Here is a 57671-nt window from a genome sequence, read left to right as displayed (position 1 = left end):
CATCCGCTCGACCACCCCGGAGACCTCGTCGTCGCTCAGGCGGCGGAAACCTTCGCCGTCGACGACCGCCACGATGGGCCAGATCTTCCTGGTCACATCGGGACCACCGGTCGCCGAATCGTCGTCCGCGGCGTCGTAGAGCGCCTGGATGGCCGCCATCACGATGTCCTGAGCCGGCGCGTTGTCCCTGTAGAGCTTCTTCAGCGAGCCCCGCGCGAAGATCGAACCCGAGCCGATCGCGTCGAACCTGTCCCGCTCGTAGGGGCCACCCGCCACGTCGTAGCTGAAGATCCGCCCCGCATCCTTGTCAGGGTCGTAGGCGGCGAACAACGGCACCACCACCAGGCCCTGCATCGCCATCGCCAGGTTGCCGCGGATCATGGTCGCCAGCCTGTTGGCCTTGCCGGCCACCGACAGCGTGCGACCCTCCATCTTCTCGTAGTGCTCCAGCTCCACCCGGTAGAGCCTGGCCATCTCGATGCCCGTGCTGGCCGTGCCCGCGATCCCCATGCAGGAGTAGTCGTCGGTCCTGAACACCTTCTCCACGTCACGCTGGGAGATCATGTTCCCCGAGGTCGCCCTGCGGTCACCGGCCATCACCACCCCACCGGCGCAGGTGGCGGCGATGATCGTGGTCGCGTGCGACACCTGGTCACCGATCGGTGTGGCCAGCGCCTGCGTGCGCGACGGCAGCAGGTCAGGAGCATGACTACCGACGAACTCAGAGAACGATGAATTTCCGTTGTTCACGAAGAGCTGGCTCATCAAGCCGGCGGACAGATCCCTGTGCGGTGCCACGCGACTCCCTCCAAAAACCTTAGTGTCCTTAGGGCCCGACCCTACTCATGTTGTGCTGTTGCATGCACTTCCCACGATCAGCTCAGCGCGAACCATTTACGTCCCTGCAGCCCCATACGAAGGTCGACATGTCGTAACGAGCACCCGGGAGGCGGCCCGCGCCGATCGCGACGGCGCCCCACCACCCGGTCATACTGGACCCCATGCGGGACTGGGTGCTCCACGTGGACCTCGACGCCTTCATGGCCGCCGTCGAGATCCTCCGTAACCCCGAACTCCGAGGACGCCCCGTCATCGTCGGCGGCAACGGCGACCCCACCACCCCCCGCACCGTCGTCGCCACCGCCTCCTACGAGGCCCGCGAACACGGCGTCCACTCCGGCACGCCCATGCGCACCGCCCGCAAACGCCTGCCCGACGCCGTCTACCTCCCCACCGACCTGCCGGCCTACGAGGCAGCCAGCGCCGCCGTCATGGACGTCCTGCGCACCTTCCCCGTCACCGTCGAGGTCTGGGGACTCGACGAAGCATTCCTCGGCGCCACCACCCACGACCCCGAAACCCTCGCCCAGGACATCCAGCGAGCGGTCACGGCGGCGACAGGGCTCACCTGCTCCATCGGCATCGGCGACAACAAGCACCAGGCCAAACTCGCCGCCCAGTTCAACAAGCCCGCAGGCGTCGCGCGCCTCACCACGGAAACCTGGCATGCCACGATGGGTGAGCGCCCCACCACCGCCCTGTGGGGCATCGGTCCCAAGACCGGCAGGAAACTCGCCGGCCTCGGCATCCACACCGTCACCCAGCTCGCCGCCGCCGATCCCGCCCATCTGGCCGGCCACTTCGGACCCACCAACGGCCCATGGCTGCGCTACCTCGCCCTCGGCAAGGGCGAAACCAGCGTCACCACCACCCCATGGGTGCCACGCGGCCACAGCCACGAGACCACCTTCACCGAGGACCTCACCGACCCCGCCACCATGCGGGACCACATCACCGCACTGGCCCGGCGGCTGGCCGGGGAAACCGAAGGACGCCCCGTCGTCCGCGTCACCGTGAAGGTCCGCCACGCGCCCTTCACCACCCACACCCGGCAGGCCAAACTCCCCCAGCCCACCCTGGACGCCGCCACCATCGAACAGGCCGCGCTCACGATCTTCGACCGTTTCCCGCAGGACCGCCCCGTCCGCCTGCTCGGCGTCTCCGTCGAATACGCCTAGCCCCGCACCGCCCGCGACAGGAACTCCGGCGGGACCACGGAGTCCGGCCGGGTACTGAGCCGCACCTCCACGGGCACGACGTCGTCCTCGAAGTGCCCCGACCCCGCACCATCCGACCGAAGGCGCAGAGCCCGCCCTGCCGGGCGAGCATCCGCTCGTAGTCGTCCTCGGTGGTGCCGTCGCGGTGCTTCAGCTCGTCGTTGCCTCGGGCGCTTCCACCCGTTCAGCCCTTTATATGGTTGTCCGCTTTGCCTACTGTCCGCCCTTTTGGACGTAGCTACGCACGAACTCCTCTGCGTTCTCTTCGAGCACTTCGTCGATTTCGTCCAGAATCGCGTCGACGTCGTCGGTCAGCTTCTCCTGGCGCTCCTGCACATCACCGGCCGCCGAGGCCTCGGTCTCCTCGACCTCGTTCTCGCGACGGCCGGTCTGCTTCTGACCGCCGGTGTCCCTGTTCGCCATGATCTTCCTCCGCTTGGGGGACTGCCTCTACTGGTTATCTTCCCCGAACCGGGCGACATTTCGCGCGCCCAGCCCGGCGATCTTCATCGGCTTGACTGGATAGCACCCCTATCCAATACTGAAGGCCCATCCTTCAGGAGGTTCGCGATGTCCCCCGCAACGCTCAGCACCGCAGGTGTACTCCTCATCACAGTCCCGTTCGTCGCCTACGGCGGGGTCACCCTGCTGACCTTCCTCATGCGCAACGTCCCCGGCTACAACGACAACCCGGTCCGCCGCGGTCTCTGGCGCGCGGGTCACGCCCACGCGGGCGTGCTGGTCCTGTTCAGCCTGGTGGCGCTGCTGTACATCGACCAGTCCGGCCTGTCGGACGGCATGCGGTCGCTGGTGCGCACACTGATCGTGGCGGCGCCGATCCTGATGCCGCTGGGTTTCTTCCTGTCGGTGATCCGGCCGAGCGACACGAAGCCGAGCCGACTGATCTGGCTGACGTTCGCGGGCGGCCTGTCGCTGGCCGCGGGCACGCTGATCCTGGGCATCTCGCTGCTGTAGCCGTCCGGTGGCGTTCCCTCCGGTCCGTACGGCCACCGCACGGCGGCGCCATGCCCCGCGCTCCCGGGCTACTCCCCGCCGGTCAGGGCCGCGACGAGGTCCGCGGCGGTGCGGCAGCGGTCGAAGAGTTCGCCGACGTGGGCCTTGGTGCCGCGCAGGGGCTCCAGGGTGGGTACGCGCTGGAGCGATTCGCGGCCAGGGATGTCGAAGATGACGGAGTCCCACGAGGCGGCGGCGACCGATTCGCTGTACTGGCGCAGGCAGCGCCCGCGGAAGTAGGCGCGGGTGTCGGTGGGCGGGTTCTCGACGGCGCGCTGGACCTGTTCCTCGGTGACGAGGCGCTGCATGCGGCCGCGGGCGACGAGCCGGTTGTAGAGGCCGCGGTCGGGCCTGATGTCGGAGTACTGGAGGTCGACGAGCTGGAGTCTGGGGTGTGACCAGGCGAGGCCGTCGCGGGTGCGGTAGCCCTCGAGGAGCTCGAGTTTGGCGACCCAGTCGAGCTCGCGGGAGAGCTGCATGGGGTCTTCGGCCAGGCGGGTGAGGACGGACTCCCAGCGGTCGAGGACGTCCTTGTTCATCTCCTCGGTGGCGGTGCCGCGTTCCTCGACGTACTTGCGGGCCTGCTCGAGGTATTCCATCTGCAGCTGGATCGCGGTGAGCTTGCGGCCGTCGCGCATGGGGATCTCGTAGCGGCAGGTGGGGTCGTGGGAGACCGCGCGGAGGGCTTGGACGGGGTTCTCGACGGCGAGGTCGCGGGTGAGGAAGTTGTCTTCGATCATCGCGAGGACCAGGGCCGTCGTCCCGAGCTTCAGATATGTCGATATTTCCGACATGTTCGCGTCGCCGATGATGACGTGGAGCCTACGGTACTTCTCCGGGTCGGCGTGGGGCTCGTCGCGGGTGTTGATGATGGGCCGCTTGAGCGTCGTCTCGAGCCCGACCTCGACCTCGAAGAAGTCGGCGCGCTGGCTGATCTGGAAGCCTTCGCCGCGCGAGTCCTGGCCGATGCCGACCTTGCCTGCGCCGACGACGACCTGCCGGGAGACGAAGAACGGCGTCAGGTGGCGGACGATGTCGGCGAACGGCGTGGCACGCCGCATCAGGTAGTTCTCGTGGCAGCCGTAGGAGGCGCCCTTGGCGTCGGTGTTGTTCTTGTAGAGCTGGATGGGGGCGTTGGTGGGGACGGCCGAGGCGCGGACGGCGGCGTCGTACATGACCCGCTCGCCCGCCTTGTCCCAGATGACGGCGGCGCGCGGGTTGGTGACCTCGGGCGTGGAGTATTCGGGGTGGGCGTGGTCGACGTAGAGGCGGGCGCCGTTGGTGAGGATGACGTTGGCGAGGCCGAGGTCCTCGTCGGTCAGCTGGCTGGGGTCGGCGACCTCGCGGGCGAGGTCGAAGCCTCGGGCGTCGCGCAGGGGGTTCTCCTCCTCGAAGTCCCAGCGGGCTCGGCGCGCCCTGGCGGCCGAGGCGGCCAGGTAGGCGTTCACGACCTGGGAGGAGGTCACCATCGCGTTGGCGCCTGGCTGGCCGGGTACGGAGATCCCGTACTCGGTCTCGATGCCCATCACCCGACGCACCGTCATGCGCACCTCTCGTGGTCCGGCCTACAGAGTCCGGTCTGTCTATCCGCCGTTTATATGCCCGAGCCTATGCCCTTCACAGTCCCTGAGGGTCACAGAGTTATGGCACCGACGCCTTTTCCACCCGTTCGGCGGACATTGGCGTGCTTTGTGGGGTGCGCCGTGGCCGCAGGAGCCGCTGGATGGGCCGTTCGGCACAGGAATAGACAAGATACGACAAGAGGAGGGTGACGAGCGTGGCGATCACGCCGACGGCCCAGGCGGGCATGACGCCGACGAGAGGCGGGATGAGGGCGACGGCGACGACGCTGTGGAAGAGGTAGAGCGGGTAGGTGGTGCCGCCCATCGCGGTGAGCACGGGCGAGGACGGCATGCGGAAGTAGCCGAGGGCGACCATGGCCATGACGGCGAAGATGAGGGTGACGGTGAAGACGACGCCCGTCTCGGTGACGGGCATGGCCTTGAAGCCGGCCGCGTCGACGCGCCTGGCGACGCGGTCGAGCGCGGAGTAGACGGACAGGGCCCATGAGGCGGCGAACAGCAGCCACGGCAGCCAGGCCGAGCCGTGCCGGTGGATGAGGTAGAGGGCCATGCCCGCGACGAAGTATCCGGCGTAGCGGGGCATGAAGATCTCGCTGACGATGTCGTTGCCGAGGAATTCGGCGCCGACCGCGGCGGCGAGCCAGACGCTCATGAAGACGAGGACCCGCCGGTAGGTGACGCCGACGATCACCAGGATGGAGATGAGCAGGTAGAAGCGCAGCTCAGCCCAGAGCGACCAGTACACCCCCATCGCGTCGTGGACCTTCATGACGTCGGCGATGTCGAACAGGCGCTGGAACATCGTGGCGTTGGCCAGGTATCCGCCGACCGACAGCTTCGGGTCGAGCGGCTCTGCCGCGAGCACGCCGTAGACGAGCACGACGGCGGCCAGGCTCAGCCAGTAGGCCGGATACAGGCGGACGAACCTGGACCAGGCGAACGCGCCGAGCCCTCTCCCCCACACGGTCATGAGAATGACGAATCCGCTGATGACGAAGAAGAGCTCGACGCCGAGGATGCCGAGCCCCGCGACGGGGGCGAGCCAGGGGAACAGAGTCGAGGGCCGCTGCCCCCAGACGGAGGCGAAGGCGACGAAGAAGTGGAAGGCGAGGACGGCCATGGCCGCGATGAAGCGGAGGAGGTCCAGCTCCGCGAGCCTCCCGCTCGCCTGGGCGGGCGTACTGGTGATCCGTCGTCTGCGCACGCCCCTTTGACGGCAGCTTGTGACAGTTGGGTTCCCTGTGTCTCCTGAGACTTTCCTGGTTCACAGGTTTCACTTTACGTGTTCAGTAGATAACTTTACGTGGCGCACAACTCCGAGCGAACAGGTGAGGGAATGACCGACGACCAGCTCAGCCTCAGTACAGCGGCGGCACGCAATCTTGCGACGACGACGAAGTCGGTGCCGCAGATGCAGGAGATCACCTCGCGGCACCTGCTGCGGGTGCTGCCGTGGGTGCAGGCAATCGGCGGTGTCTACCGGGTCAACAGGCGGCTGACCTATGCGGTGGGCGACGGGCGCGTCACGTTCACCTCGACGGGATCGGAGGTCCGCGTCATTCCCGGCGAGCTGGCCGAGCTGCCGGCGCTGCGCGGTTTCGACGACCAGGAGGCGCTCGCGGCGCTGGCGGGCCGCTTCACCCAGTGGGAGGTGCGGCCGGGCGAGACGATCGTGGAGGCGGGCAGCCCGCGCGACTCGGTGGTGCTGATCGCGCACGGCAAGGTGCGCAAGGTCGCGCAGGGCGCCTACGACAACGAGAGCGTGCTGGGGGTGCTGGCCGACGGCGACTACCTGGGCGAACAGGTCCTGATGGGCATGGACGGCCGGTGGGAGTTCACGGCGAAGGCGGTGACGGCGTGCACGGTGCTGACGCTGTCGGCGCAGGCGCTGGCAGAGGTCCGGGGCAACTCGGATGTGCTGCACGCCCGGCTGGAGAACGCAGCGAACTGGGACGGGCACGCGCAGAACGCCCATGGTGAGGCGGCGATCGCGCTGGCGGCGGGCCATGTGGGCGAGGCGAGGCTGCCCGGCACGTTCGTCGACTACGAGCTGGCGCCGAGGCAGTACGAGCTGAGCGTGGCGCAGACGATCCTGCGGGTGCACTCGCGCGTGGCCGATCTCTACAACGAGCCGATGAACCAGACCGAGCAGCAGCTGCGGCTGACCATCGAGGCGTTGCGGGAGCGGCAGGAGGACGAGCTGGTCAACAACAAGGAGTTCGGCCTGCTGCACAACGCCGATCTCAAGCAGCGCGTCCATACCCGCAGCGGGCCGCCGACGCCCGACGACATGGACGAGCTGCTGGCCAAGGTGTGGAAGGACCCCGCGGTGTTCCTCGCCCATCCACGGGCGATCGCGGCCTTCGCCCGCGAGTGCAACGCCAGGGGCCTGTACCCGTCGAACGCGGAGTACGGCGGGCAGAGCGTGCCCGCGTGGCGCGGCATTCCCGTGCTGCCGTGCAACAAGATCCCGGTGAGCGACAAGGGCGTCACCTCGATCATGGCGATGCGGCTGGGCGAGGCGAACCAGGGCGTGATCGGCCTGCACAGGACGGGACTGCCGGATGAGTACCAGCCGGGCCTTTCGGTGCGCTTCATGGGCATCAACGACCAGGCGGTCATCTCCTACCTGGTGACGACGTACTACTCGGCGGCGGTGCTGGTGCCCGACGCGCTGGGCATTCTGGAAAGCGTCGAAGTCGGCTGATGGGCCCCTTCGAGCTGCCCGACTTCTACTGCCCCTATCCGGCCAGGCTGAATCCGCATGTGGAGTCGGCTCGCGTCCACACCAAGGCGTGGGCGCGGGAGATGGGCATGCTGGAGGATCCGGAGATCTGGGAGGAGCGCAGGTTCGACGGCATGGACTACGGCCTGCTCTGCGCTTACACCCATCCGGAGTGCGATGCCGCCGAGCTGGACCTGATCACCGACTGGTATGTCTGGGTGTTCTTCTTCGACGACCACTTCCTCGAGATCTTCAAGCGGACGAGAGATGTGGCGGGCGCCCAGGCGTACCTGGATCGGCTCGATCTGTTCATGACCGACGATCCGCCCGAGCCGGACAACCCCACGGAGAAGGGACTGCGCGATCTGTGGGCCCGTACGGTGCCCGGGATGTCGCGGCTGTGGCGGGAGCGCTTCACCAGGACCAACCACGAGCTCATGCAGGAGTCGATGTGGGAGCTGTTCCACATCGAGGACGGCCAGGTGTCCAACCCGATCGAGTACATCGAGGAGCGCCGCAAGGTGGGCGGCGCTCCGTGGTCGGCGTGCCTGATCGAGCACGCGGTGGGCGCGGAGGTGCCGGAGCGGGTGGCGGGCAGCCGTCCGATCAGGGTGCTGACGGAGACGTTCGCCGACGCGGTGCACCTGCGCAACGACCTGTTCTCCTACCAGCGGGAGGTGGAGGAGGAGGGTGAGCTGTCCAACTGCGTGCTGGTCGTGGAGCGTTTCCTCGGCTGCGACACGCAGAAGGCGGCGGAGATCACCAATGATCTGCTGACGTCGCGGCTGCACGTGTTCGAGCACACGACGTTCACCGAGCTGCCGGTGTTGTTCGCCGAGCAGGCGCTGGCGCCGCACGAGCAGGAGGCGGTGCTGCGCTACGCGCGCGGCCTGCAGGACTGGCAGTCGGGCGGGCACGAGTGGCATCTGCGCTCCAACCGCTACATGAACGGTGGGGGGCGCACCGGCTTCCATGTCTCGCCCCGGCACGTGCTGGGCCCCGGCGGGCTGAGGAACCACGCCCACGTCCCGCACCAGAAGGTGGGTCCCCTGCCGCTGCCGGAGATCCACATGCCCTTCCAGGTGCGGGAGAACCCGCACCTGGAGGCGGCGCGCAAGGCGACGCTCGACTACGCGGAGGCGATGGGCTTCTACACGCTGGTGTGGGACAGGGCCGCGCATGACGGCTACGACCTGGCCTTGTGCGCGGCCGGCATCGATCCCGACGCGAGCCTGGAGGGGCTGGTCCTGGCCACCGACTGGCTGAGCTGGGGCACCTACGGCGACGACTACCTGCCGGTGGTGTTCGGCCGCTCCCGCGACTTCACAGGGGCGAAGGCGTTCAACCGGCGGCTGTCGGCGTTCATGCCGCTGGATCTGGTGGTGACGGCGGTGGCGGCCAACCCGGTGGAGCGCGGCCTGGCGGATCTGTGGGTCCGTACGGCCGAGCCGATGTCGCCCGAGGGGCGCGCGGAGTTCAGGGCGTCGGTGGAGGCGATGACGGAGAGCTGGTTGTGGGAGCTGTCGAATCACATCCAGAACCGGGTCCCCGATCCCGTCGACTACGTGGAGATGCGGCGCAAGACGTTCGGCTCCGACCTGACGATGGCGCTGGCGCGGCTGGCGCCCGGGCGGTCGATCCCCGCCGAGGTGTGGGGGTCGCGGCCGATCGCGGCGCTGGTCGGCGCGGCCCACGACTACGCCTGCATGCTCAACGACCTGTTCTCCTATCAGAAGGAGATCGAGTTCGAGGGCGAGCTGCACAACATGGTGCTGGTCGTGCAGACGTTCTTCGACTGCGACCTGCCCAGGGCGACGGAGCTGGTCGGCTCGCTGATGACGGCGAGGATGCGGCAGTTCCAGAAGGTAGCCGAGGTCGACGTGCCGGCGCTGCTCGACGACATGGGCGCCGACGCCGGGCTGCGCGCCTCGGTGGCCGAATACGTGGCCGAGCTGGGCGACTGGATGGCCGCCATCCTGCGCTGGCACAAGGAGTGCAGGCGCTATGACGAGCCGACGTTGCAACGCGCCCGCTGGGTGCCGGGGCCGACCGGGCTCGGCACCGCCGGCACCAGGATCGGAACGCTGCTGGGGAGGGTCGCCTCGTGACCGCGTCGAGTCTGAGCACGGCGGCCGCCAGGAATCTGGCGACCACCACCAAGTCCGTGCCGTTCATGCAGGAGATCTCCCCGCGGCATCTGCTGCGGGTGCTGCCGTGGGTGGAGGTGACGGGTGGCTCCTTCCGGCTCAACCGGCGCCTGTCATACCAGGTCGGCGATGGCAGGGTGAGCTTCACCTCGACGGGCGCCGACGTGCGGGTGGTGCCCGGCGAGTTGTGCGAGCTGCCCGCGCTGCGGGGCTTCGACGATGCCGAGGTGCTGGCGGAGCTGGCCGGCCTGTTCGAGCAGCGGGAGTACGAGCCCGGACAGGTGATCGCCGAGGAGGGCGCGCCGGTCGAGGAGCTGCTGCTGGTCGCGCACGGCAAGCTGGCCAAGTCGGCGCACGGCGCCTACGACGGCTCCGCCGAGCTGGGGCGGCTGGCGGACGGCGACCATCTCGGCGACGCGCTGCTGGCGGGCGGCGCGCCCGGCTGGCCGTACACGGTGCGGGCGATCACCGGGTGCACGGTGCTGGCGTTGCCAGGCCCCGCGTTGCGGGGCCTGCTCGACCGCTCCCCAGGTCTGCGCGCCCATCTGACGCCTTCGGGCCAGGCGAGGCCGCAGAACAGGTACGGCGAGGCGGAGGTGGCGCTGGCGGCCGGGCACGTGGGTGAGGCGCGGCTGCCCGGCACGTTCGTCGACTACGACCTCGCGCCCAGGGTCTACGAGCTGAGCGTGGCCCAGACGGTCCTGCGTATCCACACCAGGGTGGCGGATCTGTACAGCGATCCGATGGATCAGGTCGAGCAGCAGCTGCGGCTGACCGTGGAGGCGTTGCGGGAGCGGCAGGAGTTCGAGCTGCTCAACAACAGGGAGTTCGGGCTGTTGCACAACGCCGATCTGAAGCAGCGCGTCCACACCAGGGGCGGCCCCCCGACGCCGGACGATCTGGACGATCTGCTGGCCAGGCGCAGGAAGACACACTGTTTCCTGGCTCATCCGAGGGCGATCGCCGCGTTCGGGAGGGAGTGCAACGCGCGCGGGGTGTATCCGGCGATGACGGACGTCCAGGGCGGGAAGGTGATCGCGTGGCGGGGTGTGCCGCTGCTGCCGTGCGACAAGATCCCGGTCTCGGATCGGGGTCTGACCTCCATCGTGGCGATGCGCCTGGGTCAGGACGACCAGGGGGTGATCGGCTTGCGCCGCACGGGGCTGCCGGACGAGCGGGAGCCAGGTCTGTCGGTGCGGTTCGCCGGGATCTGCGACCGGGCGATCCTGTCCTACCTGGTCACCGCCTACCACTCAGCGGCCGTGCTGGTCCCTGACGCGCTGGGGCTGCTGGAGAGCGTCGAGGTCGGCTAGCCGTACGGCCGGCGTTCGCCTAGGCTTCTCCGCCGAGCCCAGGCGCCAGGCGGCCATCGGATGGCGAAAGGGCCGCTCCCCTGAGTGGGGAGCGGCCCTTTCGACCGGAGAACTACAGGTACTGGCCGGTGTTCGCGACCGTGTCGATCGACCGGCCTGCCTCGGTGCCCTGCTTGCCGGAGACCAGCGTGCGGATGTACACGATCCGCTCGCCCTTCTTGCCGGAGATGCGGGCCCAGTCGTCGGGGTTGGTGGTGTTGGGCAGGTCCTCGTTCTCGGAGAACTCGTCCACGCAGGCGGCGAGCAGGTGCTGCACCCGCAGGCCCTTCTGCCCGGTCTCGAGGAACTGCTTGATGGCCATCTTCTTGCCCCGGTCGACGATGTTCTGGATCATCGCGCCGGAGTTGAAGTCCTTGAAGTAGAGGACTTCCTTGTCGCCGTTGGCGTAGGTCACCTCGAGGAAGCGGTTCTCTTCGCTCTCGGTGTACATGCGCTCGACGACGCTCTGGATCATTCCCGCGATCGTGGAGTCGCGGGAGTCGCTGTGCTCGGCCAGGTCGTCCGGGTGCAGCGGGAGGTCGGCGATGAGGTACTTGGAGAAGATGTCCTTGGCCGCCTCGGCGTCCGGCCGCTCGATCTTGATCTTGACGTCCAGGCGGCCTGGCCGCAGGATCGCCGGGTCGATCATGTCTTCACGGTTGGAGGCGCCGATGACGATGACGTTCTCCAGTCCCTCGACGCCGTCGATCTCCGACAGCAGCTGAGGGACGATGGTGTTCTCGACGTCGGAGGAGACGCCCGAGCCTCGGGTCCTGAAGATCGAGTCCATCTCGTCGAAGAACACGATCACCGGGGTGCCCTCGGAGGCCTTCTCCCTTGCTCGCTGGAAGACCAGGCGGATGTGCCGCTCGGTCTCGCCGACGTACTTGTTGAGGAGTTCGGGACCCTTGATGTTGAGGAAGAAGCTCTTGCCCGACTGCCCCGTCTTCTCCGCGACCTGCTTGGCCAGGGAGTTGGCGACGGCCTTGGCGATGAGCGTCTTGCCGCATCCGGGCGGGCCGTACAGCAGCACGCCCTTGGGCGGGCGGAGCTTGTGCTCGCGGAACAGGTCGGCGTGCAGGTAGGGCAGCTCGATGGCGTCCCTGATCTGCTCGATCTGACGCATGAGGCCGCCGATCTCCTCGTAGGAGATGTCAGGGACCTCTTCGAGGACGAGCTCTTCCACTTCGGACTTGGGGATGCGCTCGTAGACGTAGCCGGAGCGGGGCTCCAGCAGCAGTGAGTCGCCCGCGCGGACGGGCTGTCCGAGCAGCGACTCGGCGAGGCGCACGACGCGCTCCTCATCGGCGTGGGAGATGACCAGGGCGCGCTCGCCGTCTTCGAGCAGTTCCTTGAGCATCACGATCTCGCCGACCTCTTCGTAGCCGAGCGCCTCGACCACGTTGAGCGCCTCGTTGAGCATGACTTCCTGGCCACGCTTGAGCACATCGACATCGACTGCGGGACTGACGTTGACCCGCAGTTTGCGGCCTCCGGTGAAGACTTCCACCGTGCCGTCTTCTCTTGCCTCGAGGAAGACGCCGAAGCCGGACGGCGGCTGGGCCAGCCGGTCGACTTCTTCCTTGAGGGCCACGATCTGGTCCCTGGCCTCCTTGAGTGTGGCTACCAGCCGTTCGTTCTGGCTGGTGACCGCGGCAAGGTTGGCCTGCGCCTCGTGGAGACGCTCCTCGAGGACCCTGGCCTGACGGGGTGACTCGGCCAGCTTCCTTCGCAGCGCTGTGATCTCCTCCTGCAGGAAGGAGACCTGTGTTGAAAGATCAGCGACCTCCCGTTCGCGCTGCGCGGCTCGAGCCTCTGCATCATCGCGAGCTGCCACGCCCCGTCACCTCCTTCCCAGTCGAGAGCGACTACTAAGGACCTTACCCATCTCCCGGCTTTCCGCTACCTGGCCGGAAAGTGTTCGTAGAGTGACATTCGGTATTCGGCGAATAATCCGTATTGGCGTGTTTAGTACTTCCAGCATATGAACACGGTCATCTGTTCCCGTGTCACGCACCAAGGCACCGCCGTGGCCAAATCGTCATAGTTCTTCGGTGGTTCCCTTCGGTCGTCGGCGCCGTGGCGGGGGCGTGACGCCGTCCGCCATGCGGCGGGCGGTGACGAGGAAGCCGGTGTGCCCGATCATCCGGTGATCAGGTCGTACGGCCAGTCCCTCGACATGCCAGTCGCGAACCAGGGTCTCCCACGCGTGGGGCTCGGTGAAACTCCCGTGCTCCCGAAGGGTTTCGACCGTCTTGGACATCTGGGTGGTCGTGGCCACGTAGACGCAGATCACGCCGCCCGGCGTGAGAGCCTTGGCCGCGGAGTCGACGCACTCCCACGGGGCCAGCATGTCGAGGATGACCCGGTCGACGTCGCTCTCGTCGATGGACTCGTTCAGGTCGCCGACGACCAGGCGCCAGCTGTCCATCTCGCCGCCGAAGAACTTCTCGACGTTCTTGCGGGCGACGTCGGCGAACTCCTGGCGCCGCTCGTAGGAGATGACCTTGCCCTCGGCGCCGACGGCGCGCAGCAGGAAGCAGGTCAGCGCGCCCGAGCCGACGCCCGCCTCGATGACGCGGGCTCCGGGGAAGACGTCGGCCATGCCGACGATCTGGGCGGCGTCCTTGGGGTAGATGACGGCCGCGCCGCGCGGCATCGACAGGGTGTAGTCCTGCAGCAGGTGGCGGAAGGCGAGGTACTGCGTGCCGCCGGACGAGCGGACCACTGAGCCTTCGGGCTGGCCGATCAGGTCGCTGTGCGGGATCGCCCCCTTGTGCGTGTGGAAGACCCCGTCCTGCTTGAGCGTGATCGTGTGACGCTTGTTCTTGGGGTCGGTGAGCTGCACCTGATCCCCTATCTGGAACGGCCCGTGCCTGCGAAAACCCATGGGCATGAGGATAGGGCGAATCGCGGGGTCGGTCGGCCTGTGGCAACCCCCTGTATTTGCGCCCTTCTTCACCGTAACATCCTCACGTGTCGACACGCTGGCCCTTCGCCGGCCGGGTCGAGGAGACCGACCGGTTGCTGACGCTGATGAACGACCCCGCGACCTGCGGTGTCGCCGTCGTGGGCGCGGCGGGTGTGGGCAAGAGCAGGCTCGCGGCGGAGGTGGTGACCTCGCTGCGCTCGCGCGGCCGTACGGCGGTGCACGCCATCGCCTCGATGGCGGCCCGCGAGTTGCCGTTCGGCGCGCTGGCCCATCTGCTGCCCGCGGCGCTGCCGCAGGGCGCCAACCCGCTGAAGTGGATCTCCGACACGCTGGTGGGGACCGAGCGGCGGCCGCTGATGCTCATCGACGACGCCCACCTGCTGGATCCGGGCTCGGCGGCGGTTCTGCACCACATGGCGCAGGGCGCCGCCGCGCAGCTGCTGCTGACGCTGCGCAGCGGCGAGCCGGCGCCCGAGGCGGTGGTGACGCTGTGGAAGGACCTGGGCCTGGCCAGGATGGAGCTGGCGCCGCTGAGCCTGCACGACGTGGGCCGCATCCTGGCGGGGGTGCTGGGCGACCCCGTGGAGTCGCAGAGCGTGGCCAGGCTGCACCGGCTGACCGAGGGCAACGCCCTGTTCCTGCGGGAGCTGGTGGCGGGCGCGCTGGACCTCGGGGCGCTGGTGCGGGTGCAGGGGCTGTGGCGGCTGGAGTCGGCGCCGCCCGTCGCTCCCCCGCTGGCCGAGCTGGTGGCGGCCCGCATCGGCAGGCTGGAGGCGGCCGAGGAGGAGGCGCTGGAGTACATCGCGCTCGGCGAGCCGCTGGGGGCGCAGCTGCTGGCAGGGCTGGTGCCCCCGGCGGCGGTGGAGGCGCTGGAAGCCAAGGACCTCGTCAGGGTGCTCGTGGACGGCGGGCGGACACTGGTGCGCCTGGCCCACCCGCTGTACGGCGAGGCGATCAGGGCGCGCAGCCCGCTGCTGCGCACCCGCCGCCGCTACCGGCAGCTGGCCGAGGCGCTGGAGGCCACGGGCGCCAGGCGGCGCGACGACGTGGTCAGGATGGCGATGTGGCGGCTGGAGAGCGGCACCGCGAAGGACCCCGCGCCGCTGCTGTCGGGCTGCAGGATCGCGTGGGCGGCGCACGACGCGACGCTGGCCGCCAGGCTGGGGTGGGCGGCGCTGAACGCGGGCGGCGGGGCCGAGGCGGCGATCACCCTGTCGGACGTGCTGTCGTTCTCGGAGTCGTTCGACGACTCGGAGGCAGCACTGACCTCGGTATGGGAGGAGCCGTGTGATCCCCGGCTGCGGGCGCAGCTGGCGATGCAGCGCGCGTGGAACCTGAACTTCGGGCTGCGCAGGCCCGCCGAGGCCGACGTGGTGCTCGACGACGCCGAGTCGATGCTGAAGGACCCGGCGCTGCGGATGATGGTGCAGGCGATGCGGCTGAACGTCCGCATCCTGCGCGGCGAGGTCCACGAGTGCGCGGCCGCGGCCGAGCGGATGCTCGCCGAGGGCGCGGGCTCGGTCGTGGGCACGGCGATGGCGATGGGCATCACCGCCTACGGCCTGCCGTACGCGGGCAGGTGCGCCGAGGCGCGGCGGATGTTCGAGCGGGCCAGGGCGGTGGAGGAGTCCTGGCACGACGCGGCGCCCTCTGAGGTGCTCAAGCTGGTGGCGGGCCGCTATCTGGCCGAGCTGTTCAGCGGCGATCTGGCCGCAGCCGAGCGGGTGGTCGTGCACGGCCAGGAACTGCTGGGCGAGGACAGCGAGCTGCGCATGTTCCGGCGGATGTTCCTGCAGTGGCACGGCGAGATCGCCAGGATGCGCGGCAGGGTCGGCGAGGCCGCGCGGATCACCAGGGAGGCGACGACGCTGGCGGGGGCGGGCCACTTCACCGCGCTGGCCGTGGCCGAGCTGGCGCACTGCAGCGCGCTGCTGGGCGACCAGAGCACGGCCAGGGCGCTGCTGGCGCAGGCGGAGAAGGACCGCACCGACGTGCTGTACCTGCTGCAGACCTCGATCGACTCGGCGCAGCGCTGGGTGGCGGCGATGGGAGGGCAGGCGTCGCGGGCGGTGGAGCTGGCGCTGGCGCACGCGGCGCGTGCCCGCACGCACGAGCTGTACGGCATCGAGCTGGTCGCCCTGCACGACGCGGTGCGGTTCGGCGCGGCGGCGAAGGTCGCCCCGCGCCTGTCGGAGGTGGCCAGGCTGCACGACGGGAGGCTGTCGGCGATCTACGCCGCGCACGGGGCGGCGGCCGCCGCAGGCGACGCGGAGGGCCTGGAGCGGGCGGCGGCGTCGTTCACGGAGCTCGGCATGCTGCTGCACGCCGCCGAGGCCTACGCGCAGGCCTCGGCCGCCCACCGGGCCAGGGGCCGCCCGCAGCAGGGCAGGGCCGCGGCGGCCAGGGCGGCGGCTTACGCGGCCTCGTGCCAGGGCGCCCGCTCGCCCGCGCTGGCGCGCTTAGAGGGGCCGGCGCTGACGCCGCGCGAGAGGGAGATCGCCAGGCTGGCGGCGTCCGGGCTGGCCAGCAAGGACATCGCGGCGTCGCTGGTGCTGTCGATCAGGACGGTCGACAACCACCTGCAGTCGGTCTACGGCAAGCTCGGCGTGAACGGCAGGACGGAGCTGGCGGCGCTCCTGGACGTCGATTAGCCGCCATGGCACGGGGATTGATAGCAATGGACCATGTTGCCGCGTGAAGTGATCTCGACGGGTGCGCTGATCCTGCGTCCCCCCTCCCATGACGATCTGCCCGCGATCGTGAGAGCTACGTCCGACGCCGACACCGCCAGGTTCCTCTACCGGCTGCCCATGCCGTACACGATCGAGGACGCCGAGGCCTATCTCGCGGTCGCCGAGCGGCGCTGGGCCGAGGGCGGCGCCGAGTTCACGATCGCCGACGGCGACAGCGGGCAGTACCTGGGCGCGGTGGGGCTGCGGCCGCCGGACACGCACGGGGCGCTGTCCATCGGCTACCGGGTCGCGGAGTGGGCCAGAGGCAAGGGTGTGGCGAGCGCGGCGACGCGTGCGGTCACCGAGTGGGCCTTCGACAAGGGGGCGCGGCGCATCGAGCTGCGCGCCGAGGTGGAGAACCTGGCCAGCCTCCGTGTCGCCTACGCCGCCGGCTACGTGCAGGAGGGGGTCGAGAGGGAGCGGGCGCGCACGCGCGACGGCAGGGCCGCCGACTTCGTGGCGTTCGCCAGGCTGGCGGGCGATCCCGGTGAGGCGGCCGAGCAGTACCTGCCGTTCCTGGAGGGCGGCGAGCTGTCGGACGGGGTGGTGCGGCTGACGCAGCTGGCGCCGCGCGACGCCGGCGACTTCCACGCCATGGTGGGCAGGCCGAGCGTCTCGCGCTGGATGCTCGGCCCCCCGCCGACGGCCGAGGCGGCCGAGCGGCGCTGCCGCTACACCGGCTACTGGTGGCTGTCGGGGCAGCGGGCCGAGCTCGCGATCCGCGACGCGGAGACCGACGCGTTCGCTGGACACATCCAGCTCGTGCAGGTGGTGCCCTCGATCGGGCAGGCGATGGTCGGCTACTCGCTGCAGCCGGACTTCAGGGGCAAAGGGTTCATGACCCGGGCGGTGCGGCTGCTGACGGACTGGGCGTTCGCCCACACGGCGCTGCACAGGATCGTGGCGGGCACCGACGTCGCCAACGACGCCTCGCAGCAGGTGCTGCGGCGGGCGGGCTTCAGCAGGGAGGGCGTGCAGCGCGAGCTGTTCCCTCGCCCCGACGGCACGCGCGGCGACGACGTGGAATGGCTCCTGCTACGGACGAGGCCCCGCTGAAAATATCTATTACCTGATGTGGGGGTGGCCACGGGCGTGTTTGACGGTAATACTCCGAGTCGCCACCCGTTAACACTCCGCCGTTCTGGGCGAGCTTTGCGTCAGGGGATGAGGCATGAGCAGCGACTGCGTGAAGGAGCTCATCGAGTCGTTCTCCCAAGTGGAGTCGGAGGCGCTACTGGACCAGGTGGTCCTCTGCGCGGCCGCGGTGGGCGGCACGCCGTACGCGGGGTTCGTGGACGTGGTCCCTCTGCAGGAGCTCGCCTACCCCTCTCATGTCCTGGCCGCGCCCGGTGATCCACTGGGCGTGAGCCGCTGGCTGGTGGAGTCGGGGGTGCTCAAGGAGCTGGCGATCGCCTCCGACCCGGTGCTGCTCGTGCAGGACTGGTCGGTGGGCGTGCCGGGGTTCCTGGCGGTGCCGGTGCCGCTGGCGACGCGTGACCAGGCGTACCTGTGGGTGGCGGGCAGGCGCTTCACCGAGCGCGAGGAGCACCTGCTCGGCCGGCTCGCGGCGGCGGCGGGCCGTGCGATCGAGGCGTCACGCGGCCTGGAGGTGGCCGCGCGCATGCTGCGCTCGGTGCACGCCTTCACGGCCTGACTCCTTCCGTACGGCACGCGGGCCAGGCCGCCGCACTCCCTCCGCATTCCCTCCGCACTCCCTCCTCACGGCACGCGGACGAGGCCATCCCACTCCCTGGATACGGCACGCGGGCCGGGCCGCCACCCTCGGCGCGGGGCCGGGCCCCGTCCAGGGACACGCCTCACCGGTCGCGCGTGGCCGGGGTCTCCAACGGACGGCCTCCTGGTTCAGTCGGCGGCGGTGTCGAGCGCGTCGCGCAGGATGGCGGTCACCTGGGCGACGAGGGCCTCGGCGTCCAGCTTGGCCCGTAGGTCGAGGTCCACGGTGATCTCCGAGCCGACCCGCAGCTTGAGCGCCACGTGCCTGCCGCGCGACCGCAGCCAGAACTCCACCGTCCTGGCCAGCGCCGTCGCCTGCCCCTGCGAGGCGACGGCCACGACCAGTTCGGGCGGCTCGCCGCCCATTCGTCCCGCTCCCGGCGTCCCGTGCTCCAGGCGCGTCCTGCCGCGCAGGGCGTCGGCGTCGCGCAGCCAGTCCTCCAACGAGCTGAGCTCGTCGAAGGATCCCTCGAAGACGACGTCGGGCACGCTGTCACCTCACGATCGGGGCGGTCCTGGCCCTGGTGAGGCGGACCAGGTCGGCGGGGTCGAGTTCGAGTTCGAGGCCGTGGCGGCCGCTGGAGACGTAGACGGAGGCCGCGGCGGCGGAGGTCTCCTCCAGCACCGACGGCAGGTACGGCAGCGCCAGCGGGCTGAGGATCTCGGCGGCGATGGTCTCGCCGATGCGCATGACGTCGGCCAGTCCCGCCACTCTGGCGTCGGTGGCGCCGAAGGCGCGAGCCAGTGCCCGTTCGTCGATGACGCCCTCGCTGGGGGCGATGGCGACGACGGCGTGTTCGCCGAGGTAGAGGATGACGGCTTTGAGCAGCCGTCTGGGCGGGATGCCGAGCTCGTCGGCGACCGCGCTCCTCGATTTTGTCCTGGCCGGATCGTGGGGATATGGGTGGGCCGTGAACTCCACCTGTGATTTACGAAGAATCCGCATCACTGGGGTGTCTCGCAGGACATTTCGGTTATTGGGGGTTTTGGCGGCGCCGCGCCGTACCCGAAACGAGCGGTATTTCCGGGAGAAGACGTAAAGGTAGTCGACGAAAGCCTCGGCCAGCTCCACCGCGTCCTCGGCCTCGGCCTTCGCCAGCGGGTGGTGGCCGAGGTGGGCGGCCTCGTTGCCCAGCTCGCGCAGCTCCTCGGCCCAGGCCAGCAGCCAGCCGTCGATCAGGCCGCCTCTGCGCAGCTCGCGCAGGGCGTGGAAGAGTGTGCGCCCGCTCACGCCGTGGTCGGCACAGACCGCCTCGAGCAGCCGCCGCACGTGCAGGACGGCCGAGGCCGGCGAGCCCGAGCGCAGGCCCGCGCGCGCGTACACGAGCTCCTGGCGCACCGAAGGCGGCACCTCGGGACCGATCGGCCGTCCCGACGGGGGCCACAGCACCTCCGCGGGCCTGGCGGGCAGCTCGTCGGGGTCGCGGTCGTCGACTTCTTCGTGGTTTTCCAGCAACAATGACTGCCCGCAACTCTGGCAGACCGCCAGCCAATAGGGCCGCAACTGTTCCGGCAGAAAAACCCTGTGTAATCCGTCGGCTTCGCGTGCGACAGTAGGTCGGGCACAACGTGGGCAATCGACGTCGAATTTCACACCCCAGCGCGCCACAAAAGGACAATAAGGTATCGAGGGGGCCAACATGAAGCGCTGGCCATTCGCGGGCCGCAGGCACGAACTCGACGACCTCGTCCGACTCGCCCGCGACCCGACCGCCCAGGGCGTCATCATCGCGGGGCCGGCGGGGGTCGGGAAGTCGCGCCTGGCCGGCGAGGTGCTGACGCACTTCCACGCGGCCAAGGTGACGCTGCTGCGGATCAGGGCGACCAAGGCGGCCAGCTCGATCCCGAACGGCGCGCTCGCCGACCTCATCCCGCGCCAGCACCCTCCGCACCTGGTCAACACGCTGCGCTGGGCCGCCGACGAGCTGCTCGCCCACGCCAGGGGCAGGGTGCTCGTGCTGTCGGTCGACGACGCGCACCTGCTCGACAGCCACTCGGCCGAAGTGATCGCCTCGCTGGTCAGGGGCAGGCAGGCACGGCTGGTGGCCACGCTCCGCACGGGCGAGCCCGCTCCGGATCCGGTGACGCTGCTGTGGCGGGACGGTCACGTGCGGCGCTACGACACCGACCCGCTCAGCGACGACGACGTCACCGCCGTCCTGACCGCCGCGCTCGGCGGCCAGCCCGACGACGCCACCGTCCGCAGGCTGGGCGAGGTGACCGAGGGCAACGCGCTGTTCCTCTACGAGGTGGTGGGCGCGGCCATCGCCTCGGGCGCGCTCTCCGAGATCCACGGGATGTGGAAGCTGACCGGCGACCCGCCGCTCGCGCCGCGCCTGGTCGACCTGATCCACGAGCGGATCGGCGCGCTGTCGCCCGAGCTGAAGGACGTACTGGAGTACACGGCGCTGGCCGAGCCGATCGGCGCCCGCATGCTCAGCGCGCTCACCAGCGAGCGGGCGCTGCTGGAGGCGGAGGAGCGCGGCCTGATCAGGGTGCGCGTCGACCGGCGGAGGGAGATCGCCCGCCTCGGCCACCCCCTCTACGGCGAGGTCGCCCGCGAACGCTGCCCCGAGCTGCGCCGCCGCCGCAGGCACGCCGACCTGGTCGCCGCGCTCGAGGCGACGGGCCTGCACCGCAGGGAGGACCCGCTGCGGGTGACGGTGTGGCGGCTGGCGGGCGGGCTCGGCGCCGCGCCCAGGCCGCTGCTGGACGCCTCCCGCCTGGCCTGGTCGGCGCACGACTACCCGCTGGCCATCAGGCTCGGCGAGGCGGCCCTCGACGGAGGCGGCGGCACCCCGGCGGCGATCCAGCTGGCCACGCTCCTCGACTACGCCCAGCAGCCCGACAGGGCCAGGGCCGTGCTCGACGCCACGCGCGAGCCCGACGACGAGCCGTCCAGGGCTCGCCTCGTGCTGGCCAGGGCCAGCAACCTGGCCTGGGGCATGGACCGGCTCGGCGACGCCCTCGACCTGCTCGCCGCCACCGAGAAGGACCTGATGGGGACGGCGCGCCGCCGCCAGGTGGCCGTCCAGCGCCTCGGGCTGACCGCGTCGGCCGCCCGCACCGGCGACGCGCTGCGGCTCAGCACGGAGCTGCTCGCCCAGGACCTCGGGCCCGCCCAGCGAGCCCAGGTGCTCAACTCGCGCGCCCTCGCCCTCTGCTACGCCGGACGCACCACGGAGGCCGCGGCACTGGTCCGCGAGGCGCTCGAGGAGTCGGCGGCCTGGCGCGACGAGATCCCCGCCCTCGTCTCCCCGCTGCACTCCACCTGGTCCATGTGCGGGTACTTCTCCGGCGACCTGGCCATGATGGACCAGTCCATCGCCTCCATGCGCGCCACCCTCGCGGGCCAGCGCGGCTGGTCACGCGGCGAGGGCAGCCTCGCGCTCGCCCGCGGCAACGCCGCCACCCTGCGCGGACAGCTCGGCGCGGCGCTGCTGATCCTGCACGCGCCCGCCAACCACGAGACGGCGCTGACCGTGGGCGGCTGCATGGCCGCCTACGCCGCCGCCCAGGCGCTGCGCGGCGAGTCCGCCGCCGCCCGCGACACCCTCCAGGCGGCCGTGGACCGCAACCGCGCCACGTGGACCGCGTTCATGCGCTGGGTGGCGCTCACCCGCGTGTGGATCGCCGCCGCGGCGGGCGAGAGCGGGCGGGCGGTCGAGCTGGCGCTGGCGGCCGCCGCCGACTGCCGGGAGAGCGGGCTCGCCGCGTTCGAGGCGGTCGCCCTCCACGACGCGGTACGGCTCGGCGCGCCCTCCTCGGTCGTCCACCGGCTGGCCGAGCTGGCCGAGGTGCACGAGGGACCGCGCGTGAAGCTGGCCGCCAGGCACGCCGCGGCGCTGGCGGAGGGGGACGCGGAGGGGCTGCTGGCGGTCGCGGAGGGCTTCGACTCGCTGGGGTTGCGCCTGCACGCGGCGGAGGCGGCGGCACAGGCGGCCGCGCGGCTGCGGCGCTCCCGCGGCGAGAAGGCGGCTCGCGCGGCGGCCACGGAGGCGTGGTCGCTGGCTGGAGCGTGCCAGGGGCCGGACACACCCGCGTTACGGGGGCTGGCGGCGCCCGATCTGACGGACAGGGAACTGCAGGTGGCCCAGCTGACGGCGGCCGGGCTCACGCACCGGCAGATCGCCCTGGAGCTGGGGATCGCGATGCGCACGGCCATGAACCACAGGAACCAGGCGTATTGGAAGCTGGGCGTGAACTCCCCCGCCGAACTGGCGAAGGCCCTGAACCGCTTCCGCTGACCCGCCCGCGCCTTCCACGGCCCGGGATTCGAGGGCCGGGACTCCGGCTGCCGTCCCCGGGCTCGGGACTCGACGAGGGCCGGACACTCCCGGCTGACATCCACCAGACGCCGAACCCGGGGCCCTGGACGCGAGGGCCGCACGCCCGCCTGCCGTCCACCAGACACCCCGGCCCGGAAGTGGGATCTGGAGGAGACGCCCGGCTGACATCCACCGGAGTCCCCAGGCCAGGGTCGGGGTTCAGGGGTTTGGGGTTCCCGGGGATGAGGGCTCGTGTCCGGAAGGCCCCGGTCAAGAGGGGGCGGGTCAAGAGGGGGCGGGGTTGGGGTGGCCGTGGATGCCGCGGCGGGCCTCGGGGTTGGCGGGGTCGTGGGTGAGGACGGCGCGGTACTCGGTGAGCGCCTCATCGGAGCGTCCCTGGGCGACGAGCAGGTCGCCGAGCCGCAGGCGGGCGCCGACGTGCAGCGGGTCGAGGGCGGTGACGCTGCGCAGCATGCCCTCCGCGCGGGCGGACAGCTGCATCCGCAGGTAGCACACGCCCAGGTCGAAGCGGCTCGGCAGGTGGTCGGGCGCCTCCAGGAGGCACGCTTCGAGCAGTATGCGCGCCTCCTCCAGCCGCCCGGCGTCCATCGCTTCAGCCGCCCGTGCGTATCGTTCCGGGCTGCCCGCTCGCTCCGAGCTGTCCGCTCGGTCCGGGCTGTCCGCTCGGTCCGGGCCGTCCACTGACTCCGCGCTGTCCGCTCGTTCCGGGCTGTCCACGCCCTCGATGATCCGTCGGGGGCGGCCGGTACGCCTGAGTAGCGCGCTACTCAAGTCGGAATGACACAGGCGACGTGACGGCGGCCCGCCGGAGTCCTGCTGGAGTGGCGTGATGGACGGGCGGTCACCGGTGACCGCGGTGGGCTTCACCGGGCTTGCCGTACCGGAGAAGACGGCACCCAGCTTGCCGTACCGGAGAGAACGGCACCCAGCTTGCCGTATCGGAGAAAGCGGCCGCGGAGAGCCAGCGGGGGTCGGGGGCGAGCATGTGGCTCGCCCCCGGGTCAGCTGCGGTGGGACTCGTAGCGCATCGTGCGGGAGACGCCGATGCGGACGGTCGTGCCCGGAGCGATGGTGACGGGCTCGTTCGGCGGGATGTCGTAGAAGTTGGGGTCGCCGGGCGGCTGGATCTGGGTGCCGTTGACCGAGCCGAGGTCGACCAGGTTGACGTCCCAGCCGTCGAGCGCGACCCGCAGGTGGCGGCGGGAGACGGAGCCGTCGGGGCTGGTGACCTTGGCGGGCCTGGCGGTGCCGCCGGCGACCTCGGGCGCCCGCTCGGGGTCGCGGCCGAGCAGGTAGTCGCTGTCGAGCGGCAGCGAGGTGCCGTCGTCGAGCAGCAGCACGCCGAGCGGCGGCCGCGGCCCCTTGTACGGCACCAGCGTCCGCTGCACCAGCTCGATCCCGCAGATCACGCAGTACGGCGAGCGCGGGTCGTTGAAGTGGTCGTTCTTGCAGTCGACGCCGAACACCATCGGCCTGCCGTCGGCCGATTCCTGCTCGCCCTGCTGCTCCTGCGGCGGGCCGTAGGGGGGCTGGTCGAGGGGTTCGGGCGCGGGGCCGCCGTGGGGCGCGTCCTCGTAGGGCATCGGGCCTGGCCCTGGCGGAGGGCCCTGCTGGATGGGCGGGCCGAGCGGCGGCATCGGGCCGGAGGGCGGCCCCTGCATGGGCGGGCCCTGCTGCGGGGGCTCGGGCATGGGGTGCGGTTCCTGCATGGGAGGCTGGCCGTAGGGGGCCTGCGGTCCCGAGGGGGCGCCCATCGGGTAGGGGGCCATGGGCTGCGACGGCTGGGAGGGCGGCTGGACCTGTGGCGGTTCTTCGTGCTGCGGCGGCTCCTGCCTGGGCGGCGGGGGCAGCAGGTCGGGCTCGAAGTGCAGGCCCGTCGCGGGAAGCTCGCTGGTCTCCAGCGGCTTGACCTTCGGCTTGGCCGGGGCGTCGCCGGTCTGGCCGACCTCGCCGCGCAGGCCGGCGCCGAGCACGACGCCGCCGTCCAGGCGGACCGCGGGATGGGCCTCGCCCGCGCCCGGCAGCAACAGCTCCACCCGCTGCACCGGCCCGGGAATCAGCCGGTCGGTCCAGGTGAGGGAGTCACGCCCGGACAGCCTGCTCTCGCCGTCGTCGGTGACGACCACGGCGGAGGCGGCCCCGCTGACCAGTACGGCCATGCCGCCGCCTGCGGGCCCGGCGACCGCGCACGTCACCGGGTCGCCCGACATGGTCCTGAACAACACCTGTGCGGCACGGCGGGCCAGCGCGAGACCGTCGGCCCCCGACTCCGCGCTCTCACGGAGTGCCTCGAGCAGCTCGCCGCTCGCTCCCTCCGCCGCGTCACAGACCAGCAGCAACCCGCCCATGTGGGCGACCAGCCCGCTGCCCGGCAATGGGCGCACCACCCCGAAGCCCTGCTCTGCCACAGAACTCTCCCTCCACGGAAATCGCCGGTCGACCGCCAGCCATACGCATACCCAGACGAGGAGGAACAGTATCGGCCCGAGCTGCTCGCCTCGAATCCGTGGTACGTGATCAGTTTGTCAGAACACTAGTCCTACCTGGCCGTTTAGACGAGTGGTCACACCCCGCTGAACACCTTGTTGACGTCGGCGGTGGCCAGGACGCCGAAGACTTCGCCTCCGCGTTCGACCAGGAGGTACTCGCCCGCGGGGGCGTCGCGCATGGCGTCGATCAGCGACTCGCCCGTCAGGTCGGCGGGCAGCACCATGGAGGGTTCGATGGTGCGTGACAGGGATCCGACGTTCACCCATGGCCTGCGATGTTCGGGCGTGGCCTGGATGGCCGCCTCGTTGACGATGGCCAGCGGCTTGCCGTCGTGGTCGACGACCACCATGGCGCCCGCGGAGGCCTCGGCCGTCTTGCGCAGGGCCTCCGACAGCGGGGTCTCGGCGGTGACGGGGATGGCGCGGCGGGCGAGGGCGCGCGCGTTGACCTGCGGGAGTTTGGCGCGGACCCTGGCCACGCGCAGTGACTGGGTGGCGCCGAACCAGATGAAGCTGGCCAGCAGCACCGACCAGATGACGTAGGTGTCGAGCAGCGACTGGCCGCTCATGAGCGACATGGCGAACGCGGCGGCGACGATGGCGACGGCCAGCGCCCTGCCGACCCACGCGGCGGCGAGGGTGCCCGAGATGGGGTTGCGGGTCGCCTTCCACACGCCGGCGCGCAGCATCCTGCCGCCGTCGAGCGGCAGCCCCGGCAGCAGGTTGAAGACGCCGACGATGAGGTTGGCCACCCACAGCTGCCAGGCCAGCGCGCCAGGCACGCCGCCCTGCGGGATGACGAACTCGTAGAAGAGGTAGCCGCCGCCGGCCAGGCCGAGCGACAGCAGCGGCCCGGCGAAGGCGACCATGAACTCGCGGCCTGGCGTCTGGGGCTCCTTCTCGATCTCCGAGACGCCGCCGAGGAGGTAGAGGGTGATGCGGCGCACCGGCAGGCCGTACATCCTGGCCACGACGCAGTGGGCCAGTTCGTGCAGCAGCACCGACACGTACAGCAGCACGGCGAAGACGAAGGCCACGGCGTAGGCGAGCGGCTCGCTGACGCCCGGCATCATCCTCAGCATGACGCGGCCGAAGCTCCAGGTGATGAACGCCGCGACGATGAACCAGGTCCATGAGACGTAGACCGGGATACCGAAGGGCCTGCCCATCCGGATGCCGGAGAACTCCTGGCGGGGACTCTCGGCGCTCACCTATCACTCCTTCGTCCAATGACTGCCTTGATGCTACTCGGCGTGCCCATTCTGTCGGCGTCTTGACCTACAGTGCGGAACATGACGTTGACCGAACCCGTGATCATCGGGGCCCTCTCCCCTTCGCGGGCGGGTGACTTCATGACCTGCCCCCTGCTGTACCGCTTCAGGGTGATAGATCAGCTTCCCGAGAAGCCCTCGGCGGCGGCGGTGCGCGGCACGGTGGTCCACGCGGTGCTGGAGCGGCTGTACGACCTGCCCGCGCCGCGGCGTTCGGTGCAGGCCGCCGTGGAGCTGCTGGAGCCGCAGTGGACCAGGCTGCTCGGCGACGATCCGGCCTACGCGGAGATGTTCGCCGACGAGGCCGAGCAGCGCGAGTGGCTGGGCCAGGCGCGTTCGATGCTGGAGCGGTACTTCACGCTGGAGGATCCGACCCGGCTGGAGCCCGCCGAGCGGGAGCTGTACGTGGAGGCGGTGCTCGACAGCGGCCTGATGCTGAGGGGTTACATCGACAGGCTCGACGTGGCCCCCAGCGGCGAGGTCAGGGTGGTCGACTACAAGACGGGCAGCGCGCCCGGCCCCGACTTCGAGGCCAAGGCGCTGTTCCAGATGAAGTTCTACGCCTTGGTGCTGTGGCGGCTGCGAGGGGCGATTCCCCGGCTGCTGCAGTTGGTCTATCTGGGCGGCGGCGGCGAGGTGCTGCGTTACGCGCCCGACGAGGCCGACCTGCTCGCGACCGAGCGCAAGGTGCAGGCGCTGTGGGCGGCGATCGAGCGGGCGCTGGAGACCGGCGAGTGGCGGGCCCGGCCGTCGCGGCTGTGCGACTGGTGCGATCATCAGGCGTTGTGCCCCGAGTTCGGCGGCACTCCCCCGCCGCTGCCCGCCAGGCAGCCCGGTGACACGGTCAGGAGCAGCAGGCGGACGGCGACGGACGAGCTCTGAAGTCCTCCCAAAGGAGGAGGATTCCCGCTTTCACCTGGTCTTACATTGAAGCGGTGCGCACCGATCGAGCCCTGTTCCACGACTCGCTCCTCGCCGCGGCCCTGGCCGGGGCCTCGGTGGCGCTGTTCGTCGTGGGCCGTAACGGCGGTGCGGTCGAGGCGACGCTGCTCACTCTCACCTATACGCCCGTGGCGGTGCGCAGGCGCTGGCCGCTGGCGGCGCTGTGCGCGGCCCAGGTGCCGATCGTGGTGCTCGGCGTGCTCGACAGCGAGCCGGGGCTCGCCGGGCTGACGGGGCTGATCCTGCTCTACTCGGTGGCCGCGCACAGGGGGCTGGCGATCGCGCTGTCGGGGCTCGCCGTCGCGGCGGTCGGCTACGTCACCACGGTGTCGCTGTCGCCGTCGTCCCTGGCCTGGCCCGACCACGCCATGGCCACGCTCATCGGCATCGCGGTGTGGGGCATGGGCCGCAGCGTGCGGCTGCGGCGCGCCTACCTGGAGGAGCTGAAGGACCGCGCGGCCAGGCTGGAGCGGGCCAGGGAGGCCGACACCCGCGCCGCCAGGGCGGAGGAACGCTCGCGCATCGCCAGGGAGCTGCACGACGTGGTCGCCCACCACGTGAGCGTGATGACCGTGCAGGCGGCCGCGGCGAGGAAGGTGCTGACCGCCAACCCCGAGGTGGCCCGTGAGGCGCTGTCGGCGATCGAGGAGACCGGCAGGCTGGCGATGAACGAGATGCGCAACATCGTCGGCGTGCTGCGCACCGACGCCGTCTCAGGGCCGCCCGAGCGCGGCCCCCAGCCCGGGCTGCGCGACCTGCCCGCGCTGGTGGAGCAGATGCGCGAGGCGGGGTTGTCCACCGAGCTGGAGGTGGAGGGCGAGGGCGCCGTCCCCGCGGGCGTCGACCTGGCCGCCTACCGGCTGGTTCAGGAGGGGCTGACCAACAGCCTGCGCCACGCCGGCCCTGGCGCCCACGCCAGAGTCTCGGTACGGCAGGCCCCGCGCGAGCTGAGCCTTGTCGTGGAGGACGACGGCCTCGGTCCCGTCGCCCCGGCAGGCGACAGGACGGGGCATGGATTGGTAGGGATTCGCGAGAGGGTCGCCCTCTATGGTGGAATCCTCAGGATCGGTCCGCGCACGGGGGGCGGTTTCGAGGTGCGGGCGATTTTCCCGCTGAAGGACGGATGATGACGATCAGAGTGCTGCTGGTGGACGACCAGCCACTGCTGCGCACGGGGTTCCGACTGATCCTCGAGGCCGAGCCGGACATCGCGGTGGTCGGACAGGCCGGCGACGGCAAGGGCGCGCTCGACCAGGCGAGGGCTCTGCTGCCCGACGTGGTGCTGATGGACATCAGGATGCCTGGTGTCGACGGGATCGAGGCGACGCGCAGGATCGTGCGCGACGCGGCGGCCAACGCTCACGTGCCCAAGGTGCTGGTGCTGACCACGTTCGACCTGGACGAGTACATCGTGGAGGCGCTGCGGTCGGGGGCGTCGGGGTTCCTGTTGAAGGACGTGCCGCCCGACGAGCTGGTGCAGGCGATCAGGGTGGTGGCGGCGGGCGACGCGATCGTGGCGCCGAGCGTCACCAGGCGGCTGCTCGACAGGTTCGCCGCGAAGCTGCCTTCCGCCTACCAGCAGACGACTCCCGCGCGGCTCGACCGGTTGACGGAGCGGGAGCTTGAGGTGCTCAAGTTGATCGCCAAGGGCATGTCCAACGCGGAGATCGCCGCCAAGCTGGTGGTGAGCGAGACGACGGTCAAGACGCACGTGGGCAACGTGCTGACGAAGCTGGGGCTGCGCGACCGGGTCCAGGCGGTCGTCCTGGCCTACGAGACCGGCTTGATCACACCCGGCGCCCTGTCCTGAGACCTTCCGCGGCCCGTGCACGCAGGTGGGCGTGCCGGTTTCGCTGGGCCGACCGCGCCGCGCGACGGCGGCCGGCCACGTGCGCTGGAGGAGCGTCTCCCTGGAGGGACGCCCGCCCCGTGACCGGGGTGGGCGTGACCCGGCTTGCCGTACGGGATGAAAGATCCCGCCCCGTGAGCGTGGAGGGCGTGCGGGGCGGGAGATGGCCGTTGACCTGCGGGAGGCCGGTCAGGCCGTGGCAGTCTCCGGAGAGGGGACCGCGGGGGCGTTCTCGGGGAAGTGGCAGGCGACGCGGTGGCCGCTGGCCAGCTCCTCCAGGGGCGGTTCGACCTTCTTGCAGATCTCCTGCGCCTTCCAGCAGCGCGTGTGGAAGCGGCACGCCGGCGGCGGGTTGATCGGGCTGGGCACGTCGCCCTGCAGGCGGATCCGCTCGCGTTCGTGGCCCGCCTTGGGGTCGGGGACCGGCACAGCCGACAGCAGCGCGTTGGTGTAGGGGTGCATCGGCGAGGTGTACAGCGACTTGCGGTCGGCGATCTCGACGATCTTGCCGAGGTACATGACCGCGACCCTGTCGCTGATGTGCCGCACCACCGACAGGTCGTGCGCGATGACCACGTAGGTGAGGTCGAGCTCGTTCTGCAGGTCCTCGAGGAGGTTGACGACCTGCGCCTGGATGGAGACGTCCAGGGCGGAGACGGGCTCGTCGGCGATGATGAGCTTCGGCTTGAGCGCGAGCGTGCGGGCGATGCCGATGCGCTGGCGCTGCCCGCCGGAGAACTCGTGCGGGTAACGGTTGTAGTGCTCGGGGTTGAGGCCGACCAGCTCCAGGATGTCCTGGACCGCCTTCTTGGTGCCCTGCTCGGTCTTGATCCCCTGGATGCGGAACGGCGCGCCGACGATGGCGCCGACCGTGTGGCGGGGGTTGAGCGACGAGTAGGGGTCCTGGAAGATCATCTGCATGTCGCGGCGGAGCGGGCGCAGCCGTCCCTGCGGCATGTGGGTGATGTCCTGACCCTCGAACACGATCTTGCCGTCGGTGGGCTCGAGGAGCCTGGTCACCAGCCGTCCCGTGGTGGACTTGCCGCAGCCGGACTCGCCGACCAGGCCGAGGGTCTCGCCCTTGAGCACCTCGAAGTCGATCCCGTCGACCGCCTTGACCGCGCCGACCTGCCGCTTCAGCAGCCCCTTGGTGATGGGGAAGTGCATGCGCAGGTTCTGCACGGACAGCAGCGTCTCGCTCATGTGGTCTCCAGCATCGGCTTGATCTCGCTCTCCCACAGCTGCCTGCGCTCCTCAGGCGCCATGTGGCACCTGACGAGGTGGCCTGGGCTCGTCTTCAGCAGCTCGGGCACCTCGGTGTCCGAGCGTCCCTCGGTGCGGGCCGCGTGCGGGCAGCGCGGGTGGAAGGCGCAGCCAGGGGGGACGTTGATGAGGGAGGGGGGCGATCCCTTGATCGGCATGAGCCGCTCGGTGCGCTCCCTGTCCAGGCGCGGCATCGAGCCCAACAGGCCCCAGGTGTAGGGGTGTTCGGGGCGGTAGAACACGGTTTCGGTGCTGCCGTACTCGACGCACTTGCCGCCGTACATCACCAGGATGTCGTCCGACAGCTCGGCCACCACGCCGAGGTCGTGGGTGATGATGATCAGCGCGGAGTTGAACTCGCGCTGCAGGTCGCGCATCAGGTCGAGGATCTGCGCCTGCACGGTCACGTCGAGCGCGGTGGTGGGCTCGTCGGCGATGAGCAGCTCGGGGTCGCACGACAGCGCCATGGCGATCATGGCGCGCTGGCGCATGCCGCCGGAGAACTGGTGCGGGTAGTCGTCGACGCGGCTGGACGGCTCGGGGATGCCGACCCTGCCGAGCATGTCGATCGCGTGCTTGCGGGCGACCTTCTTGGTGACGTCGTTGTGGATCCGGTAGGCCTCGATGATCTGGTCGCCGACCGTGTAGTACGGATGCATGGCCGACAGCGGATCCTGGAAGATCATCGCCATCTTCTTGCCGCGCAGGCTTCGCACGTGGTCAGCGGAGGCGCCGACGAGCTCTTCGCCGTCGAGCCAGATCTCGCCCGACACCCGAGCCCTTCCGCCCTTGTGCAGACCGAGGATGCCAAGGCTGGTCACGCTCTTGCCCGAGCCGGACTCGCCGACGATGCCGAGGGTCTTGCCACGCTCGATCGCGAACGACAGCCCGTCGACGGACTTGACCAGACCGTCGTCGGTCGGGAAGTGGATGCGCAGGTCCTTGACGTCGAGGAACGCGGTCACGAAAGCCTCACTCTCGGGTCGACCACAGCGTAGAGGAGGTCCACGACCAGATTGGCCACCACGACGAACACGGCGGCCAGCAGCGTGACGCCCATGACCGCGGGCAGGTCGTTGTTCTTGATGGCGTCCACGGAGAACTTTCCGAGGCCGTTCAGCGAGAACGTCGTCTCGGTCAGTACGGCGCCGCCGAGCAGCAGGCCGAAGTCGAGACCGAACACGGTGACGATGGGCGTCAGCGCGGCACGAAGCCCGTGCTTGACCACGACCCTGCGCTCGACCAGGCCCTTGGCCCGAGCGGTGCGGATGTAGTCCTCGCCCATCGTCTCCAGCATGCCCGCTCTGGTGAGCCTGGCGTAGGTGGCGGCGAACAGCAGGGCCAGGGTGATCCATGGCAGCAGCAGGTTGTAGGCCCACTGCAGCGGATCGATGGTGACGTCCACCCACGCCCCGCCGGGGGCGGTCCAGCCCAGGCCGTAGCTGAAGACGGACAGGGAGATCATGCCGGTGAAGAAGATCGGCAGCGACACTCCGGCCAGGGCGATGCCCATGGCCGACCTGTCGAAGAAGCTGCCGCGCCGAAGCGCCGACAGCACGCCGGTCGCCACGCCGCCGATCAGCCACAGCACGGCGGCGCCGATGCCGAGCGACAGCGTCACACGCGAGCGGTCCATCAGGCTGGGCCAGACGGGCTGCTGGTTGATGAAGGAGTAGCCGAAGCAGGGCGCGGGGCAGTGCTCGATGCCCGCACCCGTGTCGTACTCCGTTCCCAGCACGATTCCCTTGAGGAAGCGCCCGTACTGCACCGCCACGGGATCGAAGAATCCGAGCCGCTCGGCGACCAGCCTGATGGTGTCCATGCTGGCCCCGCGACCGACGTACCGGGCGGCGAACGCCTCCGGTGTCGCTCCGGCCAGGCGCGGCACCAAGAAGAAGATCCCGAAGGTGACGATGCTCACGATGAGCAGCATCGCCACAGCGCCGATCACGCGCCTGATGATGTATGTGACCACAGTGCCCGGCTCCGGTCCCCGGCCGGTTGTGCCGGCCGGGGACCTGCTGCCTTCACCTGCCTATCTAGGTGTGGTTCGTCTACTGCTGGACGCCGAGACCGACGTAGTCGTACATCTGCTGCGAGTCGCTGATGAAGACGTTGGTCAGGTTCTTGCCGCGCATGTACAGGGCCTTGCCGTACACGCTGGGCATGACGACGGCCTGGTCGATGACCATCTGGTCGATCTGCGACCACATCTCGGCGCGCTTGGCGGCGTCCGGCTCGGCCTTGATCTGGTCGATGAGCTTGTCGACCTCGGGGATCTTGACCGACAGGTTGTAGTTACCGGCCTCGCGGACGTCCCGGCTGTCCATGATGGCCTGCATGAAGCCGTAGGTGTCGGGGTAGTCCGAGCCCCAGCCGTTGATGGCCAGGCCGATCTTGTTCTCCTTGACGTAGGACGGCTTGCCCGCGTAGAGGGCGAAGTAGTCGTCCTGCGGGTACGGCTTGAGCGTGAGCTTGATGCCGACCTTGGCGAGCGACTGCTGCAGCGACTCGGCCGCGGCCTTCTCCTTGGTCCGCTCGGTGCGGTAGGAGATGTTGGTCTCGAAGCCGTTCGGCTGGCCGCACTTGGCGAGCGCCGCCTTGGCCTTCTCCACGTCACCCTTGTCGTCGGGCGACTTGTAGAGGTCGATCTCCTTGTGACCGGGCAGGGTCTTCGGGATCATCGCCGTCGCCGAAATGCCGCCGGTCTCGCCGCCGTAGGCGCGGAAGAGGCTGCTGCGGTCGGCGGCGAAGGCGATGGCCCTGCGGCAGTCGACGTTGTCCAGCGGGGCGACGTCGGGAATGATCGAGGTGTACCAGGTCCGCTGCTGGATCGGGTTGTCGGTGCGTGCCTTCAGCGCCGGGTCCGGCAGGACCTTCGGCAGGGCGGCGTTGCCGATGCCCAGGCCGTCGACGGCGATCTGGACGTCACCGGAGATCAGCCGGTTGTCGAGGTCGTCGGCGTTGACGCCGGTCTGCACCTCGATGCGGTCGGGCAGGGCCGGACGGTTCGGGTCGGTGGCCGGGTCCCACTGGTCGTTGCGGACCAGGGTGAAGCCCTTGCCGATCTCGTTCTTCTCGAACTTGTAGGGGCCCGTCGAGACGACGTGCTCCTGGTACTTGGTGCCGGTGTCCTTGTCCTTGGGGACGGGCATGGTCATCGGCATCTGCATGATGAAGTCGAACAGACCGAACGGCTCCTTCAGGTGGAACACGATCGTCTGGTCGTCGGGCGTCTCGACGGCCGAGGAGAAGTCGGCGTCCTTCGACTTGTAGGCGCCCTTGTAGCCCTTCGGCCAGTCGAGCAGCGCGTTGAGGTAGGTCGGCCCGTTCGGGTGGATCTCCTTGTCGAACTGGCGGGCCACCGAGTACGCGATGTCCTTGGACGTGACGGGGGTGCCGTCCTCGAACTTGACGCCCGAGCGGATCTTGTAGGTCCACGTCTTGGCGTCGTCGCTGGACTTGCCGAGGCTCTCGGCCATGTCGGGCACGAGGGTGTTGCCGTCGGGGCCGGGCGCGGACTTGAACATCAGCAGCGCGCGGCCGTACAGGCGGGCGAAGTTCAGGGAGTAGCCGTAGTAGGTGTTGCCGGGGTCGAGGCTGTCCCAGTCGGCCGTGTTGGCCATCTTGAGAGTGCCGCCCTTCTTGGTAGAAGGGTTGAAGATCTTGCCGATCGCGGCGTCGGCCGCTTCCGCGGCACCAGACGCGCCCGAGGACGCGGCGGCGCTCTGACCCTGACCCGGGGTCTGGGTCGGCGTGCCCGCACAGGCCGCCAGCGCCATGGCGAGCGTGAGCCCGGCCGCGGCTGTCGTCAATACTTTTCTTCTCATCAAGGTGTCGCACCCCTTTGGGTTGGAAGCAGGGTTAAGGGAGTCCGAGAGGATCAGCGATTGCCCCGCGGGTCCAGCGCGTCTCGCAGGCCGTCGCCGAACAGGTTGAACGCAAGCACGGTGATGAAGATCGCCAGACCGGGGAAGATCATGAAGTGCGGGATCGTGTAGAACCTGGCCGCCTCGGAGAGCATGCCGCCCCAGGTGGGGGTCGGCGGGCGCACACCCACGCCGAGGAACGACAGTGCCGCCTCGAACAGGATGTTCGAGGGGATCAGCAGGGTCGCGTAGATCAGGATCGGCGCGATCAGGTTGGGCAGCAGCTCGCGGAAGATGATGTACGGCCCGCGGGCGCCCAGGCTCTTGGCGGCGTCGACGAACTCGCGTTCGCGCAGCGACAGCGTCTGGCCACGGATGATGCGGCCCAGGTATGGCCAGTTGAAGAAGCCGATGATGAAGATCAGCAGGGTCACGCGGAGCGTGTCGCCGGACAGCCCGAACGCCTGGTCGGGCACCACACCGGCCAGCGCGAGCGCGAAGACCAGGAGCGGGAAGGCGAGGAAGACGTCCATCGCCCTGCCGATGAGGGTGTCGATCCAGCCGCCGAAGAAGCCCGCGATGACGCCGAGCGTCGTGCCGATGACCACCGACAGCAGCGTGGCGAGGAAGGCGATCAGCAGCGAGATCCGCGCCCCGTAGACGACCCTGCTGAAGATGTCGCGGCCGTTGACCGGCTCGACACCGAACAGGAAGTCCCAGCTCATCCCGCCGAGCTGGCCCTTCGGCGCGAGCGTGCCACTGTCGACGAGGTCCTCGTGGTACTGCAGCGGGTCGTGACCCAGCAATCCCACGATCAGCGGCGCGAAGACGGCCACGAGCATGAGAAAGATGATCACGATGGCGCCCGCCATCGCGACACGGTCGCGCTTGAGCCGCCGCCAGGCGATCTGGCCGAGCGAACGGCCCTCGATGGCCTTGACGTCAGCCCCCGCCACCACCGCTTCGGGAACTGCCGAGCTGGCCGACTCTGGCACGTCGAGCGGTGCGGTCATGCGCCCTCCTCTGTCCTGACCCTCCAGGAGGCCGGCACGACCGGGGTTGTGCGCATACTGCTCTTGCCCCCTGGGTTAGACGGCGTCGTCCATTACGGGACCGGCCCGGTCTGGACTCACGCCCGTGCTTGCCAGGACCGTCCGTCACGGTCCCAGGAGGCAGAATGTATGGCCTGAGCTGCGCTGACTAGCCCCCAGGCGGTCTATGTGGCTCAACTGTGATTCTGGCGAAACGCATTCGTATCGATCTTGGACAGAATGTCTACACCCCGTTCCGGTTGGGTCTCGGAACTGTGACATTGCACTGACGCGTGCGCTAGCTGATCCCGCGCCGCTTGAGGATGTCCTCGATATCGGAGAAATCGTCGTCGTTCGTCCTGGGCTTCGGCTGTGCGATGGCAGGCTTTCCTGCTGGAGCCTGCGCGGCGGGCTGCTGCGGCGCCTTCCGCGCCGACCTCTGCTCGGTCGCGCCGCCGGAAGCGTTGCTGTCAGCGGCCGACAGTTTCCTCGCCCTGAGCACGCCCGAAACCATGAACAGCACCACGGACAGCCCGGCGAGCGCCACTCCGGCCCAGGTGAGCGGGTTGAACACCAGGCTGGTGACGAAGGTGACGGCGGTGGCGCCGATGGTCCAGAGGGAGCTGATCGCGCCGGTGAGGTAGGCGGCCATCGGCAGGAGCGACCACGCCACCATCCGCATGGCGGCCACTGCTCCTCTGCGGCGCAGCAGCAGGAAACTGAACACCAGTCCAAGACCGGTGGCGCCGGCGCACAACGGCAACCACGCGATGCTATTGAATCCGCCCATATTGGCCACCCCTCGTGTTTGGCTGACTTCTCCATCCTGGCACGCGGGCCGCCGCTCGCCGCTCCTCCCTAGGTAGGGATCTTTCCCTTAGGGGGTGGTATTCGACGTTCGTTACAGCAGGCACCACCGAACTCGGGACGATCGTCGGCGCGCCCGCACCCAACACCCGAACACACGAACCCCGGACGCGGCACCCCCGGGACCGCCGCACCGCCCGACTGCCCGCACGGCACCGCGCCACCGCACCACCGGGCTCGCCCTCGGATGTCGCTGGGGTCGCACATCCGCCGGCCCACACCCTTGGACTCGGGGCGGCGAGATTCGGGCGAAGGTCGCCGAGGTGGCCGGGGGTGCGGACCCCAGGCACGCAGGCGGCTGAGGACTGGTCGCCGAAGGTGGGCCGCAGGTGGACGCGATCGCGGGTCCGAAGCCGGAGGGTGGGGACGAGATCAGGGGTCGGGGAGTCTAGGCGAGGTGCGGCAGAGGGCCTAAGGGGGCGCGGTCAGGAGCCCGAGATCTGGCAAGGTCAGGAGGGCAAGGGCTGGGGGGGCAGGAGGGTGGGGGGCGGGGCTCGGGGTTAGGCGTGGGTGGGGGGTAGGAGAGCGCGGAGGCGGTCGGTCGTGACCTCGGTGAGGGACGACACCACGAGACGGCCGGGCGCGGGCGCGATCGGCAGCAGGCTGGGGACCGCCACCACGGCGCACCCGGCGGCCGTACCCGCCGCCACCCCGTTGGGCGAGTCCTCCAGGACCACGCAGCGGACCGGTTCGACGTCCAGCAGGCTGGCCGCGGTCAGGTACGGCTCCGGGTCGGGCTTGGTGTGGGTCACGTCGTCGGCCGTCACGATCACGTCGAAGCGGTCGCGGCCCACCGAGACCAGCACCGCCTCGGCGATCTCCTTCAGCGACGAGGTGACCAGCCCGACAGGCACCCCCTCGGCGCGCAGGCTCTCCAGGAGCTGGAGCGCACCTGGCATCGTCTGGACGCCCCCTGCCAGCTGGGAGACCATGCCTTCGATCATCCATTCGCGCAACGTCTCAGGCGCGACGGACGAGCCTGAGACGGCGAGCATGTAATCGACGGTGCGTTCCATGGAACCGCCGACGAGGTGGGTCTGGTGTTCGGGGGCCCAGATCCCGCCGAGGCGGGACATCACCTCGATTTCGATCTTCAGCCACACCTTCTCGGTGTCGACCAGCAAGCCGTCCATGTCGAAGAATACGGCGTCCACTTTCCCCCCGAGGCACTCGTCACGGACTTCTACGGTAGGGCGTGGCCGGGACTCGGCGTTGCGCGGGTCCGCTTGTGGGGTCATTGGGGGCGCCGTGACGGCGGCCCGCCGCGTGAGCTCGGTGAGCGTTTCCCTGGACGGGCGCCGGCCCCGTGCCCCGGGTGGCGCTTGGGCCCGCTTGCCGTGCAAGGAGGGCCGCAGCCCGCCCGCCGCGGCACGGAGGGATCGGGACCGCGCCCGCCACCAGAGCCCACATGCCCAGGGACACGGGGCCGCGATCGCGCCCGCCATCGGCACGCGCACATCCCGAGGCGGCCGCCGCCAGAGCGCGCACGTCCGAGGCACCGGGCCGGCGACCGCCTCCGCGACCTGAACGCGCACGTCCGGAGGGCGGGGAGCGTCGCCCAGGGGGACGGGATGTGGCAGGGAGCGGCGTCCTGCGGGGTCGGCTCCCTGCCTTCTCGAAACGAGCGCCCGGTCAGACGTTGAAGTACTTGGCCTCGGGGTGGTGGGCGACGAGGGCGGAGGTGGCCTGCTCGGGGTGGAGCTGGAACTCCTCCGACAGCGTCACGCCGATCCTTTCCGGGTCGAGCAGCTGGAACAGCTGGACCTGGTCCTCCAGGTTGGGGCAGGCGGGGTAGCCGAAGGAGTAGCGGCAGCCCTGGATGTTGACCTTGAGCATGTCGTCGAGGGACTCCTCGCCGCCGATGCGCCACTCCGAGCGGACCCTGGCGTGCCAGTACTCGGCCAGGGCCTCGGTGAGCTGCACGGACAGGCCGTGGAGCTCCAGGTAGTCGCGGTAGGCGTCCTTGGCGAACAGCTCGGCCGTCGCCTCGGAGATCTTGCCGCCCATGGTGGCGATCTGGAAGCCGACGACGTCGACCTCGCCCGAGTCCTTCGAGCGGAAGAAGTCGGACAGGCACAGGTGCCTGTCGCGGCGCTGGCGCGGGAAGGTGAAGCGGGTGCGCTCGTTGCCCGCGTCGTCGAGGATGATCAGCGAGTCGCCGTCGCTCACGCACGGGAAGTAGCCGTAGACGACGGCCGCCTCGAGCAGCCCCTCGGTCTTGATGCGGTCGAGCCACATCCGCAGCCTGGGCCTGCCCTCGGTCTCGACGAGCTCCTCGTAGCCGGGACCGTCGCCGCCCCTGGTGGGCTTGAGACCCCACTGGCCGAGGAACAGCGCGCGCTCGTCGAGGAAGGAGGCGTAGTCGTTGAGCGAGATGCCCTTGACGATGCGGTCTCCGTGGAACGGCGCGACGGGGACGGGGTTGTCGGCGGCCACGTCGGAGCGGGACGGCAGGTCCTCGACGGCGGTGCGGGTGAGCGTGGCGCCCGACTTGACGCGGCGCTCGCGCAGCGCGGGCAGCGGCGAGCCCTCCCTCTTGTGGGCCATGAAGGCGTCCATCAGCCGCAGGCCCTCGAAGGCGTCGCGGGCGTAGCGGACCTCGCCGTTGAACAGCTCGGCCAGGTCCTGCTCCACGTACGCGCGGGTGAGGGCGGCGCCGCCGAGGAGCACGGGGTAGCGCTCGGAGATGCCGCGGGAGTTCATCTCCTCGAGGTTCTCCTTCATGACGACCGTCGATTTCACCAGAAGTCCGGACATGCCGATGACGTCCGCGTTCTTCTGCTCAGCGGTCTCCAGGATGCTGCTGACCGGCTGCTTGATGCCGAGGTTGACGACCTCGTAGCCGTTGTTCGACAGGATGATGTCGACGAGGTTCTTGCCGATGTCGTGGACGTCGCCCTTGACGGTGGCCAGCACGATGCGGCCCTTGGTCTCGCCCTCGACCCTGTCCATGTGGGGTTCGAGGTAGGCGACGGCGTTCTTCATGACCTCGGCCGACTGCAGCACGAACGGCAGCTGCATCTGGCCGGAGCCGAACAGCTCACCGACCGTCTTCATGCCGTCGAGCAGCACCTCGTTGATGATCTCCAGCGCGGGACGCTGCGCCAGCGCCTCGTCGAGGTCGGCCTCGAGCCCCTTGCGCTCGCCGTCGATGATGCGCCGCTTGAGCCGTTCCCACAGCGGCAGCGCGGCCAGTTCCTCGGCCTTGCCCGCGCGCATCGCGGCGACGTCGACGCCCTCGAACAGCGCGATGAACTTCTGCAGCGGGTCGTAGCCCTCCCGACGGCGGTCGTAGACCATGTCGAGCGCGACCTGTCGCTGCTCGTCGGGGATGCGCGACATCGGAAGGATCTTGGAGGCGTGCACGATGGCCGAGTCGAGGCCGGCGTTGACGCACTCGTTGAGGAAGACCGAGTTGAGCACCATGCGGGCGGCCGGGTTGATGCCGAAGGAGATGTTGGACAGGCCCAGCGTCGTCTGCACCTCGGGATAGCGCTGCTTGAGCTGGCGGATGCCCTCGATGGTCTCCAGGCCGTCCTTGCGCGACTCCTCCATGCCGGTGGCGATGGTGAAGGTCAGGCAGTCGACGATGATGTCGGAGACCTTCATGCCCCAGTTGGCGACCAGGTCGTCGATCGTCTCGGAGGCGATGCGGACCTTCTCGGCGGCGGTGCGGGCCTGGCCGTTCTCGTCGATGCACATGACGACGACGGCCGCGCCGTGCTCGCGTACGGCGGTCATGGTCTTGTGGAAGCGGGACTCGGGCCCGCGCCCGTCCTCGTAGTTGACGGAGTTGACGACCGCGCGTCCGCCGAGCATCTCCAGACCGGCCTTGAGCACCTCGGACTCGGTGGAGTCGAGCATGATCGGCAGGGTGGAGGCGGTGGCGAAGCGGAAGGCCAGCTCCTTCATGTCGGCGACGCCGTCGCGGCCGACGTAGTCGACGCACAGGTCGAGCATGTGGGCGCCGTCGCGGGCCTGGTCACGGGCCGTCTCGACGCAGTCGTCCCAGCGGCCTTCGAGCATGGCCTCGCGGAAGGCCTTGGAGCCGTTGGTGTTGCAGCGCTCGCCGATGGCCAGGTAGGAGGTGTCCTGCCGGAACGGGACGGTCTGGTAGAGCGAGGAGGCGCCCGGCTCGGGGTGCGGCCTGCGCGCGGCGGGCTGCTGGCCGCGGACCCGCTCGACGACCTGGCGCAGGTGCTCGGGCGTGGTGCCGCAGCAGCCGCCGACCAGGGACAGGCCGTAGTCGCGGGCGAATGTCTCGTGGGCGTTGGCCAGCTCGCCGGGGCTCAGCGGGTAATAGGCGCCGTCCGAGGTGAGGACGGGCAGGCCGGCGTTGGGCATGCAGGAAAGGCGCAGCCGCGAGTGGCGGGCGAGGTAGCGCAGGTGCTCGCTCATCTCGGCGGGACCCGTGGCGCAGTTGAGGCCGACCAGGTCGACGCCGAGGGGCTCGATCGCCGTCAGCGCGGCGCCGATCTCGGAGCCGAGGAGCATGGCGCCGTTGGTCTCGATCGTGACCTGGGCGATGATCGGCACGTCGCGGCCCGCGGACTCGACCGCCCGCTTGGCTCCGATGATGGCGGCCTTGACCTGGAGCAGGTCCTGACAGGTCTCGATGATCAGCGCGTCGGCCCCACCGGCGATCAGGCCGGCGGCGTTGTCGCGGTAGGCGTCGCGCAGGGTGGCGAAGGGCAGGTGGCCGAGCGTGGGCAGCTTGGTGCCGGGGCCCATCGAGCCGAGCACGAACCTCGGCTGCTCGGGCGTCGACCAGTGGTCGGCCCGCTCGCGGGCCAGGCGGGCGCCCGCCTCCGAGTACTCGAAGACCTTCTCGGGGATGTCGTACTCGCCCAGTGCCGCCAGGTTCGCGCCGAAGGTGTTGGTCTCGACGCAGTCGACGCCGACGGCGAAGTAAGCGTCGTGAACACCGCTGACGATGTCGGGCCTGGTGACGTTGAGCACCTCGTTGCAGCCCTCGTAGCCCTGGAAGTCGTCGAGGGTCGGGTCGTATGACTGCAGCATCGTCCCCATCGCCCCGTCGGCGACCATCACGCGCTGGGAGAGGACTTCGCGGAAAGATGGGGACGCGTTCATGCGGTCAAGCTTAACGGGCGCTACCCTGTCGGCAATTGACGCTGCGTCCAATTGGGGTCTCCCTCATGGCCTATCGCACCGTGCTCGTCGGCACCGACGGGTCCGCCTCCTCCTTCCGCGCCGTGTCCGCCGCCGCCTCGCTGGCCGCCGCCACCCGCGCCACACTCGTCCTGACCTGTGCCTATATCCCCATGCGTGAAAGCTCCCGCGCGGCCGCCGCCGACGTGCTCGGCGACCTGGCCTACAAGGTCAGCGGATCCACTCCCGCCGACGACGCCCTGCGCGCGGCCCGCGAACACGCGGTGGCGGCGGGCGCCACCGACATCGTGCTGGCGGCCGAGGAGGGCGACGCGGTGGACGTGCTGGTCAAACTGGCCGACAGGCACCGCGCGGACCTGCTCGTGGTCGGCAATCGCGGCCTCAACAGCCTGGCGGGGCGGCTGCTCGGCTCGGTCCCGTCGAACGTCTCTCACCGCGCCTCGTGCGACGTCCTGATCGTGCACACCACCTCGGGCCGCTGACCCGTCCCGACCGCGCGCGCCACCACAGGCCGATGATCCACTGACCGCGCGCGCCACCACAGGCCGGTGATCCACTGACCGTGCGTGCCACCGGCAGGTCGATGATCCATCCTGGCCGTGCGCGCCACCTCGGGCGGTGATCCATCCGTACGGCAAGCAGGCTCGAGGCCACCCTGGTCACCGGTGACCGCCCGTCCTTCACGCCTGCTCCAGCAGGACTTCGGCCGATCTTCCAGACGTCGCGACCCCCGCGTGCACCGGCCTTTCGCGCCCGCCCGAGGCGCCGAGAATTACGCCGGTGGAGATCAGTGACGTAAAGCGCTCTCCACCGCATAGGCTTAGGCGTTGAGAACAGCGAGAGGAGGCGGCGCGTGATCGAGCTCGAAGGGCTCCCCGAGCTCGTCGATCCGGTGCTCATCGCCGCGTTCGAAGGGTGGAACGACGCAGGTGAGGCCTCCAGCGGCGTCATCGCGCACCTGGAGAGCGAGTGGAAGGCAGAGCCGCTGATCGCGTTGGACCCGGAGGACTACTACGACTTCCAGGTCACGCGCCCCATCGTGGAGATGGGTGACGGGCTGACCCGCTCGATCGTCTGGCCGACGACCAGGCTGTCGCTGGCGCGCCCGCCGGGCGTGGAGCGCGACGTGGTGCTGCTGCGCGGCATCGAGCCGAACATGCGGTGGCGTGCCTTCTGCGACGAGATCGTGGGCGTCTGCCATGAGCTGGGCATCGAGATGACGGTCATGCTGGGTGCGCTGCTCAACGACTCCCCGCACACGCGTCCCGTGCCGATCGTGGGGTCGGCGACCGAGGAGGGCCTCGCCCGTTCGGTCAACCTGGAGCTGAGCCGCTACGAGGGGCCGACGGGCATCGTGGGGGTGTTGCAGCACGCGTTCGGTGTGGCGGGGCTGCGCGCCATCTCGCTGTGGGCGTCGGTGCCGCACTACGTGGCCCAGCCGCCCAACCCGAAGGCGACGCTCGCGTTGCTGCGCAGGGTGGAGGACGTGCTGGAGATCCCCGTACCGCTGGGCGACCTCGTGGAGGAGGCCCGCGCGTGGGAGAACGGCGTGGACGAGCTGGCCTCGCAGGACAGCGAGGTGGCCGAGTACGTCAAGGAGCTTGAGGAGCGCAAGGACGCGGCCGAGCTGCCCGAGGCGTCGGGTGACGCGATCGCCGCCGAGTTCGAGCGCTACCTTCGCCGCAGAGACACCGACCCCGGCGACCAGTAGCCCATCGGGAGCACGGCGCCCCGAGAGGTCGCGCTACGCATCACCCCGGAGGACCACAGAGGATCCTCGGGGACGGCTCGTCTCATGTGCCGCCACGGCTCGGACGGTGCTCCGCACCAGCCCACGTCCCGTGTGCCGCGAGGGCCCAGACTGGGCTCCGCATCAGCCCACGTCCCAAAGCCCGGTCGGTCCTCCCCCTTCACCCCAAGGTTCGGACGCCCCTCCGCATCACCCCCGTGGCGCGGACGCTCGCCGGGCCGCTCGACCACCCACGAGAGCTCAGTTCGCCCCGCCCCACGACGAGAGTGGCCGCGGCGCATCAATCCAAGGCACGCATCGGTGGAGAGCCGGGGACCGTGAGGAATGAGTGCCCGGGTCACGGTGGCCCGGGGCGTGTGACGGGTTGGGGCGCCGTCGTTCAGTGGGTGATTTCTGGCGTTCCTTTTCGATCTCCCGAACGGGATTCGACGACGCGGTGGAGTGCGTGAAGTCGCTGTCCGGAAAGAGGACTTTCGCGGGGCCGTAAGGGGGCAGATCCCGAAATATCCGTCTTGCCACAGGTCCGCCTACCTGCGAAGCTCCCGCGAGGATAGGCGCGGGGTGACACTGCCAGGGAAGTTTCAGGTTTCAATCATCGGATTTCTCACCGGTTTCAGGCAATAATCGGTGCCCCGCGCGTTTCGACCTGGAATGCACCAGGTTGGGACGCCAACCGGCAACGATTGAATAACCAGGAGAAACACGCTCTGCAACTTCCTCGAATTCCGGCCCGGCCACGTTGAACCTACCCATGTGACTGCGCACGTTAGGGCAACCATGGCTACTCCTCATGTCGATTCGCACCAGAGAAGTCAGGACACCAGGCGCCGCGTGCTGGAGATGGCGCTGTCGTTGAGGGAGGAGCGGGGCGGAGGCCCTGTCGACCTCTTCCTCGCCCTGCTCCAGGACCGGCTCCCGCTCTGGTTGCGGATCTTGCACGACCTGTCCCACCTCGTGGGGAAAGGACAGGTGAGCGACAACCTGCTCCCCATCGCGAGGGCGGGCATCGATTACTACCTGGAGGTCCAGTCGGCGGCGCTGCCCGCCTTCACCTCGCCTTCGGTGACGGTCCGCTTCCGCGAGGCCGTACGCGACAACGGCCTGGGCCCGATGGCCGAGATCGTGCCGCTGGCCGACTACCTGGAGGCCGAGCAGCGGCTCGGCAGGGTGGCGCCGTCGGTCGATCCGGTGGGCAGCGCCAGGCTGCTGCTGGCAGGGTGCTTCCAGCACGCCTACTACGAGATGTTCGTCGGCGCGGACGCGGGACCCTCACGGGACGCAGGAGCCGAGGAGATCGTCAAGGGGCTGAGGCTGGAACCCGCCGCCTGATCGTGCCGTGCCCACACCAGGGCTGCCAGGTCAGGGTCGGCGCCGATCGGTTCGGTGACCACGTCGGCGCCGGCGTTGACCAGCTTGTCGTGGAAGAAGCCGGGCGCGAGCAGGTAGGAGGCCAGGACGACGCGAGGGGCTGGGCCGCGCCGCATGCGGTCCAGCCCCTCGTCCACGGTGGGGCTCCCGCCGGCCGCGAAGGCGGCGGTGACCGGACGCGAGAGCCGTACCGCGAGCAGGCGGGCGGCGGACCTGATGTCGGACAGGGCCGCGGGGTCGGAGGAGCCGGCCGCACCGAGGACGACCGCGTCGGTGGCGCGCAGCCCGGCTCTGGTGAGCCTGCGGACCAGCGCGGAGGTGAGCAGCGGGTGCGGCCCGAGCGGCGCGCTGACGGTGGCGTCGGGCCTGGTCGCCGCGATGACGTTCGGCAGGTCGATGTGGACGTGGTAGCCGCCCGCCAGCAGCAGCGGGACGACGGTGACGGGCCCCGGCAGGTCCGGCAGGACGTCCGCGAGGAGCGGCCGGCTGATCTCCAGGTAGGCGAGCTCGACCCGGTGGCCCTCGCGCAGGTGGCGCACGGCCGCCGCGAGGCGGGCGAGGGTCCGCTCCCCCGCCGCGCTGCGCGTGCCGTGGGCGGCGATCACCAGCGTTCCCTGTCGTCCCCGGTACGGGAGCGCGAAGCTCACAGGCCGTCCCCGCGGTGGGTGGCGAGGCGGTAGCCGCGCTTGACCACGGTCTCGACGATGCCGCCGGGTCCGAGGGCTCTGCGCAGCCGCGTGACGGCCATCTCCACCGCGTGCTCGGCCGAGTCGCGGGCCGCGCCGCCCGGCAGTACCGTGCGCAGCTCGGAACGGGGCACGACGTGCCCCGGCTTGTCGGCGAGCCGCTTGAGCACGGCCATGGGCGCGGGCGGCAGCGGCTTGAGCTCGCCGTCGACGGCGACGGCGTGGCCGCGGATCTCGAGGTCGTGCCCGCCGGCCAGCAACCTGGTGACGCCGTGCTCGGGCAGGTGCCTGGCGAGGGTCCTGGCCAGGGCGCCGAGCCTGGAGCGCTCCGGCTGGATCACCGGCACGCCCTTGGACACCAGCGGCTGGGCGGTCACCGGGCCGACGCACGCGGCGACGACCCGCCCGCTGAACGCCGACAGCAGGGCGTCCTCGAGGCCGTCGGCGCGGGCCGCGTTGAGCATCGCCAGGACGGCGGGCGCGCTGGTGAAGGCGACCGCGTCGACGCCGCCGGAGACGGCCTGGCTGACCAGGCGGCGAAGCGGCGAGATGTCCCGGTAGGGCAGCCAGCGGTAGACGGGCACCTCGATGACCTCGGCGCCCGCCGCGCGCAGTTCGGCGACGAATCCCGTCAGCGGCTCCCCGTGCAGCTGGACGGCGATGCGGCGGCCGCGCAGGTCCTGGGCGAGCAGGTGCTGCTTGACCTCCTCGCAGGACTCGGTGGCTGGCGTCCAGTGGTCGCTGAGTCCCGCCGCGCGCACCGCTCCCCTGGCCTTGGGGCCGCGGGTGAGCAGCCTGGCGCGGGTGAGGTGCCGCGACAGCTCGGCCGACAGGCCCCAGCCCTCGGCGGCGGCCATCCAGCCGCGGAATCCGACGCCGGTGGTGACGATGACGTCGTCGATCGGCGCCTCCAGGCTGCGGCGGGTGGCGGCGAGCAGGTCGGTGTCCTCGGCCAGCGGGACGAGCCTGATCGCGGGGGCGCTGATCACGCGGGCGCCGCGCCTTTCCAGCAGGGCGCAGAACTCCTCGCGCCGCCTGGTCGCGGTGACGCCGATGGTGAATCCCGCGAGCGCGTCGGGAGCCGTCTCCGGCGATCTCGGCTCTTCCACGGTCAGGGCGGTCAAAGCCCCACCTCCACTCTGCCGTCGTTCACTCGGGTCGGATAGGTCGGCACGGTGACCGATGAGTCGTCCAGGCACTGCCCTGTGACCAGGGAGAAGACCTGCTTGTGCATGGGTGAGGCGACGGTGGGCTGATCGCCTCGCGAGCCCACGATGCCGCGGGACAGGACGTGGGCGCCGGTGAAGGGGTCCCGGTTGCCGATGGCGTGGACCTGGCCGTCGAAGGTGCGGAACAGCGCCACCTGGTGGCCGTCGACGAGGGCGCACGCTCCCCGCTCCGGCAGCAGGGCGGCGTAGGCGCAGACGGGGACCCAAACACGCGTGGGGAGTTCGGCGACGGTCATCTGGGGTGCTCCTTTCCGGTCGTTTCGGGGGGCGACGAGGGCGCGGGTGGCCTGGTCGGGGGTGGGGGCGGTCAGGTGGCGAGGGAGGAGCTCAGGTGGTCCAGCGGGATGAGGACGGGTTTGATCTGGTCGCGCTCGGTCTCGAAGACGATCGACGGGTCGGGCGTCCCGGGGGCGTTGACGAAGCTGACGAACCTGCCGAGCTTGTCCGGGTCCTCGATCGTGGCCCGCCACTCGTCGACGTAGGTCGCCACGTGCCGCTCCATCTGCGCGTCGAGCGAGTCGCAGATCCCGAGGGAGTCGTCCACGATCACCGCCCGCAGGTAGTCGAGGCCGCCCTCCAGGGACTCCACCCACGCCGCCGTGCGCTGGAGCCGGTCGGCGGTGCGGACGTAGAACATCAGGAACCTGTCGATGAGCGTGATCAGTTCCTCGGTGGACACGTCGGAGACCAGCAGATCGGCGTGGCGGGGCTTGAAACCGCCGTTACCTCCGACGTAGAGGTTCCAGCCCTTCTCGGTGGCGATGATCCCGAAGTCCTTCGACCTGGCCTCGGCGCACTCCCTGGCGCAGCCCGACACCGCCGACTTCAGCTTGTGCGGGGAGCGCAGGCCGCGGTAGCGCAGTTCGAGGGCGATGGCGAGGCCGACGGAGTCCTGCACGCCGTACCGGCACCAGGTGGAGCCGACGCAGGACTTCACCGTGCGCAGCGCCTTGCCGTACGCGTGGCCGGACTCGAAGCCCGCGTCGACCAGGCGCTTCCAGATCTGCGGCAGCTGCTCGACGCGGGCGCCGAACAGGTCGATCCGCTGGCCGCCGGTGATCTTGGTGTAGAGGCCGAAGTCGCGGGCGACCTCTCCGACGACGATGAGCTTCTCGGGGGTGATCTCGCCGCCGGGGATGCGCGGCACGACCGAGTAGGTGCCGTTCTTCTGGATGTTGGCCAGGAAGTGGTCGTTGGTGTCCTGCAGCGTGGCCCGCTCTCCGTCGAGGACGTGCCCGTTGTGCAGGGAGGCGAGGATGGAGGCGACGGCGGGCTTGCAGATGTCGCAGCCTCTGCCCCTGCCGTACAGGCCGATCAGCTCGGAGAAGGTGGTGATCTCGCGCACGCGGACGATGTCGAACAGCTCGGCCCTGCTGTGGTCGAAGTGCTCGCACAGCGCCTTGGACAGCTCGACGCCCGACTTCTCCAGCAGCTGCTTCATCAGCGGCACGCACGACCCGCAGGTGGTGCCCGCCCTGGTGCACGCCTTCAGCCCCGGCACGTCGGTCACGCCGTCGCAGATCGCGGTGCGCAGGTGCCCCGCCGTGACGTTGTTGCAGGAGCAGACCTGGGCGTCGTCGGGCAGGTCGAGGCTGAGCGCCGAGCCGGTGAACAGCAGGTCGGAGGGCGCGGCCGGCAGCGGCTTGCCGACGAACGGCTTCAGCGTCGTGTACGGCCCCGCGTCGCCCACGCAGATGCCGCCCAGCAGCGTCTGGGCGTCGTCGGAGACGAAGAGCCTCTTATAGACGCCGCCGACGGGGTCCATGTAGGTGACGTCGAGCGCCCCCTCCATCGCGCCGAACTGGGCGACCTCGACGCCGAGGAGCTTCAGCTTGGTCGACAGGTCGGCGCCGTCGAAGCGGGAGGCCCCGCCGAGCATGCGGTCGGCGGCCACCTCGGCCTGGGTGAAGCAGGGTCCGACCAGCCCGTAGACCATGCCGCCGACCAGCGCGCACTCCCCCACCGCGTAGATGGAGGGGTCGGCCGTGCGCATGCCCGCGTCGACGGCGATGCCGCCACGCTCGCCCACCTCGAGGCCGCAGTCGCGGGCCAGTTCGTCGCGCGGCTTGATGCCGGCGGAGAAGACGACCACGGAGGCGTCGATGGTCCGGCCGTCACTGAGGACGACCTGGTCCTGCTCGATCGAGGCCAGCGAGACGCCCGCGTGGACCGACAGGCCGAGCCTGGAGATGTGCCCCTTGAGGACGGCGCCGCCGCCCTCGTCGACCTGGCGCGGCATCAGCCAGGGGCTCAGCTCGACGATGTGGGTGTCGAGGCCGAGCCCACGCAGCGCGTCGGCGGCCTCGAGGCCGAGCAGCCCGCCGCCGACGACCACGCCGCGGGTGGCGTGCGAGGCCGCCGCCCTGATCAGCTCAAGGTCGTCGATCGTGCGGTAGACGAAGGCGTGCGACGCGCCGGGCACCGGCGGCACGAACGGCGCCGAGCCGGTGGCCAGCACCAGCGTGTCGTACGGCTCGGCGTGCCCCTCGGCCGTGGTGACGACCTTGGCGGCCCTGTCGATGCCGGTGACCCGCGCCGACAGCCGCGTCACGACGCCGGGCAGGTCGGGGAACCTGAGGTCGGCGAAGTCGGCGCCCATCAGGTAGGAGGTGAGCGCCACCCGGTCGTAGGCGGGCAGGGACTCCTCGCCGAAGATCGTGATCGACCCGTCGAATCCCCTGTCCAGCAGGGTCTCGACGAGCCTGTGCGCGGCGGGACCGTAGCCGACCACGACAATCCTGTTCACGCGGAAACCCCCTCTTGCTCGCACAGCCAGCCGACGATGCCCTCGACGGCGTCGCGGCAGGTGCCGCAGCCGGTCGTGGCCCTCGTCGCGGCCGCCACCGCCGGCACGTCGCGCGCGCCGGACTCCCAGCAGGCTCTGATCTGGCCCTTCGTCACGTTGTTGCACTGGCAGACCTTGGCCGAGTCGGGCATTCTGACCGGGCTTTCGGCCACGGCCGCCCCTGACAGGCCGGGGAACAGCAGTCCCGCCCTGTCGCCGGGCAGCGGCCCTCCCCTGTCGAAGAGCTGGGTGAGGGTGCCGACGGCGGCGCTCTCGCCGAGCAGGATCGCGCCGACCAGCCGTCCGTCGCGGATGACGAGCTTGCGGTAGGTCCCCTTCGCCCGGTGGCTGAAGCGCACCACCTCGGCGTGCTCCTCGGTCAGGTGGGTCTCGCCCATCGCGGCCAGCTCCACGCTCTTGGCCTTCAACCTGGTGACCATGCGTGAGCCGCGGTAGCGGGCGTCCTTGGCGGCGCCGGTGATCACGTCGGCCACGACGGCGGCCTGCTCCCACGCGGGCGCGACCAGGCCGTAGACGACGCCGTCGTGCTCGGCGCACTCCCCGATGGCGAAGATGGCCGGGTCGTCGGTGCGCAGCTCGTCGTCGACGACGACGCCGCGCCGCACCTCCAGGCCCGCCTGCTCGGCCAGCCCCGTCTCGGGCCTGACGCCGCAGGCCAGCACGACCAGGTCGCCCTCGGCGAGGGTGCCGTCGGCCAGCCGTACCCCTTCGGGCAGGATCTCGGCGGCGCTGACGCCGGTGCGGATCTCCACGCCGAGGCCCGCGAGGGTCTCGCCGAGCACGAGCCCCGCCTCGGCGTCGAGCTGGCGCTCCATGAGGTGGCCGGCCAGGTGCAGCAGCGTGACCGGCAGGCCGCGGCCGGCCAGTCCGCGCGCGGCCTCGATGCCGAGCAGTCCGCCGCCGATCACGACCGCCCTCGCGCTGGTACGGCTGGCCGCCAGGATCGCCTGGCAGTCGTCGAGCGTGCGGAACGGCACCGCCCTTTCGACGCCGGGGATCGGCGGCACGACGGCCTGGCTGCCGGTGGCCAGCACGAGCACGTCGTACGGCGTGCGCCGCCCGTCCTCGGAGATGACCGTCCTGGTCTCCCTGTCGATCTGGACGACGCGGGTGCCGAGGTAGGCCTCGACGTCGTGCTCGCCGTACCAGGAGGGGTCGAGCAGGCGCACCTGGTCGGGCCCCGAGCTGCCGGCCAGGACGTTCGACAGCAGCACCCTGTTGTAGGGCTGCCACGTCTCAGCCCCGAACACGGCGACCCTGGTGTCCTTGTCGCGGGCCCGCACCTCGCCGACCAGGCGGGCGCCGGCCATGCCGTTGCCGATGACCAGGAGTCTCATGCCACCTTCTCCAGCTTCACTGCGCACACCTTGAATTCGGGCATCTTCGAGGTCGGGTCGAGCGCGGGGTTGGTGAGGCGGTTGGCGCCCTCCCAGTGGAAGGGCATGAACACGGTGTCGGACCTGATCGCTTCGCTGATCCTGGCCACGCCCTCGACGGCGCCGCGCCTGCTGCTGACCCGCACCAGGTCGCCGGCGGCGATCGCGAGGTGTTCGGCCAGGTCGGGGTGGAGCTCGACGTACGGCTCGGGCGAGGCCTCGACGAGCGGCGCGATCCTGCGCGTCTGGGCCCCCGACTGGTAGTGGGCCAGGACCCTTCCGGTGGTGAGGTAGACGGGGTAGTCGGCGTCGGCCTCCTCGGCGGCGGCCCTGTGCTCGACGGCGACGAAGCGGGCGCGCCCGTCGGGGGTGTGGAAGCGGTCGAGGAACATGCGCGGCGTGCCGGGGTGGTCCGGGGTGGGGCACGGCCAGAAGACGCCGTCGCGCTCGTAGGTGATGCCCGCGTAGTCGGCGGTGCCGCCCTGGGAGGCGCGGCGCAGCTCGTCGAAGACCTCGCGCGGCTCGGCCGGCCAGCTGTGGCCCATCCTCAGCGCGAGCTCCTGGATGATCTCCAGGTCGCTCTTGACTCCGTCGGGCGGGGCGATGGCCTGGCGGCGCACTTGCACCCTTCCCTCCAGGTTCGTCATGGTGCCGTTCTCCTCGGCCCACTGGGTGCTCGGCAGCACGACGTCGGCGATGAGGGCGGTCTCGCTGGGCACGAAGTCGACGACGACGAGCAGGTCGAGGGCCTTCAGCCGCTCGGCGACGTGCGCGGACCTGGGGGCGGAGACGACGGGGTTGGACCCGAACAGCAGCATGGCCTTGGGCCCCTCCGCGGTGCCGAGCGCGTCGAGCAGCTCGTAGGCCGAGCGGCCTGGGCCGGGCAGCGAGTCGGGGGCGACGCCCCACACGGAGGCGACGTGCGCGCGGGCGGCGGGGTCGTCGATCTTGCGGTAGCCGGGCAGCTGGTCGGCCTTCTGTCCGTGCTCCCTGCCGCCCTGTCCGTTGCCCTGCCCCGTCACGCAGCCGTAGCCGGAGCCGGGGGTGCCGGGGAGCCCGAAGGCGAGCGCCAGGTTGATGAACGCGGTCACGGTGTCGGTGCCCTTGGCGTGCTGCTCGGCTCCGCGCCCCGTCAACACCACCGCTTTATCCGCATTTTTCAGCATCTGTACGGCTTGGCGCATGGCGGCCACCGGCACCCCTGTCAGACGTTCGACCCGCTCGGGCCACCATGGGGAGACCGACGTGCGCACCGTGTCGAACCCGGTGGTGCGGAGCTCGATGTAGGCGGTGTCGACCGCCTCCTCGGCGATGGCCAGGTGCAGCAGGCCGAGCGCGAGGGCCAGGTCGGTGCCGGGCGTGGGCTGCAGGTGCAGCGCGGCCAGCCTGGCCGTTGCCGTACGCCGGGGGTCGATGACGATCAGTTCGGGCCCGCTGAGCTGCCTGACCAGCGGCGGCATGGTCTCGGCCGGATTGCCGCCCGCCACCAGCACCACGTCGGCCCCGGCCAGGTCGGTGACGGGAAACGGCAGGCCCCTGTCCGCGCCGAACGCCCTGATCGAGGCGGCCGCCGCCGACGACATGCAGAAACGGCCGTTGTAGTCGATCTGGCTGGTGCCGAGCGCGACGCGGGCGAACTTGCCGAGCTGGTAGGCCTTCTCGTTGGTGAGCCCTCCCCCGCCGAACACCGCCACGCCGTCGGGGCCGTGCGCGGCGCGCACCTCCTCGAGGCGGGCGGCCACGTGGTCGAGCGCCTGCTCCCAGGTGGCGGGCCTGCCGTACAGCAGCGGCGTGGTCAGCCGGTCAGGGCTCGACAGCAGTTCGGCCGCGGTCCAGCCCTTCTGGCACAGGGCGTCGGTGGCCTCGACGGTGACGCGCTCTCCCTGGGTCAGCGCCATGCCGCATTGCAGCGCGCAGTACGGGCAGTGGGTCAGGGTAGGTGCGGTCACGTGATCGATGGTGCTTTTGGGCCGTTTCACACCTGGGTCCCTTCTGTTACTAGCGTGCTAACAGCGGCTCACCGCCGAAGTGAGGACGCTCAGACCCGCGCGTGGGCGAGGCTGGGCACCCTGGTGGCGCCGACCGTGCGCATGTAGCACCACCAGGTGAGGGCGAAACAGGCGGCGTAGAAGAGGCCGAAGGCGACGAAGGCGGCGGCGGGGCTGCCGGTCTGCGCGAAGGACATGCCGAAGCCGCGGTTGATGAGGAATCCGCCGAACGCGCCGATCGCGGAGATGATGCCGATGGCCGCTGAGGCCTGGCGCTTGCCGTGCAGGAGGGCCTGCTCGCCGGTGCCGAGCTCCTCGGCTGCCTTGGCCTGGAAGATGGCGGGGATCATCCGGTAGGTGGAGCCGTTGCCGATGCCCGCGGTGACGAACAGCGTCTGGAAGGCGAGGAAGAACAGCCAGAAGCCGCCCGAGACGCTGGCCAGCCAGACCAGGACGACGCCCGCGCCCATGGCGGCGAAGTTCCACAGGGTGACCGGCGCGCCGCCGAGCCGGTCGGACAGCCAGCCGCCGACCGGCCTGATCAGCGAGCCGAGCAGCGGGCCCACGAAGGCGACCGCGGTCCACGCCGAACCGGGGAACAGGCTCTTGGCCAGCAGCGGGAAGGCGGTGGAGTAGCCGATGAACGAGCCGAACGTGCCGATGTAGAGGAAGGACATCACCCAGGTGTGCGCCTTGCCCGCGACCGCCCACTGCTCGCGCGGCCTGGCCTTGGCGCTGGACAGGTTGTCCATGAAGAACCAGGCGCAGGCGGCGGCGACCACGATGAACGGCACCCAGAACCAGCCCGCGGCGGCCAGTCCGAACGCCCCGATCACCAGCGGCATGACCAGCTGCACCGAGCTGACGCCGATGTTGCCGCCCGCCGCGTTGAGCCCGAGCGCGGAGCCCTGCCTGTGCTGGGGGTAGAAGTAGGTGATGTTGGCCATGCTGGAGGCGAAGTTGCCGCCGCCGAACCCAGCCGTCGCCGCGATCACCAGGAACAGCCAGTACGGCGTGCCCGGGTCGCTGACCGCGACGCCGAGCAGGATCGCGGGGATCAGCAGGAGCAGCGCGCTGGCCACGGTGAAGGTGCGCCCGCCGAACCTGGCGGGGCCGAACGTGTAGGGGACGCGCAGCGCCGAGCCGATCAGGTTGGGCAGGGCGACCAGCCAGAACAGCTGGTCGGTGGTGAAGTCGTAGGCGCCCATCTTGGCCGCGACGATGCTCCACAGCGTCCAGACGGTGAAGCCCAGGTGCTCGGCCAGGATGGAGAAGACCAGGTTGCGCCTGGCCACGCGCTTGCCGTCGCGTTCCCAGAAGGCGGGGTCGTCCGGGTGCCAGTCGGTGATCCAACGCGCCATCGTTCCTCCTACGGTTCGGGGGATCTCGACCGTAGGAGGAGCGGGTTACGCACCTTGACGTTCTGTGACGGTGCGCCGGTTACAGGTAACTCACCGCCGTAACAAGCAATGCATGTGTTTCACGGCCGCAACACGGCGTTAACGCCGTGCCGGAGGGCGGCGGCCGGGTCGGAGGGCAGCCCTTCGGCCCGCCACGCCACGTAGCCGTCGGGCCTGACGAGCACGGCGCCGTCCTCCCCCAGGTCGTAGCGCTCGCGCCAGAGGTCGTGGTCGACGCGGTGGGCGCGCACGCCCTCGACTTTCCCGGCTGCCAGTACCCACTCCTCGCCCTGCCTCCCCGTGAGCAGGACGAAAGAGTCGTGGAACAGATCGTGCACGCCCCGCCCGTCGAGCCAGAGGTGCGGGGCCCGCGTTCCGACCGCGGCCCGCTGCTCGACGCCGTCGCCGAAGACCTCGTCGTGGCCGTAGCGCTGGCCGAGGACGCACAGCGTCGCGTCCATCGGGTCGTCCTCCGGGTTGGGGCCGAACCTGGCGGCCTGGCTGCGGACGGTGAGGTCGGCCAGCGCGAGCGCCACCGGACGCCGCTCGGCCTCGTAGGTGTCGAGCAGCGCGTCGTCCGCCCGCCCGTGGACGACGGCGGCCAGCTTCCACGCCAGGTTGTGCGCGTCCTGCACCGCCGAGTTGGCGCCCATCGCTCCGGCCGGGGGCCAGACGTGGGCGGCGTCGCCGACCAGGAACACCCTTCCCGCGCGGAAGCGGTCGGCGACCTCGACGGCCTCCTCCCACGACGCCCTGTCGACGATCTCGACGGACAGGTCCTTCCCGATGAGCGCGCGCGCCCTGTCGAGGAAGCGCTCGTCGGCGAGGTCCTCCTCGTACGGCAGCGCCAGCCCCCAGTGGTCGGGCAGCGCCTGGCTGACGAACCCGCCCGAGGCCTCCCCTCCTGGAGCGCCGACGATCCAGAACAGCGCCCGCCGCTTGATGATCTCCGACAGGTCCGCCTTGATGACGAAGGCGAGGTAGCGGCGCAGCACGCCGAGCCCAGCCCTGGCGATGCCCACCTGTTCCCTGATGGCGCCCCGGTAGCCGTCGGCCGCGATCAGGTAGCGGGCCCTGATGGTGCCCGCCTCGGTCACGGCGGTGACGCCGTCGGCGTCCTGCTCGATCGACAGGCACCTGGTGCCGTACCTGATGTCGGCGCCCCGCTCCCGCGCGGCCTGGATGAGGATGGGCTCGACGGTGCTCTGGTCGGCCATGCCGAACTCGCCCGCGGTCAGCTCCGGCAGCGCGCGGGGAGCGTCCTCCGCCACGCGCCGTGCAGCGGCTGCTCAAGGAGTGGGGCAAGGACCAGGTCGTCAACGTCGGCCAGCGCGCGAGCCTCTACCGGACGATCGAGCGCCTGCGCGAGGCGGGCCTGGTGGCGGTCAGGGAGACCGGACGCGACCACCAGTACCCCGAAAGGACCGTCTACGAGATCACCGACGACGGCAGGGCGGCCGCCCACGAGTGGCTGATGGAGATGCTGGCCACGCCCAAGCAGGACTTCCCCGAGTTCCCCGCCGCCCTGGCCCACCTGCTCATGCTCACCCCTGAGGAGATGACCGAGGCGCTCGACCGGCGCGCCGCCGTCCTCGCGGGCAAGCTCGCCGCGCTCGACAGCGACCTGGCCGCGGCCGCCGAGACGGGCCTGCCGCGTATCACCATGATCGAGCTGGAGTACGTGCGCGCCATGATGGCCGCGGAGCTGGACTGGGTCCGCTCGGTGACCGGCGAGGTGCGGGCAGGGACGCTGCCGCCCGTCAGCCTGGAGGGGCTGACCTCGTTCATGGGAGACATTTGACGATTCGCCGCCCGCCGCTGAGGGAATCGTCTCCTGGACGACGACAACGTTCTCGGGGAGTTGCCGTGGCCGTACAGCGCATCCGCGCTTTCGACGATCCTGTGCTGCGCGAGGTGGCGCGGCCGGTGACAGAGTTCGACAAGGAGCTGCGGGGGCTGGTGAAGGCGCTGACCCTCACGATGCGCCAGGGCCACGGGCGGGCCGGGCTGGCGGCACCACAGATCGGGGTGAGCGCTCGCGTGATCGTCTTCGACTACGACGGCAAGGCGGGACACCTGGTCAACCCACGCCTCGAGCTGTCGGAGCGGACGATCGTGGCCGACGAGGCCTGCCTGTCGGCGCCGGGATCGTGGTGGCCGTTGGAGCGTTCCTTCGGGGTCACCGCGCGAGGCCGGGACATGTACGGCAAGCCGGTGACGGTACGGGCGATCGGCATGCTGGCCAGGGTGCTCCAGCACGAGGCCGACCACTTGGACGGCGTGCTGTTCGTCGACCGCTTGGGCGACGACGAACGAGACCGCTTCACGGAGTCGGCCGCCTTCTGACCGCGGGGTCCTCGCTCCAGGGGGCTTCGCACCTGTGTGTGGGAGCCGAGCTCCCCCACACCCCCTCGCCGGTGGCCTTCCGGCCCCCGGACCCCCGGTCGCCGTGGTGGTCACGCCCGCGGTATCGACCGGATCGTCGGGGACCGGCGGTGGCCAGGCGCGTCGCATGGCCGGTGCGATGGGCGAGCGGCGACTCGTCCGTTCATCGTTTCCCCCCGGGGTGATAGCCGAGCAGGTCACCTGGCTGGCAGTCAAGGACTTCGCAGATCTTGGTCAGCGTGGTGAACCGGATGGCCTTGGCCCGGCCGTTCTTCAGGATGGACAGGTTGACCACGGTCACCCCGACCCGGTCGGCCAGCTCGGTGAGTGTCATGCCGCGCTCGGACAGGAGCCGGTCGAGGTGGACGGTGATCGCGTGGGTGTCCATCTCGGCGGGCGACATCAGATGGCCCCTTCCAGGTCGTCGCGCATTCGCACCCCGTCGCGCAGGATCCCCGCCAGCGCCAGCAGTCCGAGCCCGACGAGCGGGACGACCAGCGGGATCTCCCTGACCCCATAGTTGGCCTCGTCCACGGCCAGCGTGTCCAGCAGCCTCATCATCGCGAAGTGCTCGATTTGGGGAGCCAGGAGACCACCGACCAGCAGCCACCAGCCCAGGAGACGCACCTGACGCGCGACCTGCAGAATGTAGACGCCGCCGCGGGCGCGCCATAGCAGCTGCCACAGCAGGAAGAACGCGCCGACGGCGACCACGAAGCCCGGAAAGGCGGTTAGAGCCTGCCAGAGGTACTGGCCGGCGTCGGGGGAACCGTCGATGAATTCGAGGCCATTCGCCGAGGCCATGACGCCCGGCCGAATCATCTGCGTGAACGCCGGGTGATCGAGGGGGATGCCGTAGTCGTTGGGCGACTGGGCCACCACGGCACGGTAGGTCAGGCCGAAGAGACCGGCTCGGGAGTACAGCACCATTCCGGTGATCACCCCGGTAACCAGGACGAGGACCGCGAAGACCGCGGGCCGGCGCGCCACTCGTCCGATCGTGCTGTGCTGTGTTGCCATCAGACCGCCTCCTAGACATATCGTTTATCGATGACATCGATAAACGTAGCCATTGAAAATCAATATGGGCAAGCGGACCTCGGCCGACCGGGCATCCTCGGGCGCGACCGTGAGAGTTGACGAATCCACCCGGCTGTGGGAAGCTGAAGGCGGCATCGAGGTTGACTCTCATAGTATGTGTGGATATTCGTTTGTAGTCTGCGTTATGCTGCTCCCTCGCGCTGCCTTTTCGACGCCCTGGATTCCGCCGGGGCGTTTGGCGTGCGCGCAGTCCGATTCCATCCGTGCCCTCCGGAAGGACATCTGTTGGCAGCCTCGCGCAACGCCTCCGCCGTACCCGCCGGTCCCCGTCGCGTTTCGTTTTCGCGTATCCAGGAGCCCCTCGAA

Annotated in this window: 46 protein-coding genes (1 of these 46 running past the window's edge); 17 read left to right on the top strand and 29 right to left on the bottom strand. The window is 70.2% G+C overall.

The window, feature by feature from the left end:
* A protein-coding gene (gene prcB / locus AB0B45_RS09075) for a proteasome subunit beta (RefSeq protein ID WP_358128363.1) crosses the window boundary here: on the bottom strand, window positions 1–765 show its 5' portion. Its footprint begins 51 nt before the window's first position; 765 of the gene's 816 nt are visible here — the first part of the coding sequence; its start codon is at window positions 763–765; its stop codon lies off the left edge, out of view.
* 236 nt (window positions 766–1001) lie between these two features.
* Here prcB and AB0B45_RS09070 point away from each other — a divergent pair, with 236 nt between their 5' ends.
* Window positions 1002–2018: a DNA polymerase IV gene (locus AB0B45_RS09070; protein ID WP_358127657.1), complete on the top strand. Its 1017-nt coding sequence runs from the start codon at window positions 1002–1004 to the stop codon at window positions 2016–2018.
* 252 nt (window positions 2019–2270) lie between these two features.
* On the opposite strand, the gene AB0B45_RS09065 is transcribed toward AB0B45_RS09070, so the two are convergent.
* Window positions 2271–2480 carry a ubiquitin-like protein Pup gene (locus AB0B45_RS09065; RefSeq protein WP_358127656.1) on the bottom strand — a complete coding sequence of 70 codons (210 nt, stop codon included), beginning with the start codon at window positions 2478–2480 and terminating at the stop codon, window positions 2271–2273.
* Window positions 2481–2627: 147 nt separating this feature from the next.
* On the opposite strand from AB0B45_RS09065, the gene AB0B45_RS09060 reads away from it, so the two are divergent.
* Window positions 2628–3032: a hypothetical protein gene (locus tag AB0B45_RS09060; RefSeq protein ID WP_358127655.1), complete on the top strand. Its 405-nt coding sequence runs from the start codon at window positions 2628–2630 to the stop codon at window positions 3030–3032.
* A gap of 68 nt (window positions 3033–3100) precedes the next feature.
* Here the strand turns inward: AB0B45_RS09060 and dop are convergent, their stop codons facing one another.
* Together dop and AB0B45_RS09050 are read right to left on the bottom strand one after the other, a co-directional pair.
* Window positions 3101–4615, bottom strand: coding sequence for a depupylase/deamidase Dop (gene dop / locus AB0B45_RS09055; RefSeq protein WP_358127653.1), 1515 nt, complete (start codon window positions 4613–4615; stop codon window positions 3101–3103).
* Between the two features lie 97 nt (window positions 4616–4712).
* Window positions 4713–5858, bottom strand: coding sequence for an acyltransferase (locus tag AB0B45_RS09050; RefSeq protein ID WP_358127651.1), 1146 nt, complete (start codon window positions 5856–5858; stop codon window positions 4713–4715).
* Between the two features lie 132 nt (window positions 5859–5990).
* Between AB0B45_RS09050 and AB0B45_RS09045 the strand changes: the two genes are divergently transcribed.
* The 3 genes from AB0B45_RS09045 to AB0B45_RS09035 are packed head-to-tail and all read left to right on the top strand — an operon-like array spanning window position 5991 to window position 10839.
* Entirely contained in the window at window positions 5991–7361 is a 1371-nt protein-coding gene (locus AB0B45_RS09045; protein WP_358127649.1) for a family 2B encapsulin nanocompartment shell protein, read from the top strand.
* Window positions 7361–9487, top strand: coding sequence for a germacradienol/geosmin synthase (locus tag AB0B45_RS09040; RefSeq protein WP_358127648.1), 2127 nt, complete (start codon window positions 7361–7363; stop codon window positions 9485–9487). Before AB0B45_RS09045 ends, AB0B45_RS09040 begins: the two co-directional genes overlap by 1 nt.
* Complete coding sequence (locus AB0B45_RS09035) at window positions 9484–10839, top strand: family 2B encapsulin nanocompartment shell protein (RefSeq protein WP_358127646.1); 1356 nt, start codon at window positions 9484–9486, stop codon at window positions 10837–10839. The genes AB0B45_RS09040 and AB0B45_RS09035 overlap by 4 nt, the downstream gene beginning before the upstream one ends.
* Window positions 10840–10951: 112 nt before the next feature.
* On the opposite strand, the gene arc is transcribed toward AB0B45_RS09035, so the two are convergent.
* Entirely contained in the window at window positions 10952–12715 is a 1764-nt protein-coding gene (arc, locus tag AB0B45_RS09030; RefSeq protein WP_358127644.1) for a proteasome ATPase, read from the bottom strand.
* A 204-nt stretch (window positions 12716–12919) separates the two neighbouring features.
* A complete protein-coding gene (locus AB0B45_RS09025) occupies window positions 12920–13768 on the bottom strand; it encodes a tRNA (adenine-N1)-methyltransferase (protein ID WP_358127642.1) in 849 nt (282 codons plus the stop codon).
* 86 nt (window positions 13769–13854) lie between these two features.
* On the opposite strand from AB0B45_RS09025, the gene AB0B45_RS09020 reads away from it, so the two are divergent.
* From AB0B45_RS09020 to AB0B45_RS09010, 3 genes are all read left to right on the top strand, one after another.
* Window positions 13855–16461 (top strand): LuxR C-terminal-related transcriptional regulator, encoded by a 2607-nt coding sequence (locus AB0B45_RS09020; protein WP_358127640.1) that lies wholly within the window; start codon window positions 13855–13857, stop codon window positions 16459–16461.
* A gap of 33 nt (window positions 16462–16494) precedes the next feature.
* Window positions 16495–17598 (top strand): GNAT family N-acetyltransferase, encoded by a 1104-nt coding sequence (locus AB0B45_RS09015; protein ID WP_358127638.1) that lies wholly within the window; start codon window positions 16495–16497, stop codon window positions 17596–17598.
* Window positions 17599–17713: 115 nt separating this feature from the next.
* The gene (locus AB0B45_RS09010) at window positions 17714–18196 is read left to right on the top strand and encodes a hypothetical protein (RefSeq protein ID WP_358127636.1); all 483 of its coding nucleotides are present in this window, start codon (window positions 17714–17716) and stop codon (window positions 18194–18196) included.
* Window positions 18197–18405: 209 nt separating this feature from the next.
* Here the strand turns inward: AB0B45_RS09010 and AB0B45_RS09005 are convergent, their stop codons facing one another.
* Both AB0B45_RS09005 and AB0B45_RS09000 read right to left on the bottom strand, forming a co-directional pair.
* Complete coding sequence (locus AB0B45_RS09005) at window positions 18406–18765, bottom strand: hypothetical protein (protein ID WP_358127634.1); 360 nt, start codon at window positions 18763–18765, stop codon at window positions 18406–18408.
* 4 nt (window positions 18766–18769) lie between these two features.
* Window positions 18770–19732 (bottom strand): DUF4145 domain-containing protein, encoded by a 963-nt coding sequence (locus AB0B45_RS09000; protein ID WP_358127633.1) that lies wholly within the window; start codon window positions 19730–19732, stop codon window positions 18770–18772.
* A gap of 184 nt (window positions 19733–19916) precedes the next feature.
* Here AB0B45_RS09000 and AB0B45_RS08995 point away from each other — a divergent pair, with 184 nt between their 5' ends.
* The gene (locus tag AB0B45_RS08995; RefSeq protein WP_358127631.1) at window positions 19917–22523 is read left to right on the top strand and encodes an AAA family ATPase; all 2607 of its coding nucleotides are present in this window, start codon (window positions 19917–19919) and stop codon (window positions 22521–22523) included.
* A 306-nt stretch (window positions 22524–22829) separates the two neighbouring features.
* On the opposite strand, the gene AB0B45_RS08990 is transcribed toward AB0B45_RS08995, so the two are convergent.
* The 3 genes from AB0B45_RS08990 to AB0B45_RS08980 all read right to left on the bottom strand — a co-directional run bounded on the left by AB0B45_RS08990 (window position 22830) and on the right by AB0B45_RS08980 (window position 26265).
* On the bottom strand, window positions 22830–23153 hold the full coding sequence (locus AB0B45_RS08990; protein ID WP_358127629.1) for a tetratricopeptide repeat protein: 324 nt from the start codon (window positions 23151–23153) through the stop codon (window positions 22830–22832).
* A gap of 413 nt (window positions 23154–23566) precedes the next feature.
* The gene (locus AB0B45_RS08985) at window positions 23567–24973 is read right to left on the bottom strand and encodes an FHA domain-containing protein (RefSeq protein WP_358127628.1); all 1407 of its coding nucleotides are present in this window, start codon (window positions 24971–24973) and stop codon (window positions 23567–23569) included.
* A gap of 155 nt (window positions 24974–25128) precedes the next feature.
* Window positions 25129–26265 carry a site-2 protease family protein gene (locus AB0B45_RS08980; RefSeq protein WP_358127626.1) on the bottom strand — a complete coding sequence of 379 codons (1137 nt, stop codon included), beginning with the start codon at window positions 26263–26265 and terminating at the stop codon, window positions 25129–25131.
* Between the two features lie 81 nt (window positions 26266–26346).
* On the opposite strand from AB0B45_RS08980, the gene AB0B45_RS08975 reads away from it, so the two are divergent.
* The 3 genes from AB0B45_RS08975 to AB0B45_RS08965 are packed head-to-tail and all read left to right on the top strand — an operon-like array spanning window position 26347 to window position 29077.
* On the top strand, window positions 26347–27207 hold the full coding sequence (locus AB0B45_RS08975; RefSeq protein WP_358127624.1) for a RecB family exonuclease: 861 nt from the start codon (window positions 26347–26349) through the stop codon (window positions 27205–27207).
* 53 nt (window positions 27208–27260) lie between these two features.
* Window positions 27261–28394, top strand: a complete 1134-nt coding sequence (locus AB0B45_RS08970) for a sensor histidine kinase (RefSeq protein ID WP_358127622.1) — start codon at window positions 27261–27263, stop codon at window positions 28392–28394.
* Window positions 28394–29077 (top strand): response regulator transcription factor, encoded by a 684-nt coding sequence (locus tag AB0B45_RS08965; RefSeq protein ID WP_358127621.1) that lies wholly within the window; start codon window positions 28394–28396, stop codon window positions 29075–29077. Before AB0B45_RS08970 ends, AB0B45_RS08965 begins: the two co-directional genes overlap by 1 nt.
* A 228-nt stretch (window positions 29078–29305) precedes the next feature.
* On the opposite strand, the gene AB0B45_RS08960 is transcribed toward AB0B45_RS08965, so the two are convergent.
* The 8 genes from AB0B45_RS08960 to metH form a co-directional block, all read right to left on the bottom strand.
* Entirely contained in the window at window positions 29306–30319 is a 1014-nt protein-coding gene (locus AB0B45_RS08960; RefSeq protein WP_358127619.1) for a dipeptide ABC transporter ATP-binding protein, read from the bottom strand.
* Window positions 30316–31344, bottom strand: coding sequence for an ABC transporter ATP-binding protein (locus tag AB0B45_RS08955; RefSeq protein WP_358127618.1), 1029 nt, complete (start codon window positions 31342–31344; stop codon window positions 30316–30318). Before AB0B45_RS08955 ends, AB0B45_RS08960 begins: the two co-directional genes overlap by 4 nt.
* Window positions 31341–32354, bottom strand: coding sequence for an ABC transporter permease (locus tag AB0B45_RS08950; protein ID WP_358127616.1), 1014 nt, complete (start codon window positions 32352–32354; stop codon window positions 31341–31343). The genes AB0B45_RS08955 and AB0B45_RS08950 overlap by 4 nt, the downstream gene beginning before the upstream one ends.
* Window positions 32355–32433: 79 nt before the next feature.
* Entirely contained in the window at window positions 32434–34194 is a 1761-nt protein-coding gene (locus AB0B45_RS08945) for an ABC transporter substrate-binding protein (protein WP_358127615.1), read from the bottom strand.
* Between the two features lie 68 nt (window positions 34195–34262).
* Window positions 34263–35261 (bottom strand): ABC transporter permease, encoded by a 999-nt coding sequence (locus tag AB0B45_RS08940; protein WP_358127613.1) that lies wholly within the window; start codon window positions 35259–35261, stop codon window positions 34263–34265.
* Window positions 35262–35577: 316 nt separating this feature from the next.
* Window positions 35578–36069, bottom strand: coding sequence for a cellulose synthase (locus AB0B45_RS08935; protein WP_358127611.1), 492 nt, complete (start codon window positions 36067–36069; stop codon window positions 35578–35580).
* A gap of 577 nt (window positions 36070–36646) precedes the next feature.
* Window positions 36647–37300, bottom strand: a complete 654-nt coding sequence (locus tag AB0B45_RS08930; RefSeq protein ID WP_358127609.1) for an HAD family phosphatase — start codon at window positions 37298–37300, stop codon at window positions 36647–36649.
* 478 nt (window positions 37301–37778) lie between these two features.
* The gene (metH, locus tag AB0B45_RS08925; protein WP_358127607.1) at window positions 37779–41237 is read right to left on the bottom strand and encodes a methionine synthase; all 3459 of its coding nucleotides are present in this window, start codon (window positions 41235–41237) and stop codon (window positions 37779–37781) included.
* Between the two features lie 65 nt (window positions 41238–41302).
* Between metH and AB0B45_RS08920 the strand changes: the two genes are divergently transcribed.
* From AB0B45_RS08920 to AB0B45_RS08910, 3 genes are all read left to right on the top strand, one after another.
* A complete protein-coding gene (locus AB0B45_RS08920) occupies window positions 41303–41758 on the top strand; it encodes a universal stress protein (protein WP_358127605.1) in 456 nt (151 codons plus the stop codon).
* Between the two features lie 371 nt (window positions 41759–42129).
* A complete protein-coding gene (locus tag AB0B45_RS08915) occupies window positions 42130–42987 on the top strand; it encodes a PAC2 family protein (RefSeq protein ID WP_358127604.1) in 858 nt (285 codons plus the stop codon).
* 816 nt (window positions 42988–43803) lie between these two features.
* Entirely contained in the window at window positions 43804–44355 is a 552-nt protein-coding gene (locus tag AB0B45_RS08910; RefSeq protein ID WP_358127602.1) for a hypothetical protein, read from the top strand.
* Here the strand turns inward: AB0B45_RS08910 and AB0B45_RS08905 are convergent.
* The 8 genes from AB0B45_RS08905 to AB0B45_RS08870 form a co-directional block, all read right to left on the bottom strand.
* A complete protein-coding gene (locus tag AB0B45_RS08905) occupies window positions 44262–45041 on the bottom strand; it encodes a sirohydrochlorin chelatase (protein WP_358127601.1) in 780 nt (259 codons plus the stop codon). The genes AB0B45_RS08910 and AB0B45_RS08905 overlap by 94 nt on opposite strands.
* Entirely contained in the window at window positions 45038–46204 is a 1167-nt protein-coding gene (locus AB0B45_RS08900; protein ID WP_358127600.1) for a uroporphyrinogen-III synthase, read from the bottom strand. The genes AB0B45_RS08905 and AB0B45_RS08900 overlap by 4 nt, the downstream gene beginning before the upstream one ends.
* On the bottom strand, window positions 46201–46545 hold the full coding sequence (gene nirD / locus AB0B45_RS08895; RefSeq protein ID WP_358127599.1) for a nitrite reductase small subunit NirD: 345 nt from the start codon (window positions 46543–46545) through the stop codon (window positions 46201–46203). Before nirD ends, AB0B45_RS08900 begins: the two co-directional genes overlap by 4 nt.
* A 71-nt stretch (window positions 46546–46616) precedes the next feature.
* A complete protein-coding gene (gene nirB, locus AB0B45_RS08890; RefSeq protein WP_358127597.1) occupies window positions 46617–49055 on the bottom strand; it encodes a nitrite reductase large subunit NirB in 2439 nt (812 codons plus the stop codon).
* Window positions 49052–50452 carry an FAD-dependent oxidoreductase gene (locus tag AB0B45_RS08885; protein WP_358127595.1) on the bottom strand — a complete coding sequence of 467 codons (1401 nt, stop codon included), beginning with the start codon at window positions 50450–50452 and terminating at the stop codon, window positions 49052–49054. The genes nirB and AB0B45_RS08885 overlap by 4 nt, the downstream gene beginning before the upstream one ends.
* A complete protein-coding gene (locus AB0B45_RS08880) occupies window positions 50449–52389 on the bottom strand; it encodes a molybdopterin-dependent oxidoreductase (protein WP_358128362.1) in 1941 nt (646 codons plus the stop codon). Before AB0B45_RS08880 ends, AB0B45_RS08885 begins: the two co-directional genes overlap by 4 nt.
* 140 nt (window positions 52390–52529) lie before the next feature.
* Window positions 52530–53840 (bottom strand): MFS transporter, encoded by a 1311-nt coding sequence (locus AB0B45_RS08875; RefSeq protein WP_358127593.1) that lies wholly within the window; start codon window positions 53838–53840, stop codon window positions 52530–52532.
* A gap of 119 nt (window positions 53841–53959) precedes the next feature.
* Complete coding sequence (locus AB0B45_RS08870; protein WP_358127592.1) at window positions 53960–55150, bottom strand: FAD-dependent monooxygenase; 1191 nt, start codon at window positions 55148–55150, stop codon at window positions 53960–53962.
* Window positions 55151–55155: 5 nt separating this feature from the next.
* Here AB0B45_RS08870 and AB0B45_RS08865 point away from each other — a divergent pair, with 5 nt between their 5' ends.
* Window positions 55156–55680 (top strand): PadR family transcriptional regulator, encoded by a 525-nt coding sequence (locus tag AB0B45_RS08865; RefSeq protein WP_358127590.1) that lies wholly within the window; start codon window positions 55156–55158, stop codon window positions 55678–55680.
* Window positions 55681–55745: 65 nt separating this feature from the next.
* The gene (gene def, locus AB0B45_RS08860) at window positions 55746–56225 is read left to right on the top strand and encodes a peptide deformylase (protein ID WP_358127588.1); all 480 of its coding nucleotides are present in this window, start codon (window positions 55746–55748) and stop codon (window positions 56223–56225) included.
* Window positions 56226–56427: 202 nt separating this feature from the next.
* On the opposite strand, the gene AB0B45_RS08855 is transcribed toward def, so the two are convergent.
* Both AB0B45_RS08855 and AB0B45_RS08850 read right to left on the bottom strand, forming a co-directional pair.
* Window positions 56428–56667, bottom strand: coding sequence for a helix-turn-helix transcriptional regulator (locus AB0B45_RS08855; RefSeq protein WP_358127586.1), 240 nt, complete (start codon window positions 56665–56667; stop codon window positions 56428–56430).
* The gene (locus tag AB0B45_RS08850) at window positions 56667–57284 is read right to left on the bottom strand and encodes a hypothetical protein (protein ID WP_358127584.1); all 618 of its coding nucleotides are present in this window, start codon (window positions 57282–57284) and stop codon (window positions 56667–56669) included. Before AB0B45_RS08850 ends, AB0B45_RS08855 begins: the two co-directional genes overlap by 1 nt.
* Window positions 57285–57671 lie beyond the last annotated feature (387 nt).

It is taken from the genome of Nonomuraea sp. NPDC049152 (genome assembly GCF_040648355.1).
Taxonomy (GTDB): Bacteria; Actinomycetota; Actinomycetes; order Streptosporangiales; family Streptosporangiaceae; genus Nonomuraea.
The sequence above is the reverse complement of the archived record's forward strand: the minus strand, read 5'-3'. Positions and strand labels throughout refer to the sequence as shown.

Excerpts from the sequence above, each read along its gene's own strand:
- AB0B45_RS09060 (WP_358127655.1), top strand. The coding sequence starts at position 2,628 with ATGTCCCCCGCAACGCTCAGCACCGCAGGTGTACTCCTCATCACAGTC.
- AB0B45_RS09010 (WP_358127636.1), top strand. The coding sequence starts at position 17,714 with ATGAGCAGCGACTGCGTGAAGGAGCTCATCGAGTCGTTCTCCCAAGTG.
- AB0B45_RS08940 (WP_358127613.1), bottom strand. The coding sequence starts at position 35,261 with ATGACCGCACCGCTCGACGTGCCAGAGTCGGCCAGCTCGGCAGTTCCC.
- AB0B45_RS09015 (WP_358127638.1), top strand. The coding sequence starts at position 16,495 with ATGTTGCCGCGTGAAGTGATCTCGACGGGTGCGCTGATCCTGCGTCCC.
- AB0B45_RS08935 (WP_358127611.1), bottom strand. The coding sequence starts at position 36,069 with ATGGGCGGATTCAATAGCATCGCGTGGTTGCCGTTGTGCGCCGGCGCC.
- AB0B45_RS09070 (WP_358127657.1), top strand. The coding sequence starts at position 1,002 with ATGCGGGACTGGGTGCTCCACGTGGACCTCGACGCCTTCATGGCCGCC.
- metH (WP_358127607.1), bottom strand. The coding sequence starts at position 41,237 with ATGAACGCGTCCCCATCTTTCCGCGAAGTCCTCTCCCAGCGCGTGATG.
- AB0B45_RS08965 (WP_358127621.1), top strand. The coding sequence starts at position 28,394 with ATGACGATCAGAGTGCTGCTGGTGGACGACCAGCCACTGCTGCGCACG.
- AB0B45_RS09045 (WP_358127649.1), top strand. The coding sequence starts at position 5,991 with ATGACCGACGACCAGCTCAGCCTCAGTACAGCGGCGGCACGCAATCTT.
- AB0B45_RS08995 (WP_358127631.1), top strand. The coding sequence starts at position 19,917 with ATGAAGCGCTGGCCATTCGCGGGCCGCAGGCACGAACTCGACGACCTC.
- nirD (WP_358127599.1), bottom strand. The coding sequence starts at position 46,545 with ATGACCGTCGCCGAACTCCCCACGCGTGTTTGGGTCCCCGTCTGCGCC.
- AB0B45_RS09065 (WP_358127656.1), bottom strand. The coding sequence starts at position 2,480 with ATGGCGAACAGGGACACCGGCGGTCAGAAGCAGACCGGCCGTCGCGAG.
- AB0B45_RS08850 (WP_358127584.1), bottom strand. The coding sequence starts at position 57,284 with ATGGCAACACAGCACAGCACGATCGGACGAGTGGCGCGCCGGCCCGCG.
- dop (WP_358127653.1), bottom strand. The coding sequence starts at position 4,615 with ATGACGGTGCGTCGGGTGATGGGCATCGAGACCGAGTACGGGATCTCC.
- AB0B45_RS08885 (WP_358127595.1), bottom strand. The coding sequence starts at position 50,452 with ATGAGACTCCTGGTCATCGGCAACGGCATGGCCGGCGCCCGCCTGGTC.
- AB0B45_RS08880 (WP_358128362.1), bottom strand. The coding sequence starts at position 52,389 with ATGGCGCTGACCCAGGGAGAGCGCGTCACCGTCGAGGCCACCGACGCC.
- AB0B45_RS09040 (WP_358127648.1), top strand. The coding sequence starts at position 7,361 with ATGGGCCCCTTCGAGCTGCCCGACTTCTACTGCCCCTATCCGGCCAGG.
- AB0B45_RS08855 (WP_358127586.1), bottom strand. The coding sequence starts at position 56,667 with ATGTCGCCCGCCGAGATGGACACCCACGCGATCACCGTCCACCTCGAC.
- AB0B45_RS08960 (WP_358127619.1), bottom strand. The coding sequence starts at position 30,319 with ATGAGCGAGACGCTGCTGTCCGTGCAGAACCTGCGCATGCACTTCCCC.
- AB0B45_RS08920 (WP_358127605.1), top strand. The coding sequence starts at position 41,303 with ATGGCCTATCGCACCGTGCTCGTCGGCACCGACGGGTCCGCCTCCTCC.
- AB0B45_RS09025 (WP_358127642.1), bottom strand. The coding sequence starts at position 13,768 with ATGGGTTTTCGCAGGCACGGGCCGTTCCAGATAGGGGATCAGGTGCAG.
- AB0B45_RS08975 (WP_358127624.1), top strand. The coding sequence starts at position 26,347 with ATGACGTTGACCGAACCCGTGATCATCGGGGCCCTCTCCCCTTCGCGG.
- AB0B45_RS08910 (WP_358127602.1), top strand. The coding sequence starts at position 43,804 with ATGGCTACTCCTCATGTCGATTCGCACCAGAGAAGTCAGGACACCAGG.
- AB0B45_RS08990 (WP_358127629.1), bottom strand. The coding sequence starts at position 23,153 with ATGGACGCCGGGCGGCTGGAGGAGGCGCGCATACTGCTCGAAGCGTGC.
- AB0B45_RS08875 (WP_358127593.1), bottom strand. The coding sequence starts at position 53,840 with ATGGCGCGTTGGATCACCGACTGGCACCCGGACGACCCCGCCTTCTGG.